Genomic DNA, 57671 nt, shown 5'->3' with positions numbered 1-57671 from the left:
GGAGGGGGCGCCGAGGTCCTGGGAGGTGGCTCGGCGCTACGTGCCTATGGTGGGACCGTGAACGTCAACGGCGCGAGGAGCTGGACGCGCGCCGTCGCGACCGGGCATAAGCCATCGCCGCGCTCGCGAGACCCAGAATGCCCGCGGCTCCGGGGTTCGATGAGCTCGATTCGGCCCGACAAGCACAACCGCCTTCGAGGCCGTCGGTGCCGCCGCCGCCGATACCGCCGCTGCCGGTGCCACCGCCGCCGATGCCACCGCCGCCGCCACCGCCGCCGCTTCCGCCGGCTCCACCCGAGCCCGCGGGCGAAGACGATTCCTCGCAGGTCTTCGTGCTCGGATCGCAGGTGTCGCCACTCTGGCAATCAGCGTCCGTGCGGCAACCGCCGCACTGGACGGCGCCGTTCAGGTCCACGCAGAACGGGGTTTCGCCGCCGCAAGGCGAGCAGCTCGACCCGCAGGCTTTGTCCGTGTCGCAAGGCGCGCAGAGCGCCGCGTCATTGCAGTACTGCCCGGCGTCGCAGCCGTTGTTGCCGGCCTGGTTGATGAACTGCCGCTCGCATTGCTTGCAGGCGCCGAGATCCGGGTTCGAGGGGTTGCCCTTCAGCGTCTGGAAAAACGAGGTCGCCGGGAAAAGCGTGAATCCCTCGTCGTTGAGCTTGACGACGGGCGGCGCGTTGGCCGCTCGCTCGAAATCCTCGAAGTCCCCTACGAAATACGAGATCTCGAGCGCGGCGTGCTCCTTGAGCTGGGTGTAGAGAATCTCGATCGGGTAGAGCCCCGGGGTCGAGAAGTTGACCTCGTTCGTCACGCGCCACGTCGCCGCGCCGAACTCGGGGGGGCGGACGACGACGGGATACGCATTGAGTGCCTTGTCGTACACCGTGAGACTGACGGCGTCGTCCGTGTACACCCCGAAGTGGATGGGCTTGTTCACGAGGTCGGCTGTGACGTTGAAGTAGCCGCGCATGCGCGAGGCGAAGGACGTCGTCGCGTCGTTGACGAAGAAATCGCACCCACCTGTCTTGCAATCCGGCAGCGCGGCGTCGATGAAATCGCCGTAGCTCACCTGGAGCCCGGACGCGTTGTTGTTGGACAGATCGAGGAGCGATCGGAGCACGTACTCGACGCGATCGGCCGCGTGCGCGTCGATGAACGTGTCGACCGCCCCCGTGAAGTTCTCGGGGCTCAGGAGGCCGAAGTCCGCTGTGGGGTTCGTCGCTATCGCCGACGCGGCGCACAGGCCCGTACCTTCGCCGGCGATGGCGTCCGCGACGCCCTCCGGCACGGTGACGGGCTCCGCGTGAGCCGCAGCCGGAGCGAGAGCGAGGCAGACCAAGGAACCCCCAAGTAACCGTTTTACCTGCATGATATCACCATTAAGGATGTGCCGCACTGTGCGTGCACAGTCGGGATCCTAACACAGGTGGAGCAAGCGGGACAAGAAGCGAATCGCCGGGGCGCGCGGCAGCACGATTCTCGCGCGCAGGGCAATGGGAGGAGCGGAGAGGCTGCGAGATTCGCTTCCCTGTTCTCGAGCTACCCGGCGATGGTCGGCACCGCTTCGCGCATGGCCTCCAGGAACACGCGCAGCCGGGCCGGGTAGAAGCGCGCATAGGGATAGACCAGGTGGACGGGCAGCCGCGGCGCTTCCCACGCGGGTGCCAGGTGCAAAAGTCGCCCCTGCTCCAGATCGTCGGTCACCATCCACGCAGAGACGATGCCTGCCCCGAGCCCCGAGAGCATCGCGTTGCGTAGCGCATACAGGCTATCGGTGCTCAGGCGGGGCCGGATCACAAAGCGGCGCGTGACGCCATCGGCCTTTCGCACCAGCGCCACTTCGTTGCGATAATAGGTCTGCAGCGCAAGCCATGGCAGCGCCGCGAGATCGTCCGGCTGCCGCGGAAGCGGCCGCTCGCGGAACAAGTCCGGGGCGGCCACGACGATGCGCGGCACCTCGGCCAAGCGAACGGCCACCACGGAAGGATCGTCCACCGCGCCGACCTGCACGGCGCAATCGATGCCCTCGGCAATGAAATCGGGACGCCGATCGTGGAGCAGCCATTCGACCGTGACAAGCGGATGACGCTTCAGGTACGCCGTCAACGGCGCGATGAGCTGCTGCTGCCCGAATGCGTGCGGAACCAGGACCCGTAAATGGCCTTCCGGCGCGTCCTTGGCCCCGCGCAGGTCGGCGGTCATCGCCTCCCAGCGATCCAGGAGCGTCTTGGCATGCGCGAAGCAGCGCGCGCCATCGTCGGTGAGTTTCATGACGTGGGTCGAGCGCTGCAGCAGCTTGAGGCCCAGGGAGCGCTCGAGCGCCTGCAGGCGCCGGCTCACGGTGGGCTGGCTGGTCCCCAGTTGCGCGGCCGCGGCCGAGAGGCTGCCGGCCTCGACGATGCGCACGAAGGTCTGCATCAGGCCGATCCGGTCCATGCCGGTCATGTCTGGGTTGGTCATACGCGCAGCGTATATCAAGTCTGCGCCCGAGGCAGCTACCACGTCTTCGGAGCGGCTTGTACGATGGCCTCAGGTCAACCGAAGAGGCGTCCACCATGGCATCCATTCAGGTCACGCATGTCACCGTCACCGCCCCTGCCCAGGGCGGGCTCTCCCGCTCGCTCGTGCTTCTGCTGGCCACCGGCGCCGGACTGAGCGTTGCGTCGCTCTATTACAGCCAGCCGATGCTGGGGGTGCTCGGCCCGGACCTCCAAGCTGGCGACTGGCTTCTGGGCCTGGTGCCCACGTCGACGCAACTGGGGTATGCCCTGGGGATTCTGCTGCTCGCCCCGCTCGGGGATAGATACGATCGGCGCAGCATCATTCTGGTCAAGGCAGCGCTGCTTTCGCTTTCACTGCTGCTCTGCGGCTTCGCCCCGGGGATTGGCTGGCTGCTCGGGGCCAGCTTGGCCGTCGGGCTGACGGCGACGCTGGCGCAGGACATCGTGCCGGCTGCCGCGACGCTGGCGCCGGAATCGCAGCGCGGCAAGGTGGTGGGTACGGTGATGACCGGCCTGCTTTTGGGCATCCTGCTGTCGCGCGTGGTCAGCGGCTTCGTGGCCGAGCATTTTGGCTGGCGCGCCGTGTATACGGCGGCCGCGGGCGCCATGGCGTTGATCGGCGTGGTCGCCTGGCAGGGATTGCCGCGCTTTGAGCCCACGACCCAGCTAGGCTACCGCGCCTTGATGGGTTCGCTGGTTGCGTTATGGCGCCGTTATCCGGCGTTGCGGCAGGCGACGCTCGCGCAAGGATTGCTGGCGCTCGGTTTTGGTGGCTTCTGGTCGACGCTGGCGGTCATGTTGCACGGCAGCTTCCACCTGGGCAGTGCCGCCGCCGGCGCTTTTGGGCTGGCCGGCGCGGCCGGCGCGCTGGCCGCACCGCTGGCCGGGCGTTTGGCCGACCGACGTGGACCGGAGCTCGTCACGCGTCTTGGCGCAGGGCTGACCGCGGTTTCGTTCGCGACCATGGCGCTTTCACCGCTGCTGCCGGCCTCGGCGCAACTGGGCCTGATCGTCGTCGCCGCGATTGGCTTCGATTTCGGTGTTCAGGCGACGCTGGTCGCGCACCAAACCCTGGTGTATGGCATCGAACCCGGCGCGCGCAGCCGTCTGAATGCGCTGCTGTTCACCGGTATGTTCATCGGAATGGCCGGGGGCGCCGCGCTCGCCAGCTTGGCACTGGCGCAATGGGGCTGGATGGGCGTCGTCGTGCTGGCGACGGCGACTTCGACCGCCGCGCTGGTCGTGCGGATGGTACGTCGAACGGCGACGGCGTGAACCGGCTCAATCGCTGTTGGGCCACGTTGCTCACGCGGCGATGGGCTCAAAGGTACGCGCTCGGAGAATCGAAATGCAACCCCGACATGAACGCGTCCACGAGCCCCCAGCCCTCGAGGTAGCCGTCGTACGCCTCCGTCTCGACCCACTGCCCCTCACGCCATTCGAACTTGGATTCCCAGTCGCGCCCGAGCCACCGGTATCCGATGTACAGCGCGCCGCGCTCCGCGAAGACGGTCGTGCCGCCGTCGCCGCCCATGATGCTGGTCACCCAGTCCCTTGACCATACACGCCACACGTCGTGCAGCGCGGCTTTCATGGCCTCGGCGTCGCCGGGGTGCTCCGCGCTGGTCTTGCGCACGGCCTCCTCGACGAGGCGCCTGGTTTCTTCTTCCGATATCAGGGGTCTCGTGCGGTTCATGTTGTCCCTCCCGACCACGGAAGTACATTTCTCATACACCATCCAGGTCTACAACACAAACCTGGAACGAGAATGACCCTTTCGCCCGGGTGGCTGTGAACCTCTATTCATAGTTGGAGAGCATTCTCCGCGGAATGGATTGCTGGCACGTTGTGTGCATGGCGCGGCCCGCTTCCTTCCAGGAGGATAAACGTGCGTGCAATTTCTTCGGTATTGGTGACCCTGCTCATCGCCGGGTGCAGCGATCAGGCAACGAACGATCAACCGAATACGAACTACGGCCCTGGCGGATGCCCGCTGGTCACGTTCGGCGAGGGCGTGGACGAGAGCGCGGTGAACGGTATCGTCGCGGATGCGAGCGGCGTCTACTGGACCCGCGATGACTCGGTATGGCGAGCGGATCCGGGCGGCACGTCGCCGAAGCGCCTCGCGCAGGGATTCAATCTGGCGTACACGCTGGCCATGGATGACGAGGCGCTGTACGTCGTGGATTACGCCGAGAAGCTCGTGCGGATGAACAAGGACGGCAGCGGGGCGGTGGTCCTCGCACAGGATTCGATCAGCGTGGTCGCGGTGGATGAGAGCAGCGTCTATTTCACGTCGACGGCAGGCCTCTTCCGGACGCCCAAGGACATGTCCAAGGTCGAATCCCTCGCGTCGATTTCGGGCGCGGGCTCCATCGCGGTCGACGACGCGTTCGTCTACGTGCGCACCATCGGCAACGCGGACGACCTCTCGGGCCGCACCGTGCGCGTGCCCAAGGCAGGCGGCGAGATCGAGGAGATCGCGCCTCCCACCACCGTCACATACCATATTTTTTTCCACGAGCTCGAGGTGGACGGGACGAACGTCTACTGGGTCGAGCCCTCGGCCGGCACGCTGATGAAGGCCCCCAAGGCCGGTGGCACGCCGGTCGTGCTGGCCAAGGACCTTGCCGATCCCGTGAGCCTCACGCTGGACGGCGATGACGTCTACGTCACGCTGCGCAGCAAGGATGGCGGCTCGCTCGACGAGCGCGGCGTCATTCGTGTACCCAAGGAGGGCGGCGACGTGGCCAATGTGGCGCGCGGCCCGCAGATAAGCGCGTTCGACGTGGCGGTCGATGCCACGCACGTGTATTGGACCGCCCGGGTGGCGGGCGCAGGCGTCACCATGAGCTGCAAATGATGCAAGACGAACGCTGAGGTGTACCACGTCTGGGCGATCCCGGAAGGGCCCGGCTACTCGAAATGTGCGAAGCTTGAGCCGTGCCCCGCATCGCGCTGATCTCCGACCTCGACCGCGCCTTCGATCCCCACGCCGACCCTCGGAACGTGGCCATGATCAAGCGCCGCCACGCCTTCTGGACCGAGCTCGCACGCCTGCAAGGCTGGGACATCGCCATCCGTCACGCGAACGCGCTGGACGCGGGCGACGTGCGCGGCAGCGTGTGCTGGATCGATCTGCCCATGCTGCCGCGAGAGAGGTATCGGACCGTCTTCGATCGCGCCTTCGCCCTTCTGCCCGCGTGTGTCCTCGACCCTCCCGACGACGTGGAGCGGGTCCTCGGGCTCGATCGTTCGTACCCGGTCCTCGTGCGCGCCGGCATTCCCACGCCGCGGACGGCCTTTTTGCCGGTGGACGACGCATGCGCCGCGGCCATCGATTCACCAGCGGCCGTGCGTAACCTGTTGACCGAGACGATCTACAATGCCCTCTTCGATGCGGAGATCGAGCCGCATGAAGGCATCTTCATTCGTGGCTTCTACACGTCGACCAAGTCGACCAACCCGGAGCATTACTTCGGCAGCAACCAGGCGGACATCGAGGCGACCGTCTTCGAAGTGATCCGCCGCCTGCGCGTATCTCTCGACGTCGGCGGCCTCGCATTGCGCGAGCATCTCGAGCTCGAGCGGATCGAGCTGCCGGCGCTCCCGGGCGCGCGTGATGCCGTTCGTGTACCCTTCGAGGTGCGGCTCACGGTGCTGTGCGGTCGCGTCCTGATGGCCAGTTATCATGGCCCGTTCGAGGTTCTCGCCGACGAACCGCGGCGCGCCCTCGAAAGCGCGCTTGCCGATCGCCGTGAAATCGTTGTCGACGCCGTGCGCTCGCTCGCGCCGGCCCTGCTCGGGGCGGATTTTCCGCCAAGTTACGTGGCGGATCTCGCCTTCGTTCGTGGTGGGGGGCCGGTGGTGCTCGAGCTCAACCCGCTTTATGCGGCGGGCTACAATGTGCCCGCCGCGCACGCTTTGATCGTCGCGGCGCGGGGCGCCGATCTGGCGCGTCGTGCTGGGTATGCCGCGTCGACGTGGCCCGAGATCCTCGATTCTGCAGCGGAGCTCGTCGGCGAGCCTGTCGAGCAGAGCTCGGCGGTTTGGCTACTCGATGATGACCCGTGAGAATCAGTCGAACCCGCCGAAATCCCCGCCGAAGTCGTCGCCCCCGAAGTCGCCGCCCCCGAAATCGTCGCCTCCGCCGTCCTCGTGGCCGACGTCCCCGCCGTCCCCCGTATCTGTGGAATCGGCCTCCGCGAGCCCAGGGTTTTGCGAGACGTCCGCGGCCGATCCGACATGCGCTCCGGACGGGTTCACCACGTGGATCATCGGTGCATGCATCATGTGCATGAACGACGAGATCAGCATGACGTCGAGCATCATCCCCATCGGGCTCGGGTAATACCGCGCGTAAGGGTCGTAGGCCGGGTTCGAAGGTTCGAGCCTCGTCTCCTGCTCCGGCTCGCGCGACGGCCGCACGACGAGCGCCTCGGCGCGCTTTTGCGAGATGATCGCCTCGGGCATCGTGGCCCGCAAGGCGTCCTCGAGGCGCGTGACGAACGATTCGAACTGCAGCCGCGCGCCCTCGAGGCGCGTCGTGTCCGTGACGAGCGGCGCGACACGATTTCGGTATTCCTCCGCGGACTCGCCGCGCCTGGGTTCGAGATCCTGGAGGCGGCCGCCGATCGAGACATACGCCGAGGGCTCTCCCGCGTGGTGCTCGGTGAACGCGCGCGTCTCGACGAGCAGGTGCAAGCCGGCCTCCTCATGCTCGAGCGCCAGCCTTAGCTCGCGGAATCCACTGCCGAAGAGCGATGTGTGGTCCGACATCGCGATCATGAGATCCGGCAGATCCCCCGCCTTGCCGTCCGTGTCCTGAAAAACGACGGTATCGTCGACCACGAGCGACACGGCGTTGTCGAACCCCAGGCTCACGAGCGCGCGCTTGATCGCGTCGACGAGCGAGCTCGCCTCGAACGCCACGCGCACGCGGTCCGTGGCGAGGCCCGGCGAGCCGCCGAGCCGTTGCTTGATTTTCTCCCAGACGCTCGGCTCCCGATGGATGACCTCGCCCCGGAGCGTCACGTGGATCTGTCCGACGAGCCTCATGAAGGGAAGTCTAGACACGAATCACGAGCCGTCACGCCGCTCCTGCACGGTTGTCTCGGCTCGCTTGCTCATGGGGCTCACGGATCCCGGAAAATCGCCACCGATGCGATCCCGTCCGCTCCCATGGTTCCGCGGTACATCCCCTTCGAATTGAACGGCATGGCCACGTTTCCCTGTGCGTCCATGGCGATGATGCCTCCCTCGCCCCCGGCCTTCACCAGGATGTCCATGACCACCCGATCCGCCGCCGCCCCGAGCCCCATTCCCGAATACTCGACCCGGGCGCACACGTCGCGAGCCACCGTGTACCGGATGAAATATTCCCCGTGCCCCGTCGCGGACACCGCGCAGCCCTCGTCCGCGTACGTCCCCGCGCCGATGATCGGCGAATCCCCGACGCGCCCGAACCGCTTGTTCGTCATCCCGCCCGTCGACGTCCCCGCCGCGAGGTGGCCCGCCTGGTCGAGCGCCACCGCGCCGACCGTGCCGAATTTGGAATCACGCCCCGCGGGGCTCTCCCAGAAGCTCTGTGGTTTGCCCTGCTGCGGCGGCGGAGGCGCCTTTTTCTCCGCCGCGAGGGCGCGCTGGAGCGCCTGCCAGCGCTCCTCCGTGTAGAAATAACTCTCGGGCACGAGCGCGAGCCCCTCTTGCTCGGCGAAGCGCTCGGCGCCCTCGCCAATCATCATCACGTGTGGTGATTTCTCCATCACGGCGCGCGCGAGCGCGATGGGGTTTCGCACGTGGCGTAGCCCCGCCACCGCGCCCGCCTCGCGCGTGTGGCCGTTCATGAGGGCCGCGTCGAGCTCGTTCGTGCCGTCGTGCGTGAAGACCGCGCCCTTGCCGGCATTGAAGAGGGGCGAATCCTCGAGGATACGAATGGCCGCCGTGACGGCGTCCAGGCTGCTGCCGCCCTTCGCGAGGATCCCGTGCCCTGCCTCGAGCGACGCCGTGAGAACCGCGCGTGTCTCGGCCTCGCGTTCGGGGGAGAGCGAGGCGCGATCCAGGACGCCCGCGCCTCCGTGAATGACGATTCCCCAGCGAGGCGCGGGGCGGGGGACGTCGGTTTTTTCGACGTCCGAGCGAGGGGTCGGCAAAACCGGCGAGCAGCCGAGCGACGTGAACAGGGCGCACATGGCAATGGCCGCGAGGGCGCGGCGGCAAACAGCAGGCATGCGTGGGTCTACACCATTCCCTACATATATGCAGCCACGGATCGGCCGGCGCCTGCGAGAGGGCCAGGACACGAATACCGCGGTTTTTCCAATGTATGGAAGGGGACCCCGCTTGACCCGGCTCCCACGCCCGTGCGATTTTTCTCCGAAGGGTCCGCCGACGAGCGGGCAAGGAGGGGTGGAGTCCTCGCCTCTTGACGCTGCGCACGACGTTCCTCGGCCTGACCCTCTCGGCGATGCTCCCCACTGCGGCGAGCGCGGCGCCCCCGCAGCCATGTACGCCGGCGCGCCTCGGGGCAAACGTCTCCGCCCAGCCTGAGGCATGGCGACGCGCCGTCGAGGACCTGGTCGCGGCGACCGGCACAGCGGGGCAGCCCTGGAGCTGTGTGGGCGGCGAGGTCGATCTGGTCGTCAGCACGGACGTGGCTCAGGTGACCGTCGTCGACGCGGACGGGCATACCGTCACGCGCGAGGTCGAGTCGCCGGACGAAGTCGGGCCGCTCGGCGAGGCGCTCCTCGCCAAGCCGCTGCCTCCGAGCCCCGAGACGCCTTCCACGCCGCAGAAGGATCCGCAGCCACGCGAACCGCGTGTGCTCTTGGGCATTGCCGTCGGGCCCCGGTACGCGGGGCCGGCGCATCGGATCTGGGGTGGGGTGACCCTCTCGGCAGCGGTGCCCTTCCGATCGTGGGGGGGTGGGGTTTGGATCCGTCAAGATGGTTTTTCAATGTCGTTTGTCGAGGGGCTGCCGCAGACGGCGGAGCTATGCATTGGCGCCTCGGCATTTCGCTCTTTTACCGTGGGATCCATCGAGCTCAGGCCCGCGCTTCGGCCTTCCCTCGCAGTGGTGTCGAGCGTGGTGCCGGAGGAGGAGCTCGAAGGCGACAAGAAGTTCGACCAGGATACGCGGCTTTATTTCCGGCTCGGCCTGGAGACGCAGGTCGTCGTCCCGATCTCCGGCGCGTTCCGTGCCGTGATCGCCGTCGACGGCGAAGTCGCGCCGAGCGGGCGCGCGTGGGCGTCGGTGCCTTTCCCGGGCTACACGCTCGGCCTCGGGGTCGGGCTCGAGGTGGCGATTCCATGACGACGCTCGCCCCCAAGCGTCTCTCGAATGCCCCCGCTCTCAGCGACGCGGAGCTGCTCGTTGCAATCGCCCAAGGCGAGCTCGGGCCGCTGGGCATTCTCTTCGATCGTTACCACGAACCCGTTCGCCAGTTCCTCCTGCGCGCCGCGCCCAATGCCTCGGACGTCGACGATCTCGTGCAGGAGACGTTTCTCACGGCGACCCGCGCGGCCGCCTCGTTCGACGGGCGTGCCTCGGCATTGCCTTTTTTGATGGGCATCGCCGTGCAGCTCCTCCGGCGGCGCAAGCGCACGTTCGCGCGGCTGCGCGCGCTCTACGATGCCTTTTGCGCGGCCCCCACGGCGTCTCGGCCGAGCCCGGAGGAGCACGTGAACCAGGCCGAGGAGGAGGCGCTCCTGCAGGCGGCCATCGCGCGCCTCTCCGACGAGAAGCGGATCGTGCTGGTGATGGTCGAATACAATGGCATGTCCGGTCCCGAGGTCGCGCAGATCCTCGGCACGCCGGTCGGCACGGTCTGGCGGCGCCTGCACGAGGCGCGGGCCGAGCTTCGGCGAACGCTGGAAAGGGGGATGCGATGACGTCTACGGGCTGCCCGTGGATGAATCTCGTAGAGGCCCTGCGTGACGGGCGGCTCGGCCCGCAGGAGGCGGCGTCGATGGAGCGCCATCTCAAAGGCTGCGCCGTGTGCACGGGCCTCGCGCGCGACCTCCATCGAATCGGAGATGCCGTACGCGCGCCACGCGATCGGGTGACGCCGCTTTCGCACCAGCGCGCGCGTGTGGGCATTCTGGAGCGCGCGACGGCGCTCCCGACCCCAGGTGCCTCGTTCGAAAAGACGCGGCTTCTGCTCGCGGCGGCGACGCTGACCATGGCGGTGGCGCTCGGATTTTTCGGCGGGAAGTGGAGCGCCGCGACAAACCGGATCGAAGCCGCGCAGCACATGACCGCGCCGCCGCGCCTGCAAGGGGCGTCCGAGCCGCAGTTGCGCCCGTCGGACGATGCCCGCTTCACGCGCAATCGAAGCGCGGGGCTCGACGAGGTGATCCTCGAGGACGGCGCCCTCGATGTGGCGCAAAATCAGCTCGGCGCGGGGGAGCGGTTCGTCGTGCGCACGAAAGACGCGCAAATCGAGGTCCGCGCGACCACGTTTCGGGTCGAGGCAAAGGAGGGCCGGATCCTCCGCGTGGCCGTGGAGCAAGGCACGGCCGAGGTCCAGTATGCGGGATTCACGGCGGTGATTCCGGCAGGTGGATCCTGGCGGGCGACGGACGAGGCGTTCGAAAAGGAAAAACCCGTCGAGAAGGCCGCGCCGGACACCACGTCGTCCGCGGTCGTCCCGAGCGCGCCTGCCAAAGAGAAAACGTCGTCGCGCGCCGCGGTCGTGCGCGGAAACGGACGACCGCCCGAGCGCTTCCCGGAAGCCCCGAGCGAATCTGCCTCGGAAGAGAGCCCCGAGGCAGCGACGCCGCCTTCCGCGCCTACGTTCGTGCCTCCGCCGCCGGCGCGCGTCCCTTCGGCCGCGTCGCGCGCGTTTGCCGACGCGATGGATTCACTCCGTCGGGGCGATTACGCCGCCGGCGCCGACAAGTTCGAGTGGTTCGTCTCGACGTACCCGGCGGATGCGCGGGCGGACGAGGCGGATTATCTGCGAGCCGTCGCACTCCAGCGCGCGGGCCGTACCGCAGAGGCCGTTGCCGCTGCCAAGCGATACCTCGCCACGCGGCCGAAGGGGGCGCATCGCGCCGATGCGCAACGCATGGCAGGAAACTGACGCGGCTTTTTGGCGAAGGGTTCGGCGCGGAGCGGGCAAGGAGGTGGGCGGGGGGAGACGGACGAGGCGACCCACATGTCGAGCAAGCGCCCTGAAGGTCATCCACTCTGCCTGCTGGTTCGTGGTCCAAATGCATGGCCTCGTCGGAGGGATCGAACGGCTCGTCGGATCGAAGTCCCCGGGCCCCGGCCGCGCGTGCATCTTGCGCACCGAGAACTTCGGCAAACCACCCGCCTGAAATCGAACGTGCCTGGCTGCGCCGCTGCCAAGGATCGAGGAGAGCCGTGAGAGAACGCCCGCAGACGATTCGCCCCGCCACCGGCAAGCTCGCCGTATTGCTTCCCGGCCTCGGCGCCGTGGCCACCACCTTCATCGCCGGCGTGCTCCTCGCCCGCAAGGGGCTCGAAAAGCCGATCGGCTCGCTCACGCAAATGGGCACCATTCGCCTCGGCAAACGCACCGAGGACCGCTCCCCGCTCGTCCGCGAGGCCTTCCCCTTGGCATCGCTCGACGACCTCGTGTTCGGCGCCTGGGACATTTTTCCCGATAACGCGCTCGAGGTCGCGCGGCACGCGGAGGTGCTCGAAGCGCGGCACATCGACGCGGTCGCCGCGGAGCTTGCGCAGATCGAGCCCATGCGCGGCGCCTTTTACCCGGAATACGTGCGCCGCCTCCACGGCACGCACGTCAAGGCGGCCCGGTCCAAGGCGGAGATGGTCGAGCAGGTCCGTGAAGACATCCGGCAGTTTGTCCGCCGCCATGGGGCCGAGCGCGCCGTGGCGATCTGGTGCGGCAGCACCGAGGTCTTCATCGCCCCCGGCGCGGTGCACCAGAGCATTGCGGCGTTCGAGGCGGGCCTCGCCGCGGACGATCCGAGCATTTCGAGCTCCCAGATCTATGCCTGGGCCTGCCTCAAGGAGCGGGTCCCCTTCGCGAACGGGGCGCCCAATCTCTGCGTCGATTTCCCCGCCGCTTGGCAGCTCGCGCGGGAGATGGGCGTGCCCATCGCGGGCAAGGACTTCAAGACGGGACAAACGCTCATGAAGACCATCCTCGCCCCGGGGCTCAAGGCCCGCAGCTTGGGATTGCAGGGGTGGTTCTCCACCAACATCCTCGGCAATCGTGACGGCGAGGTGCTCGACGACCCGAACAGCTTCAAGACGAAGGAGGTCTCCAAGCTCGGCGTGCTCGAGCAGATCCTCCAGCCCCAGCGGTATCCGGACCTTTATGGCGAGATCTACCACAAGGTCCGTATCGAGTATTACCCGCCGCGCGGCGATGCCAAGGAGGGCTGGGACAACCTCGATATCTTCGGGTGGCTCGGTTACCCGATGCAGATAAAGGTCAACTTCCTCTGCCGGGACTCGATCCTCGCGGCGCCCATCGTGCTCGATCTGGCGCTTTTGCTCGACCTCGCGGCGCGCGCGTCGATGCGCGGGACGCAGGAGTGGCTGAGCTTCTATTTCAAGAGCCCGATGACGGCGCCGGAGCTCTACCCGGAGCACGACCTCTTCATCCAATCGATGAAGCTCAAGAACACGCTGCGGTGGATGATCGGCGAGGAGCTCATCACCCACCTCGGCAACGAGTACTACGACTGATCCCGTCGGTGACGTGGCGAGGCGAGCGATGAAGCTGCGGCCGAGGGGCGACGGGAGCACGTGGGCGTGGGCGTCCCTCGGGGGCGCCCCGCTCCTGCTCCTGCTGATCCATACGACGCTGGGGCTCCGGCCCGAGCATTTCGTCTTCGTGGGCATGTTCGTGGCCCTCGTCTGGACCGGGCCGCGCGCGCGGCGCTTCGCGGCGATCGCCGCGCCCTTCGTGTTCACCGGGCTCGCCTACGATTTCCTGCGCCTGTTCATCCACCTGCGCGGGGAGATCCACGTGGCCGATCTTTTCGAGGCCGAGCGCGCGCTCTTCGGCGTGAGCACGAGCGCGGGGAAGGTGCCGATTTCGGAGCTCGTCGCGCATGCGACGCACCCGGCGCTCGATGCGCTCACCGGCGTCGTGTACCTCCTCTATCTGATCCAGGTCTTCGCGGTCGGGGCGTACCTGTATTTTCGTGATCAGGAGCGCATGCAGCGGCTTTCGTGGGGGTTCGCGGCCGCGAGCCTGCTCGGCTGGATCATCTGGATCGCCTGGCCCGCGGCGCCGCCTTGGTACGTCGACCTTTACGGCGCAGGTCCCGCCGTGCTCGACGCGCCCTCGAATCCGGCGGGGGGGGCGCGCTTCGACGCCCTGTTCGGCGTCCACATCTTCCACGCGTTTTATGCCCGCAGCTCCAACGTGTTCGGGGCCATGCCCTCGCTGCACGTAGGGTATGCCGTGCTGCCTGCGCTCGCCTCGTGGTCGCTGGGCGGCCGGCTGCGCGTGTTCACCATTGCTTGGGCCGCGCTCATGGCGTTCTCCGCCATGTACCTCCGGCACCATTACATCCTCGACATCCTTGCCGGCGCCGCGGTGGCCCTCGCCGCCGATCGCGCGGTCCTCTTCGCGCAACGCGCATTGCTCGATCCGGCGCCACGCAAGGGCGGCGCCGCCCCGGAGGTCTCGGTATGAACCCGCTCTCCGACTTGCTTACCGGCAGCCTCTCGGCCGCCCAGCGCATCTGGACCGCGGCCGCGCCTGCGCTGCTGCTCATCGCGTACGCGCTGATCGGCCTCGCCGCCTATGCGGTGCGCACCCTGGCCTTTGGCCGCTTCCACGACGAGGAGGCCGACGGCCGCGGGCTCGGCGGGCTCACCACCGCGCGTGCGCGCCACTTCTTCGCCTGGCTGATGCGCCCGTTCTGGCAGGGGCTCGCCGCCGCCGGGGTGCCTGCCAACGCCATCACCACACTGGCGGTGGGCCTCGCGGCGGGCGGGGGCGTCGCCATCGCGGCGGGCCGCTTCGCGCTGGGCGGATGGCTCTACGTCAGCGCGGGCGCGCTCGATTACCTGGACGGGCGGGTCGCGCGCGCCACCGGGCAGGCCTCGCCAAGCGGCGCCGCGCTCGACTCGGTCCTCGATCGCTACTGCGAGTCGGCCGTGCTCGTGGGCCTCGCCTGGTACTACCGCGAGAGCTGGGTGCTCTTGCCCTGCTTGTTCGCGCTCACCGGCTCGCTCTTCGTCCCGTACGTGCGCGCCCGCGGCGAGGCGCTCGGCGCCACCATGAAGGACGTGGGCTTCATGCAGCGCGCCGAGCGCATCCTCGTGCTCGGCCTCTCGGTCGCGCTGAGCCCCATCCTGGAGGCCATCGTCTCGCCGGAGGACCCGCGCCCGCCGCACTGGATCGCGGCCGCCGGCGTCACCCTCATCGCGCTCACCTCGCACGCGACCGCGTTCCAGCGGCTCGCCTTCCTGGTCCGCGCGCTCGGCGGCAAGTTGCCACGCGACGACCGCCGGGCGCTGCCGCGCGCCATCGCCGTGAGCGCGCTCGCCACGGCGCTCGACTTCGTGGTGGTGCAGGTGCTCGTAATCGGGACCGGCGCGCCGCCGCCGCTCGCCACGGGCGCGGGTTGCGTCGCGGGTGGGGTCGTGGCCTTCACCCTCTCGCGCGCGTGGGCCTTCGAGGCCGACGCCGGCCCGCGAGCCAGCCAGGCCGCGCGTTTCGTGTTCGTCTCCGGTTCGAGCGCTGCCCTCAACGCCGGCGGCGTCGCCGTGCTCCTCCTCTTGCCCTCCATGGACGACCGCATCGCGTGGGCTCTCACGCGCCTCGTCGTCTTCGCGACCTGGAACTACCCGCTGCTGCGCAACCACGTGTTCCCGGTCGCGCCCGCCGCGAACGAAACGAACGACGCGGTTCCCCTGAGTGGCCCGAGGGAGCGTGATGTCAGCCGCGCCTGATCACGACGGAGACGCGCGCCTCGGCTCCGTGCCCGCCGCCATCCGCGCCGTCCTCGCGCGCGTGGCGGTGGCCGCCTTTCGACACGCCGCCCTCGCCATCGTGCTGGTCGCCCTCGCCGCCGCGCTCGGCACCTGGTCCGCCGGCCGGCTCAAGCTCGACCCCGACATCACCCAGCTCCTGCCGCCGAGCTACCCGAGCGTACAAGGCATCGAGGCGCTGCGGGCGCGCTTCGGCGGGGTGGGGTACGTGGTGCTCCTCGTCGAGGGCGGGGATCAGGCCGCGCGGCGGCGCTTCGCGGACGAGATCGCGCCCCGCCTCGAAAAGCTCGAGACGGTGCAGTACGTCGATCACCGCTTCCCGGCGGAGTTTTTCGAAGATCGTGGCCTCTACTTCGCGGACCCGGCCGACCTCACGGCGCTCCGGGATCGCCTCGCGGCGCGCCAGCGCTGGGAGATCGAGCGCTCCTACATCGACCTCGACGACGAGCCGCCTCCGGTCGAGGTCGCGGACCTCGAAGCCAAGTACCGCAAGCGCCTCGAAGACAACGGCGGCGCGCGGCGCGGGCCGTACCACGAGGACGAGACCGGCAGCACCCTGGCCATCCTCGTCCGCCCGACCCGACTGGCCTCCGACCTCACCTTCGCGAAGCAGGTCGTCGCCGACGTCGAGCGCGTGCTCCGCGAGGCCGAGCCCACGGCCTACGCGCCGGACCTCCGCGTCGAGCTCACTGGCCGGTACCCGAAGCGTGTCGACCTCCAGGCGGTGCTCGGGAGCGACCTCGCGCTGACCTCCGCGCTCGCGCTCGGCCTGGTCGTCGCCTACCTGGCCTTCCATTTTCGACGCCTGCTCGCCATCGGCCTGGTGCTCGCGCCGCTCTACGCGGGCCTCGCGCTGGCGTACGGCGCCGCGGGCGCGCTCTTCGGAACGCTCAACATCCTCACCGCCTTCATCGGCGCCATCCTGGTCGGCATCGGCATGGACCACGGCGTCCACCTCCTCGGCCGCTACGAGGAGGAGCGTCGCGCCGGCGTGGCCGAGGAGGAGGCGATCCGTCGCGCCTTCGGCGAGGCCGGTCGCGTCTCGCTCGCCGCCGCGCTGACCACCGCCGCGGCGTTCTGCTGCCTCACCTGGACCGACTTCCGCGCCTTCCGCGAGTTCGGCCTACTCGCCGCGCTGGGCACGCTCCTCGTCCTGCTCGCCTACCTGACGTTGCTTCCCGCGCTGCTCGGCGTGCTCGCGCGCCACGCTCCACGCCTCTCGCCCGTGCGCGCCGGCGTGGCGCTCCCCGGCGTGCGCTTCATGCACCGCGCGGCCCCGGCGCTCTTCGGCGGCCTCCTCGTCGCGTGCGCCCTCGCGCTCACCCAGCTCCCCCACGCCCGCTTCGACGCCGACTTCTCCCACCTCGACGACGCCGACCTGCCGAGCTTCCGCCGCGACCGCGAGGTGAACGCGTTGCTCGGCCGCTCGCAGACTCCACTCGTGGTGCTCGCCCGCAGCGAGGTCGAGGCGCGTGACGTCTCCGCCGCCGTGCGCGCGCGCATGACTGCGCTTGGCCCCGACGCCACCATCGGCCTGACCGCCACGCGCGCCGACTTGCTCCCGGCGGGCCAGGAGGCGAAGCGCCCGCTTCTGCGCGAGATCGCCAAGATCACCTCCCGGATCCGCCCCGAGAGCCTCGACGAGGAAACGCGCGGCCGACTCGAGCGCCTCCGGCGCATGGCCGCGGCCGAGCCCTTCGGCCCTGCCGACCTACCGCCCGCGCTGCGCCATACCTTCGAGCCCAAGCCCGGCGCCGACCCCGTGCACTTCGTGCTGCTCTACCCCACGGTGAGCATGGCCGACGCCGCCGCGATCAAGCGGCTCGCGGCGCAGCTCCGCCGCATCGATCTGCCTGGCGGCGAGGTGCGCGCGGCCGCCGGCGAGCCGATGGTGCTCGCCGACATGCTCGAGACGATCGAGCGCGACGCCCCGCGTATCCTCGTGACCACCGGCGTGCTCGTCTTCCTTGTACTGTACTTTACTCTCGGCCGTCTCCGGCTCGCGCTGCTCGCGCTCGGGCCGGCTCTGCTCTGCCTTGTGGTGACGATCGCGCTGCTCCCCGTCTTCGGCGCCGAGCTGAATTACTTGAACATGATCGTGCTGCCGATCCTTCTCGGGATCGGCGTGGACGACGGCGCGCACCTGCTCGCGCGCGTGGACGCGGGCGAGTCGCTCGAAAAAGTGTGGCAACACACTGGTTGGGACGTCGCCGGCGCCATTCTCACCGACGGCTTTGGCTTTGGCGTGCTCGCGCTGGCGACGCACCCGGGCCTTGCCAGCGTTGGCAAGCTGTCGCTGCTTGGCCTCGGCGTGAACCTCGTCGCCTGTGTGGTGCTGCTCCCGGCCTTGCTCGCGCTGCTCCCCTCCTGGAAGGCGCTGCCCCGCGTCGCCGACGCCGCCGAACGCCCTTCCGAGCCCTCGGCGGCGCCGCCTCGGCAAGCCGGGTCCTGACCCTCACGAAAGCGTTCCAAAGCGTCGAGCCCGCCACCGGCGGGGACCGGTGCGGGCTTCGACGTCGCGGCTATGCTTGCAAGGTCGCTCAGACGAGCATCAGCTCGCGCTCGGACCCATCCTCGTATCGAACCAGGAGCTTGCCCTTGTCTTCGCGCGCCGTGGTGAGCAGCGCGTCATACAGGGTCAGCGCCCGCCGAATCACCTCGGTGAGGCTGTCCGCCTCGCTCATTTCCTGCACGCGCTCGAGCCGCTCTCGCACGCGCTTGGGAACTTCCAGGTTGAGCCGAACTTTTTCGTCTTTGCTGGCCATTCTCGCCATGTCTTTTCCCTCGTGCAATGGCCTCGACGAACACGAAGGACACTGCCATTGCTAGAATGCCGCCATAGGGCAACAAGCAGGTCGTCCTCGAGACCCCCAGGATGACGTAGGCGATGACGGAAATCACGATCACCAAGCAGGCCGGCCCGAACCGCGCCGCCATCCGCAAGGCAATCGAGATCGTTCCCTGACGGGTCGTCGGCATTCCTACGAGCTCGTCGTAAAAGCCTTTCGCCTCCTGCAACCTCCGCTCTATGTCGCGGCTCTCGCCCATGACTGACCTCTGCCCGGACGACGAGGTCAGCCTCTCTTGGCTTCACCCGTAGTCCGTGTCCCCGCGTTTCAATTTCTTGCGCCCCGTACTCTCCCTCCCGTCGATCCCGAGCGAGAATACTCCCCCCGTCATGCTTTGCTTCATGGTCCATTCCTCGTGCTCGGATACATCCTCGATCTCGCAGCGAGATCCGTCCGCGTGTATTTCCAGCTCCCGTGACGACCGATGACATGATCACACCCTGCCGGCAGAGAGCGCGTGGCTCTCGCGACGATGACGTATCGATGACGGGTAAATACGTAGGCCATGCGTACCGTCAAGCGCCGATGGGTCACGAAGAAATTCTGCACGCAGAAATGAGGTGGCGGCCGCGCAAACACACCCGCGAGGGTTGGCTGTGCGGGCCCTTCCAATGACGGATGCCTCGCCAGCACAAGGGCAACGCACTCGCGATCTACGCTCTGTCGCGTCGGGAAAGGGCCTGGTAAAGTCATCATCTCGGGAGATGTGATGACGAAAGAGACGGAAACCGTCGAGAGGTTGACGGTCGAGAATGATGCGCTGCGCAAGCGCGTGGCCGAGCTCGAGGAGACCGTCCGGCAACGAGATCGGGTCATGCAGACGGTCATCGACCACATCCCGGCGCTCATCTTCGTGATGGATCTCGAGGACACGTACAGTCACACCAACCAATCCTGCGCGATTTTCATGGGCCGGAAGGAGGTCTCCGAGATCGTCGGGCACAACGCCAGGGAGTTCTTTCCTCCCGAGGTATTCGATTCCTGGCGGGAGAACAATCGCCTCGTCGCCGCGAAGGGCGAAGCCATCGTGGCAGAGGAATCTGGCCCGAGGGAAGACGGCATTCACTTCTACCAATCCATCAAGTTCCCCGTACGCGACAGCGAGGGGACCATTCGCTGGATCGGCGGCATCGCCACGAACGTGACGGCCGAGCGCCGGGCCGACGCGCGGCTGCGCGAGAGCCAGGCGCACGCACAGGCCATGCTCGACGCGTCGACGGACCTGCTCCTGCTCGTGGACCTCGAGGGCGTGGTCGTCGTGGCCAATCAGGCGGCCGCGGGGCGGCTTGGATGCACCCCGGCGGAGGTGGCCGGGATGCGCGACGTGTTCCCGCTCGACGAGCCAGCCCGTCGGGCCTCTTTGGTGGAGGAGATACGGCGCACGGGCACGCCTGCGCACTTCGACGCCGCGCGTGACGACCGCTGGTTCGAGGTGACCGCGTATCCGGTGCAGAGCGGTGACGGACCACTCGCGCGCCTCGCGATTTATGGGCGCGACGTGACCGAACAGAGGCGCGCCGCGCAGGAGCAGCGGCGGCTCCAGGAGCAGGTCATCGAGGCGCAGCGCCTGGCCATCCAGGAGATCGGGACGCCGCTCGTCCCGCTCACGAACGCGGCGGTGGCCATTCCGCTGATCGGGGCCATCGACGAGGTGCGCGCCGCGCATTTCGTGGAGACGATGCTGCGCGGGGTGGAGGAGCGCGGGGCGCATATCGTCGTCGTCGACGTGACCGGCGTGAATACGGTCGACACGCACGTGGCCGAGGTGCTCGTGCGCGCCGCGCGGGCGGCGAAGCTGCTCGGCGCGGAGGTGATCATGACGGGAATCCGGCCTGCCGTAGCCCAGGCGCTGGTCGAGCTCGGCGCCGATCTCGGCGGCGTGGTGACGCTCGCGTCGCTGCAGGACGGCATTGCCTACGCGGTGCGAGGAAAAGGACGGGCGTCCTCGCCTCGGCGCGGCGTCAGCTCATAACGACTCGCCCGGCCTCTCGACCGCTCCCTCCAGCGACTCGTTCACGGAAAGCACATCCATCCACCGATCCCAATTCGCCCTCGGGATGTCGCGCACGAGCCCCGCGACGGCATCCTGCCATCGACCTCTCATGGCAGGAAACACGCGACCGAGCAGGCCGAGCGCCTGGATTCCGAGGCCAGGGCCTTTGCATGCCACCGCCCGCTCCGCGAGCATCTCCACCTCTCCCACGTCCGCGGTCTCGCCGCATGCGATGGCGAGCGCGCGGGCCAGCATCGTCGCGAAGGGCCGTCCCATCCCGTGCCATACCGAAGCCGCCCGCTTCGCGAGCGCCGCGCCCTCGCCCTGCATTCCCGCGCGCATGGCCGCTGCGGCCTCGTTCAGACAAACCAGCGCTTCCAGGTCCAGCGCTCCTACACGGGCAATGGCGTCCACGAACTCGAGATCGGGACCCGGAAGCGTCCCCATTCGATATCGAGCCGCGCGAATCAACCATTCGGCGCGCCCTTCCCAGTAGGGGTCTCGGCATTGCGCTGCGAGCTCCCGCGCCTCCGTGGCGCGCTCGGCTGCCTCGGCGTGGCGAAATGCTTCCAGCAATGCGGAAGCGCTGTTGAGCATCAACGAAATGCGCCCCGTCTTCCACGGCTCGAGCGTCGCGGCCTGGGCATGGAGTGCCGCTGCTTCCTGAAAACGACCCTCGTGGTATCGCTGGAGCGCGCGCCCCTCGGCGAGGCTGAGCCGAGCGAGCGGATGAGCGCTCTCCTCCGCCCATGTCTCCACCTCCTCGAGCACCTCTGCGAGGAGCGAAGCCGACGCGCGTGCCGCCACCGCCGTGATGCGTATTCGATGCCGTCGCCGCTCGAGCTCCGGATCCTGGAACGGTTCGATGTCGTCCGCCATTTCGAGGGCATTGAGCCCGGCTGCGCACGGTGCAGCGAGCGCCGCGCGGAGCAAAGATTCGAGCCGCTCGAGCCCCGCACCGCGTGCATGTGCGCGCGTGAGCTCGTAGAGCACACGATCGAGCGCGCGCGGTGTGTACTGCGCGAAGGCGATCTTCGCCCATGTCGACAGGATTTCCACTTCTTCTTGTGCGGCGCCCTGTTCACGCGCTGCGCGGAGACCTTCGGCGAGCGCCGCCGCCGCGGCGCCCAGATCTCCTTCGACCGCGTATCGCCACGCGGCGACGGCTGCGTCTCGCGCGGCGTCTCGGGCGAGCCCCGCGGAGAGCAGGTGATGGAGCCGTCCCTCGTCGCCGGGCTCGAGGACGGCGGCGATGGCTCGATGCGCCTCTGCGCGTTGCTGCTCGTTCCAGGGCAAATCCACGCGCCCGCGCCCCTCGAAGCATTCGTGCCCGCGGCGCTTGGCTGCCCCGAGCGTCACGAGCGAATCACAAGCTGCCTCGATGCGCCAGGGCGCATATTGCATGACATGCGCGAGCTGCAAAATGGTCATGGGGCGACCGGCGAGCGAGAGCCAGCGCAGCGCCTCCTCGGCGTGCAACGTCTCGTCGAGGCCTTGCGCCGTCGTGGTCGCGCTCGGAATCACCACGAGCCCCGCGTCGAGCCGGCTCAGGGCGTCACGATCGACCGCGAAAAGCGGGCCCTCGCGGCGAGCGAGGCCGAGCCGCGTCCACGTGAGGAGCTCCGCCTCGATGCGCGCGGGAAGCCCGTCGGTCCGCGCCCACAACGCCCGCGCTGCGTCCTTCCGCAGATGAAATAGTTTGTCGGGGCCAGCGAAAAGCGGCGCGAGCGCGGCTTCATCGAGCGGCGGCACCTCCACGATCTCGCCTTCCGATATTCCGGAAGGCCGCGACGCGAAGGCGCGGACGATCACGCCCGGGCCCTTTCGATGCCGCGCAAGGATCGTTGCGGACCAGGGGTCGAGTTGCTCTGCGTCGTCGGCGAAGAGGACGGTTCGTTCGCCGAGTGCCCTCGACAGCGCGTCGTTTGCCCACGCGAGCACGCCTTCGAGCCGCAGCTCGGCTTCCCCGGGGGGTTCCCCCAGGAAGGGGAGGACACTTCCGAGCGGCGCCCGGGAAGGACGCGTCCACAGCACGGACCGACCTCCGGCCGCGAGCGCATCGGCCGCCTCGTGCATGCAACGCGATCGTCCCGAGCCGCGCGGGCCGATGATATCGACGGAGCGCCCTGCCTGCACGGCACCGACGACCTCGTGCACGGTACTTCGGCTCCCGAGCCACGGGAGCGTTGCGGAAGCGTTCATCGATTCGCCTCGAAGCGCTGCCAGCACCTCCGCAGCAGAGCCGAATCGATCCTCGATTCGTGTGGCGAGCAATCGATCGATGACCCGAGCCACGACGGCAGGCAGATCCGGAGCGAGCTCTTGCACGTGCAGTGCCGGCTTCATGAGGCGGGCACGCAGCATCGAAGGGACGTCCGGCGCTTCGTGGGGCACGCGGCCCGTGAGCGATTCGTAGAGCATCACGCCGATGGCGTACAGGTCCGTCCGCGCATCCACGGTACGACCGAGGATCTGCTCGGGCGCGACATAAAGCGGCGTGCCGACGAGCTGCCCGGCGCCCGTCAGGCGTTCGGAGCCCGTCGCCTGAAGCTGGGAAATGCCGAAGTCGAGCACGACGGGGCGCCCGTCGGGACGCACGAGGACATTTTCGGGCTTGAGGTCCCTGTGCACGACGCCGGCGGCGTGGACGTGCGAGAGGGCCGCAAGGAGCGCGAGCGTCGGACCCGCGAGGGTTTGCCATGCCATGCGGCGAGGCGTACCGGGGGGCTTCTCCGTGCCCGGGAACGGCCGGCCTTCGACGAGCTCCATCGCGAGGAAAGGCCTCCCGTCCGCGACGCCATCGTCGATGAGCCGCACGACGCCGGGAAAACGCAGCATGCGCAGCGTCGTGATCTCGCGCCGGATCCGGGCCAGCATGGATCCGTGGGCCACGCGCATCCACTTGAGTGCGACGCGCTCGCCGAGGATGCGATCGTCGGCGGCCCAGACGTCGCCGTGTGCGCCGCCGCCGATGCGTCGGACGAGCGTATAACGACCCTCGAGGATGCGTCCCGGTTCGTCGACGTTCGAGGCGTCGTCTTCGGAATGCTCTGGCGGATCGGCGGGGCAGGTGGACTCTATCAGCGCCGATTCTTCGGCCCGAGCCGCGACAAACGAGGCCTCCTCGAGAGGCTCGTTCTCCGTGTGCGTCGCGGCTGCATCGACCCCCGCCGGCATGCCCCGAGGGTACTTGCCTCGGGCGGTCGATGCAACGGGGGCCTGTCAGGGCGCGAAGGGCGTCGCGGAGCCGTGGTAGTTGGCGCAGCCGGTGATGACGAACGTGCTACCGGTGCTCCACGTCCTGTTGCTGTGCTCGACGAACGCATCGAGCGAGGAAGCTTCCTCCGTGCCGACGGTGACGGTGGTGGTACCCCTGCTGCCTGCCGGCTGATAACGCGCCGGCAGCGACCAGTACTCGATGCTCGATGCTTGCGTCAACCCGCGGACGACGAACGCACGGCCGCGCCAATTTTCCTGAAGCACGTCGGCGACCTTGCCCGTGTAATCGAGCTGATAGTTGCTCCCGGGGAGTTCGGGGAACGTGGGTTTGGGAAGCTGCGAGACGGACGGGATCTGCGCCCAGGTCACGCCGTCGTACGTTTCGCCGTGCCGATACACGTCGGCCTGCGCCCAAACGTAAAATCCGTTGGGCCTCCAAAGGCTGGGCACGTTCGCCTGCCAGTCCGCGAGGGACCAGGTTGCCATGGCGGGGGCGGGCGGCCGGATCTCGAGCTCGTTCTGCGGGTGCCGGAACAAAAGCCAGCGCTGGAGCTGTCCCTTGCCGCTTTCCACGGTGAATGCGTACCCGAGGAGCTCCCCCGTATTTCGATCGACGATCTCGGAAGCGCCGAGATCGAGCAGGCCCGTCGTCGTCATGTCCATCTCCTGTTCGGCACGTGGTCGCGTCTGCATCCCGCGGCGTGTCTGAATGGCCCATCATGCAGCGTTCGTGCCTGGATTGTCACCCAGGAACGCGGTCTGCGCGGCCCCGGCTGACGCGTCAGAGGTTGACGTTTGACGTGTCAGCGATGTCAATGTGTGTCAACGCACTGCGGATTGACGCAGCCTCCTCCTTTACGAGAGGCTCGTCCTTTGCTTCCATCGAACACAAATGACCGTGTTCGACCGAACGCGAGCGGGTGACGCCAGCGAGGCATCCCCCCGCTTCCACGTCCTGCTCGTCGGCATCGATGCCTATCCACGCGTCGATCCGCTCTACGGCTGCGTCAACGATGTCGACGCCTTGGAGGCGCTCCTCCTCGACCGACTCTCGGTCCCGGCCGATTCGATCACGAAGCTCGTCGCGCCTCATCCAGGGTCGTCGAGGCGACCGCGCCTTCCGGAAGGCGAACCGACGTCGGAGAACCTTCGCGCCGCGCTCGAAGCGCTCGCAGGGGAGGGGGTTCGTCCGGGCGATCGTGTCTTCATCCATTATTCGGGCCACGGCACGCAGGTGCTCCCGCGGGGCACGCGGACCGCGCGCGAGGCGCTCGTCCCGGTCGACGCGCTCGCGGGCGGGGAGCTCTTGTTCGACCACTGGATCAATGACGTCTTGCGCCGCATCGCCGCGCGGACGGACGATCTCACCGTCGTCCTCGATTGCTGCTGTTCTGCGGGCGCGACGCGCAGCGCGTGGCGCCCACGGGAGAGCGCGGTTCGGTTTTGCTCGATCGAAGAGCTGCAGATGCTCCCCTCGGTCTCCTCGCGGAGTGGCGGCGAGGCCCGCGCGGGGCTCTTCGCATCCTTCGATCCTTCGGATCCAGGCTTCTTGGTCGTCGCATCCGCACAATCGGGTGAAGCCGCCAGCGAGGGGAAAACCGCGGGCGGGGTTCGTCACGGCGCATTCACCGCGGGGCTGCTCGACCTGCTCGCCGCGGAGTCCGACGAGAGGCTCCGCGTCCTGCGATGGGCAGATCTCTGGCAGAACCTCCGCGCGCGGGTCACGTCTGCATTTCCGGGCCAGCATCCGTGTCTCCTCGGTCGGTCCGAGCGGCGCCTGTTCGGGGGGCCATTTCGGAGGCAGGATCCCGGGTATGCGATCACCCGGGAAGGCGAGCGTTATCGTATCCACGCGGGCACGATGGTAGGGCTCACAGCGGGGGCCAAGGTCGCCGTGTACGGGCCGAGCCCGGAGTTTTTCCCGCCGCTCCATTCCCCGGAGGATCGCGCCGCTCGGCGCGGGCTCCTGCAGGTCGAGAGCGCGACCGCGTCATCGGCGCTGGCCTCGTCCGTGGGAGCCGCATTCGTCCTTGACGAGGCGGCGCGGGGACGCCTCGTGGCACCCGGGAAAGGCGACGCCTTGGTCGTGGGGCTCGACCCGTTCGACGCCGATCTTTCGCGATGGCTTTCGGCGGAGGCGTCGCTCTTTTCGGTCGCGGCCGTCTCTGCACATGGCGAGCGCGAGGTGGAGGCGGTCGTGGGGCGCGCGCCGGATGGGCGTTTCTGGATCGGAGACGACGTGCACGGGTTCGGGGCAGGTGCATCCGGGGACCAGGCGCCGCTCGCCTGGGTGCCGGCAGGGGATCGCGCGGCGCTCGTCCAAGGGCTTTTGCATCATGCACGATACAAGTTGCCGCTGCGCCTCGTGCGCCGATGTCGTGATTGGCCGGGCGTGCTGCGCGTGCGGGTGCTCGACGCGCGGGACGTGGGGAGGCTCGATCTGGAAGAGCTCGCGGACCCGCCGCTCCCCGAGGCGGAGCCGGACCCGGACGGGCGGTATCGTTATCGATTGCTCGACGGGCAGCCGGTGTGTTTTTCCGTGGAGAATCGTTCGAGCGAGCCGATGTATGCGCAGGTGCTCAATTGCGCGTCGAGCGGGAGGGTGGAGATCCTCGGGACGACGCAGCTCGAGATTGCGCCGTGGCGGCGGCAGACGTTCTGGATGAGCGGGCACCTCGGGCGAGCGTTTCCGTGCAGGGTATCGGCCGGGCGGGAATCCAATGTGGACCGGCTGGTCGTCGTGGGGACGGCGTCGCCGGAGGTGGATCTGCGCTTCTTGCGGGTCAAAGAATCGTTCGCGGAGGCGATCGGCAGGTCGACGAGGGAAATGATGCCGGACGAGGAAGCGCCGGCGGAGCGATGGACGGCGACGCTCGTGACGGTGGAGATCGTGCGGGGCATTGGAGGGCCGTAGGCCGAGAGCGGCTCAGTACGTGACCGTCGCGTTCACACCCAAAAACTTGTCATTCTTCTGAATCGCCGCCGTCGGCAGCACGGTAAAGCTCACCTCATTGCTCTTCGACCTTGGGCTCGCGGCGTAGACCGACCTGCCCCATGTCGCGAAGCCCCACGCCATCAGCGGAACTCCGATCGCCGCCGGCAGGAAGACGCCCAGGCAGTATGCGGCCCCGCCCCTTTCGCAATCCTCTGCGCCGATGGCGATGTTCGCGATGCCGTAGCCGGTGAGCACGGTGCCGATCGTGCCGGCGACGTTTCCAGGATGATCGATGTCCGTGACGCTCTGGAGCGCAATCGAATCATTTCCCGCCCGGGTCTCGACCATGAGGATGCCGTCGTCGGCGGCGACGATCTTCCCCTCGATCTCGGGCTCGTTGAACCGCGAAATGGTGGCGGTCGTACCGCAGCCCGTCGCCAGCGCGGCGAAGGAGGCACAGAGGAGCATCATCGGGTTGCGAATGTCGTGGAGCATAAAACCTCTCGAAGAACGGGGCTGTCGTTGCGACCATCCCCCTGAGCAGCTTCCGTGCCTGGCAGGTCGCGATGGTTTTTCGGGCCCGAGCACCACGAGGAGGCGCGTCCAGTGATTGCTGACGCGTTCGTGGACGGACCTGACAGCGGAGGGGCGGGCTGACGCGTCAGAGATGGCGTGAGGGCTCCTCTTCCCCTTGCCCCCGCCGCACGCCCCGTCTTACCATCGGCGGTGCATGCCTCCTGGCAGGAATACCGGATTCAACCGCACCACCCTCGTGGGCCGTGGCACCGCCACCGCATCCGGCGACGACGCTCCCGCCCTTGCGTTGACCATCCTCTACCACCCCGTCCTCGAGCGCGTCGGTGATCGCGTCCTCATCGACGACTCTCCCGGTCGGCCCTTCGCCCTCTCCCGCGCCGAGCCTGTGTTCGCGCCTCCTTCCACCCCCGGTGAAGGCGAGCCCCTCGGCGACGAGCATCTCAGCCGCAAACCCATCCACTTCACGGCCGCCCCCGACGGCGGCCTGCGCATCGATGTCGGCGACAGCAGCACCGCGTTGAATCTACGTGGCCAGCGGCTCCTCGGCAGCGCCATGCTCTCGGCCAAGGAGCTCGCCCGCGGGGTCGTGCTCGAACTCGGCCATCGGATTGTCCTTCTCGCACATCACGCGGGCACATCCGAGTACGTCCTCGACGGCGGCGCGGACGACGATGCTCGCGAGCTCGCCGGCGCGAGCGACGGCCTCCGCCGTGTGCTCTGGGACATCCGCAGCATTGCCGACCTCGATCTGCCGGTCCTGCTTCGTGGGGAGACCGGCAGCGGCAAGGAGCTCGTCGCCCGCGCGATTCACCGGGCGAGCCTGCGGCGTGACAAGCCGTTCGTCCCGGTCAACCTGGGCGCCATTCCGCCATCGCTCGCCGTCGCTGAGCTTTTTGGCGCGGAGAAGGGCGCGTACACCGGAGCGGAGAAGCGTCGGGTTGGGTATTTCGAGCAGGCGCACGGCGGCACGCTCTTCCTCGACGAGATTGGCGAGGCTCCGGTCGAGCTCCAGGTCGCGCTCTTGCGCACGCTGGAGACGGGGGAGATCCAGACCGTGGGCTCCACGCAGCTCCGGAAAACCGACGTGCGTGTCGTCGCCGCGACGGACGCCGATCTCGAAGGAAAGGTCGCGACGGGTTCGTTTCGCGCGCCGCTGCTCAACCGACTCGCGGCGTACGAGATATGGATCCCGCCGCTGCGCGACCGTCGGGACGACATCGGGCGCCTCCTCGTGCGGTTTTTGCGCGAGGAGCTCACGGAGATCGGGGAATCGCACCGCCTCGCGCTTCCGGCCGGCGACGCGAAGCCGTGGCTCCCCGCGTCTCTCGTCGCGCGCCTCGCCGAGTACGACTGGCCGGGCAACGTGCGGCAGCTCCGGAACGTCGTTCGGCAGCTCGTCATCGGCAATCGTGGACGCAATCGCGCAGAGATGACGCCTGCCGTCGAGCGGCTTCTCGTGAGACAACCTCCGCGCGAGGCGGAAAACCCGCGGCCCATCGAGCCGGCGCTGCCGGATCCTCCACAAGTCCACGTCCCCGATCCGCCGCCGGCCGCCGCCAAGGCCCCGAACGACGATTCCTCGTCTGCTTCACGACTTCCCGCTCGGCGAAGGCCCGCCGACGTCACCGAGGCCGAGCTCCGCGAGACCTTGCGCATGTGTCGCTGGGATCTCGCCGCCACCGCGGAGAAACTCGGCATTTCGCGGGCATCTCTGTACCTGCTCATCGAGCGATTCCCCGGGTTTCGCACCGCGGGTGACCTCACGGAGCAGGAGATCGCCCAATGCCACCGTGAGCTCGGCGGTGATCTCCCGCGGATGGCGGAGCGGCTCGAGGTCTCCGAGCGGGCGCTCTTGCGCCGCGTGCGCGAGCTCGGCCTCACCTGACTCCACGCGTCCGCGCGCGCTGACGCGACAATCTTCCCCGACAGACGTCCATTTCGGCTCCTGACGCGTCAGCGCCAGGCGTCAGGGCTGTCGCGCGCACGAAAAGGGACGGCGGCGTGCCCGGCAGGGCTGGCACGGTCGCTGCACATAGGAGGGATACGCGGTCGCAACCACGGCCGAGCCAAAAATAGGAGTCCAGCCATGAACAATGCACATTCGATCTTCGCCGTCCGTTTCTTCTCCGTGGCCCTCGTCGCCGGCAGCTTCGTGATGGCCGGGTGTGTGGCCTCCTCGGAGTCCGAGGAAGCTGCCGAAAGCGTCGAGCAGGCGCTCATCGACGAGAGCGGGGCGCTGTCCATCCCCGGGCAGAACGAAATGCAACTGGAGCGGGCGGGTGATTCCCTCGCGCTCGTGCCCAATGCGGCGTGGAAGGAGCTCGCTCCGGGCGTCTGGGAGAACGGGGAGCAGGAAGGCGCAGGCCGCATCATCGCCGGCGCCGAGGGGCACAAATGGGCGATCGAGCAAGCCGAAAAGGAGCTCTCGGAGCTCCAGGCGCGGAGCGCCTCGCAGGCGGACGAGGATCCCGCGGTGAACGACGAGATCGAGCGTCTCCAGGCGCAGCTTGCGAACCTCCAGGAGACCGCGAAGAACATCGCGGCCGCCCCTGCGTCGCTGACGGTCTCGTGCAACATCGGGTTTTATACCGGCCCGAGCTCGCCCGTCTCGGGTTCTTACGGCGCGGCGGCGCTCGCGCAGGTCTCGTGCACCGGCGGCTGTGAGATGTTCACGATTTCGGCGCAAGCCTGCACGAACTTCGGCTGCTCGCCGGTCTATTCCTCGTCGCGCTTCGTCTGCTCGACCCCGTGGACCTATGGCGTGACGCAGAGCGGCACCTACGGCGCGAGCTGCTCGTCCGCGGCGTCCGTCTCGCCTCCGGGCATCATGTCATCCTGGAGCGGTTTTTGCGGCTGATGCACGGCCTCCGTGCAATGGGGGACCGCGGGCGCCCGAGGTTCGGGCTTCCGCGGTCCCCCACGAAGCGGTTGCGCGCGCCGCCCGTCTCGACGACGATGTGCCTTCCATTCGAGGGCCCCTTGAACGAACTCCAGCTCTTCCTCGCCCACGCCGACGATCAACGCCCCGTCCTCGACGGCGGCCTCCCGCTCGCCGCGACCCTCGACGCGCCCGGGCTCGACGCGCCGCCCGAGGTTCTGCGGCGCGTGGCCAACGTCCACGCGCCGTCGGACGCGCTTCCGGAGCAGCGCTGGGCCCTTGTCGCCCCCAAAGGCCCGGCGGGCGATCGCCTGCTCTCGCTCCTCGCGCCGCTCCGAAAAAAGCGTGAGGAAGAACAGGGGGAAGAGGCGCTCGTGTACCGCGTCGAACCCGGAATGGATCCCGTCGCGGCCGGGGCCTGGATTCAAAAAGAATATCGCGACGCCGTTCGTCGGCGCGAGGTAGAGCGGCCTCGATATCTCCTCCTGCTTGGAGGCCCCGAGCTCATCTCGTGGGACCTCCAACGGATGCTCTGCGGCGAGGCGTTCGTCGGTCGACTCGCATTCAGGGACGACCTTGGATACGAGGCCTACGTCGACAAGGCGCTCCGCTGGGCGGATGTGATGGAGGCCCCGCGCGCGCGGGCCCTTTATCATGCGGTGCTGGACGGCACGCGGGCGATGCAGGAGGGAGATCGTCACCTCGTGCAGCCGAGCCTCGCGATCGCGCGGCAGGGCCAGGCCGCGGGCACGTTCGACGCCGATGAAATCGTCGAGATCCCGACGGATCCCGCGGGCACCACGCTCGACCTGTCGAGCGCCGCCGGCGTCTTGCTCCGCGAGGCGGCACGCACGCGCGGCGGGATGCTCTTCACCATGAGCCACGGCGCGGGGATCCCGAAGGCGGGATGGCGATCCCTCGAGGAGCAATACGCCCACCAAGGCGCGATGGTCCTCGGCCGCGAGGGGGACCTCCTCACGGCAAACGACATTCGTCGCGGCCCGTTTTTGCCCGGCGGCGTCTGGTTCATGTTCGCTTGTTATGGTGCCGGTACCCCTTCGCGCAGCGCGTATTTCCCTTGGCTGAGCAGGCTCCACGAGCTCGGCGTCATCGGGAGCGCCGCGGACGAGGTGCTTGCCGCATTGCCCCGAGGCGGCGATTCGCCCTTCGTCGCGGCCCTGCCGCAGGCCGCGCTCGCGAATCCCGACGGTCCACTCGGCGTGGTGGGGCACGTGGATCTCGCATGGACCTGGAGCTTTCTCGACTACGACATCGAGGGCGGAGCCTTCGTCCCGAAGAGCCGCGCCGAGCGCTTCCAGGGGATCCTGCAGGCCTTCGTGAACGGGCATCGGTTCGGCGTCGCGCACCACGAGCTCGCGCGGTTCTTTCGTTCGGTGAGCACGGAGGTCACGATTTTCGATGAGGAGCACGCTCATCGGGCGAGCCTTTCCTCCGATTTCGTGGAGGACCAGGCGAGCCGGGTACGTCGTGCCAACCTCTGGATGCAACGACAGGATCTTTCGGCGTACGTGCTCCTCGGCGACCCGGCCGCGCGGCTTCCCATTGCGCGATGCCCCGCGGGCATTCGACATGCGGCGCCAGGAGGAGCGGCATCGAGGAGCACGGAGGAGAGCGTTCGCAGGGAAGACGCTGTGCTCGCGGTGCTGCGGGGCATGGCGACCGCGGCGACGGTGGCCTCACGGATGGGCGTGTCGCGCGACGAGGTCGAGCGCTGGGTAGCGACCTTCGTGGACGCGGGCCGCGCGGCGCTCGCCCGAATGCGGTGATGGTGGGGTCAGTCTTTCAAACCTTGGCAGGGAGAAAGGGCGCGTCGTCGGGGAGGCGGAGATCGAGGTATTCGTCGAGCTCGCCGGGCTCGAATCGGCAGAGGCCGGCGACGTGCCAGAAGGAGCTGGCGATGTCGCCGCCAAGCTTGTAGCGGCCGTCGGGGGTGAAGGCGACCCAGCCTTCACGGGTAGCGAGGAGAATGGCAAGGCATTGGCCCGTCTCGACGTCCCAGAGCCGGACCCTATTGTCATAGGAGCCGGAGGCGAGCGTCTTGCCATCAGGCGCGAAGCCCACGCTCAACACCGCCGATACGTGCCCCTCGAAGACCCGCAGGGGGCGGAACGTGGCGACGTCCCAGAGTCGAATGGTATTGTCATCCGAACCGGAGGCGAGGAGCTTGCCATCGGGGGCGAATGCGACGCTATTCACCGCCGCGCCCCGGGCGAATGCGCGCAAGGCGCGTCCCGTGGCGACCTCCCAGAGCCGAACGGTATGGTCGTACGAACCGGACGCGAGCGTCCTGCCATCGGGGGAAAACGCGACGCCGAGCACCGCGGATGTATGCCCCTCGAAGACGTGCAGGACGCGGCCCGCCACGACGTCCCAAAGCCGGACCGTATTGTCGGACGAACCAGAGGCGAGCGTCCTGCCATCGGGGGAAAACGCGATGCTGTAGGCCGCCAGCGCATGCCCCTCGAAGACCCGCAGGGCGCGACTCACGACGTCCCAGAGCCGGACGGTCCTGTCATACGAGGCCGAGGCGAGCGTCCTGCCATCGGGGGAAAACGCGACGCTGTATACCGCATCCGTGTGCCCCTCGAACGTACGCAAGGTGCGGCCCGTCGCGACATCCCGGAGCCGAACCGTCCTGTCGGAGGAAGCGGAGGCGAGGGTCTTGCCATCCGGGGAAAACGCGAGACACTTCACCGCAGACGCATGCTCCTCGAAGGGGGGCCGGGAGCGACCCGTGGCGATGTCCCATAGCCGAACGGTTTTATCGTTCGAACCGGAGGCGAGCGTCTTGCCGTCGGGGGAAAACGCGACGCTCAGCACGAAAGGCGCATACCCCTCGAAGGTGCGCAGGGCGCGGCCCGTGGCGACATCCCAGAGCCGAGCCGTGTTGTCGTCCGAACCGGAGGCGAGGGTCTTGCCATCCGGGGAAAAGGCGACGCTTCTCACCGCATGCGTATGTCCCTCGAAGGTCCGCAGGGTGCGGCCCGTCGTGACGTCCCAGAGCCGAATGGTCATGTCATGCGAGCCGGAGGCGAGCGTCTTTCCATCGGGGGAAAACGCCGCCGCGTACACCGCGTCCGCATGCCCTTCGAACGCGGAGCTGTACAGCGCGTTCGTCTGGCCCTCGAATGCGTGCAGGGCACGGCCGGCCGCGATGTCCCAGAGCTGAACGGTGCTGTCGTCCGAGCTGGAGGCGAGCGTCTTGCCGTCGGGGGAAAACGTCACGCTCAAGACGGCATGCGTATGCTCCCTGAAGACCTGCAGGGCGCGGCCCGTGGCGACATCCCAGATTCGGACGGTCCTGTCGTTAGAAGCGGAGGCGAGCGTCTTGCCATCGGGGGAAAACGCGACGCTCCTCACGGCAGCCGTATGCCCTTCGAATCCCACGAAGGTGCGTGAAGCACGAACGGTCGCGACGTTCCAGAGCTTGATGGTCGTGTCGTCCGAACCGGAGACGAGCGTCTCTCCGTCGGGGGAAAACCGGACGCTTCGCACAGCCGACGTATGCCCCTCGAGGACGCGCAGGACGCGGCCGGTCACGACGTCCCAGAGCCGAACGGTCTTGTCCTCCGAGCAGGAGGCGAGCATCTTGCCATCGGGAGAGAATGAGACGCTGCGGACTCTACCGGCGTGTCCCGACAGGATACGCAGGACCTTGCCCGCGACCGTGTCCACGAGCCAAATTGCGCCATCCCCATGCGCCGTCGCGAGTATCGAGCCGGACGGGTCCCAGGCGACGCTCTTGCATGGAGATGCGGCTGCATACATCGGCTCGACATGACGCAGAACGGGCGGGACCGCGCCCACCCGGAGCAAAGCGTCGTGCCGTTCGTCCGGGATACCCTTTGCCTGGAGCAGGTTCGCGCCGCGGAATCGAGCCGGGTCGAGGGGCCCTGCCATCGACAGATCGACGCCTTCCGCCCGGACGAACGAGAGATCGGCCTCCGTCAGGTCCACCCGCGAGAGGCTCGCGCCTCGCAGGTCCGCGTGCGACAGGGCCGCCCCGACGAGCGACGCCCCCTGCAAGTCAGCTCCCTTCAGCATCGCCCCGCGCAGGTCCGTCCCACGAAGGTTCGCGCCGCGCCAATCCACCCCGGAGAAGTCTCGCCCGCGGAGATCTTGCCCCTCGAAATTCACCCGCTCGAACCGCTCCTTCATTCGCGTGAGCAAGAGCGCTGCATTTTTTCGACTGATGCCCTCGTCGGCACCCGCCATCTTCTCCTGCGCCCACGTTACAGCGTGCTCGCGTCCTGCCATCGCCGCGAAGAAATCCGCCATCAGCGCGCTCATCTCGTCCACCACGAGCGCCGGCGGATCCTGACCACGAACGAGCTCGTCGGCCGCTTGTTTCGCGACGAGCCACTCCATCACCGACCGATGCACGAACGAGAACCGACCCTCCCCGTCCCGCACGAGCAGCGATCCCGACCCGAACACGTGCGTGAGCACCGCCGGATCGAAGGCCGGCTCCCCGAGCGCTGCGAGTGCCTGCCCGAGCCCTTCGTGAATCTCGTCCACCGAAACCGTCTTCACCCGCGCATGCCACATGGATAGAGCGAGCGAAGCCACGCCCCGCGAGAGCGCCTCCCGCGAAATGCCCTTCGACCAGCCTTGCCGCCGCGAGCGCTCGTGCTCGAAGTCGAGCCATTGCTTCACGAGCAGCTCGTAGAGCTTCGCCGAGGTGATCTCGCCCCATTCTTTCTTCGCCTCCCGCAGCGACTCCTCCGGAATCTCTGCGATGAACGAGAGCATGCGCGGATTGTGCGAGAGCCCGAGCAGATCCTTCACCTCGTCGATCAACCGATACCGGGCGTCCGCCGCCTCCGCCGACGCGAGCACGTTGCGCAGATACCTTCGGATCTGCGGCTCGCCGAACGGCTCCAGCATGACGAGCCGATATCCGCCTTGCACCGCGCTCTCGGCCTTCCGCGCGAACTCACGCTCCACAGCCTTGTGAATCTCGCCCTCCGTCAAGAAATGCTGGCGCCGGCTGGAGAGCACCACCTTCGCCTGCCCTCGGGCGGCCGAGAGCACCGTTTCGAGGTGCCCGGTCGCGCTGTCGTACGTGACCTTGTCCGCAAGCTCGTCGAACCCGTCGAAGAACAGCGCAACGCGCCCCTCTTCGAGCATGTATTCGAAAGCCTTGTAGTTGTACCCGGATACGTCCGCGCGCGAGAAATGCGCGCCGATGAGCTCCGCGAGGCTGTGCTGTTTTTCGAGCTTGCTCATTTCGAGCAGCACGGGCAAAACGGGGTGCTTGTCCTTCACCATCTGCCGGCAGAGTTCGCGGAGCAAAAACGTCTTGCCCGCCCCGAACTCCCCGAGCACGAGCAAAAAGCGCCGCTGCGCCGGCGTCGCGAGCAGATCCCACATCGACTGCAGCGCGTTCTCGGTGTGCTGGAGCTCGCGATTGCCCGCGACCTTGATCCACGCTGGCGGATCGACGTAAGCGGTCGGGATGTACGCCGGGCTTTTCTCGAGCTCGCGCGTTTGCCAGGCGAGATAAGGTTCGAGGTCGAAGAGACCCTGGTACCCGTCGAACGTCTTGAGCTCGATCCCCCGGCGATCGAGCTCTGCGCGCAGGGCGACGGGCGCGGCCTGGCCCCGATGCACCAGCGTCGAGCGGAGCAGCGGATGGTCCCGGCGGAAGGGCCCGTCAATCTCCGCGGAAAAACGCGCCGCGAGCTCCTCCGTGATCTCGTGGTCCAGCGCGGCGACGAGGCTCACCCGGAAAAAACCGCCAGCATCGACCTCGACTTCGAGCACGCCCGCGAACGGCGGAGGCGTATCTCCGCGCGTGATCCGCGCGCCCGGGTGGCGCAGCTTCGCAATGCGCTCGACACGCGCGAGGAAAGGATCGACGATATCCTCCTCGCGACCCATGGCACGCCTCGAAACCGGCCCGTCATACGAATGTGGAGCTGGTACGGAGTCGGCGGCGCCGGAATTGCTGGGCATACTCGGGGCCTTGCGGGTCAGGAACCTTGGGACCTCCCCATCCCCGAATCCGGAGAGCTCGATCTGGTTCTTGCCCAGTTCGAACGCATTGCTCAGCGTCTCCCCGAACCCGAGCCCCTGATAAAACGCCCACGCGAAGTTGATGGCCGCCGCATCCTCGATCGTGCGGCTCATGCCGACCACGGCATCCACGTGTTGCCGGATCGCCTCCGCCTGCGCGGCAGAATGGCAGGCGTTCAGCACGACGCAACGGACACCGCCCACGATCCGGAACAGGTTTGCCAATGCAGACGCCGGGATCGGTTTGGCTCTGCCCGCATCGTCCTCGACCAGGATTTCGCCATCGAGATCCTCCGCGCGCGGCTCGTCGGCGGGCAACATCTCCCGGCGGACGTCGACCGAATCGAGGGAGCGACTGCTCCGGTCGCCTCGACCGTGCCCGGAGAAATGGACGATCTGCGGCCTGTGCCGAAGCAGCTCCGCTTGAAGATCGCTGACACGAACGGCCCACGCCTGCATGATCTCGAAACGCTCGCCCTTGGGTGTTCCGTGAAGGCGCTGCGTGATCTCGCGGACCTCCCGCTCCAGCGCCAAGCGTGTGGTATCGGAAGGGTTCGCTCCGAGGAAGAGGATCCGAATCTTGGAGGGCATCGCGATGGTCATGATGGGACCCGTCAGGGTTTGGCGGGGAGGATACTCGTGCGGTCTCGGAGGCGGAGATCGAGGTATGGGTCGATCTCGCCGGGTTCGAATCGGCACAGGCCCGCGACGTGCCAGAAGGAGCCGCCGATGTCGCCGCCGAGCTTGTAGCGGCCATCGGGGGTGAAGGCGACCCAGCCTTCAGGGGTGGTGAGGAGAATGGCGATGCAGCGGGCCGTGGACGGGTCCCAGAGGTGAATGGTGCCGTCTGCGGAGGCAGAGGCGAGGGTTCGGCCGTCAGGGGAGAACGCGACGCTCGTCACCGGAGACGCGTGCCGCTTCAAAATACCTATGGCTCGACCGGTCCCGACATCCCAGAGCCTGAGCGTATTGTCTGCCGAACCGGAGGCGATCGTCTGGCCGTCGGGCGTGAATGCGACGCTCGTCACGAAATCCGTGTGCCCCTCCAAGATCCGGGCTTCGAGTCCTGCCGAGACGTCCCACAACCGCACCGTCTTGTCCTGGGAAGCGGAGACGAGCGCCTTGCCATCCGGAGCAAAGGCGACGCTCGTCACGACATCCTTATGCCCCGCGAAGATGCGTATCGTCTGTCTCCTCAAGAGATCCCAAAGAAGAATGGTCAAGTCACTCGAGCTCGAGGCCAGCGTCCTGCCATCCGGCGCAAAGGCGACGCTCGTCACCGGCCCTTCATGACTCTGGAACGTGCGGATTTCACGACCCGTGGCGACGTCCCAGAGCCGCACGGAGTCGTCATGGGAGCCCGTGGCGAGCGTCATTCCATCCGGGGAAAACGCGACGCTCGTCACGACGTTGCCGTGTCCCACGAGGGCGCGGAAGACCCCTTCCGTTTTGACGTCCCACAGTCGAATGAGGTTGTCGCCCGAGACCGACGCCAGGGTCCTGCCATCGGGCGCGAACGCGACGCTCGTCACCGATAAAAGGTGCCCTTCGAGGGTACGAAGACGGCGCCCCGTCTCCAGATCCCAGAGCCGAACCGTCCGGTCGTCCGAACCGGATGCGAGGGTCTTGCCGTCGGGCGCGAACGCGACGCTCGTCACCGAATGCGGACGCCGCTCGAAGACGTGTATCGGGCGCCCCGTCCGAACGTCCCACAGCCGGAGGGTCGTATCCCACGAGCCGACGGCGAACCTCGTGCCATCGGGCGCAAAAGCGACGCTCATGACCGAATTTTCATGATCCACGATGCGACCCGTCTCGCGTCCGGTATGACTGTTCCAAAGCCGAGCGGTATGGTCGGACGAACCCGACGCGAGATTCTTGCCATCAGGGGCAAATGCGACGCTCGTGACCGCTTTTGCATGCCCGTGGAGAATGGATACGGTGCGCCTCGTCTCGACGTCCCAGAGTCGAATGGTCTTGTCAGCCGAACCCGAGGCGAGCGTCTTGCCATCGGGCGCGAACGCGACGCTCCGGACGACATCCGTGTGCCCCCGGAGAGCGGCGATCATGGTGCTCGACCCGATCGTCACGAAATCCCACAACCCGATGAGTTTGTCGGACGAACCGGAGGCGAGGGTTTTCCCATCCGGCGAGAGAGCCAAGCTCGTGACCGCCCCTCGAAGCCATTGAAAGACGCCCATCTGGCGCCCCGCGTCGACATCCCAGAGACGAATGCTCTTGTCCTCGGAGCCGGAGACGAGCACCTCGTCGTCAGCGGCGAAGACGACGCTGTTCACCGCACCCACGTGCCCTTCGAGGATACTCGAAATGCGGCCGGTCGCGACGTCCCAGACCCGAATGGTCGTGTCGGACGAGCCTGACGCGATCCTCTTGCAATCCGCGGAGAACGCCACGGATCGCGCCTCTCCGGTGTGGCCGAGCAAGACCCGCAGCACCTTTCCTCTCCTCGCATCCACGAGCCATACCGTCCCATCGACGTGCCCCGCGGCAAGCATATTGCCATCCGCACAGAACGCGACGCTCGAGCACCGGGAAGCGGAGAGCCACATGGGCTCGACCTGCCGCAAAGATGGCGGAACGGCGCCTTCCGCGATCAGCGGTTCCAGCCATTCGTTCTGGATTCCCTTTGCCCGGAGCAGATTGGCCCCCCGCCACCGCGCCGGTTCGATGGGCCCCGCCATCGTCAAATCCGCGCCCACCGCTCGGACGAACGATAGATCCGCCGCCGTGAGGTCCACCCTCGAAAGATCTGCGCCCCGCAGATCCGCTCGAGACAGGTCGGCGTAGGCCAGCGACGCCCCCCACAACTTCGCCCCAACGAGCGTCGCGCCCTGCAGATCCGCCCCCGCCAGGTTCGCCTCGCTCCAATCGACCCCCGAATAGTCCCCGCCCCGCAAATCCTGGCCTACGAGGTCCAGCGTCACCGGGACATCCACCTCCGGCAGCGGCCCCCAGGTCTTCTCGATTCGCTTCAGCAAGAGCGCCGCGTTTTTCTTGGCATGCCCCTCGGCCGCGCCCGACAGCTTGCCCGACGCCCAATCCAGCGCGGCGTCTTTCCCCACCATCGAGGCGAAGAAATCCGCCATGAGCTCGCTCATCTCGTCCAGCGCGAGCGCGCTCGAATCCCCTTTCCTCACGACGTCCCGCGCCGCCACCTCCGCGACGAGCCACTCCAGCACGGAGCGGTGGACGAATTGAAAAACACCGTCCCGATCCCGCACGAAGAGCGACCCCGACCCGAAGAGATGCTCCAGAATGCCCGCATCGAGCACCGGCTCGCCGAGCGCCCGCATCCTGGACACCACGCACTCGCGAATCTCTTGAATCTCGACCGTCTTGACGGGCCGATCCCACAAGAGCAGCGCGAGATCGGACATCACGGTTCGCAGCGCCTTGCGCGACACGCCCCGCGGCGCGCCTGGCGGGTTTGCCCGCTCGTACTCGAAATCGAGCCATTGATCGACGAGCCACTCGTAGAGCTTCGCCGCCGTGACCTCCTCGTCGTTCTCCTCCGCCCGCCGGAGCTTCTGCTTGTCGATCTTCGCGATGAACCCAAGCATGCGCGGGTTGTGCGAGAGCCCGAGCAGGTCCTTCACGTTGTCGAGCTGCCGGTAACGCGCGTCGGCCTCCACCGGATCTCGCAGCGTGTTCTGCAAGAATCGGCGGATCTGCGGCTCCTCGAATCGATCGAGAAGGAAAAACCGATACCCCTGCGTCCGCTCCGCCTGCTCCGCCAGGGCGCGTTTGACGTCGTGATCCGTCAGAAAATGCTGCCGCCGGCTCGTCACGACCACCTTCGCGAGCCCGTGCGCCGCCTGCAAGACCGTCTCGAAATGCTGCACCGCTCGGTCGTAGGGCAGCCGCAACGCGAGCTCGTCGAAGCCGTCGAACAGGAGCGCGATCCGCCCCTCGGCGAGCATGTACTGGAACGCATCGAAATCGAAGCCGGCCATGTCCGCCGCCGCGAAATGCTGCGCGAGCAAGGTCTTCAGCGTCTGCGCCTTCTCGAGCTTGCTCATCTCGACGAGCACCGGGACGAGCGGATGCTTCTCCGTCGCCATGCGGCGCGCGAGCTCGTGGAGAAGGAACGTCTTGCCGGCCCCGAAATCGCCCAGCACGAGGGCAAACCGCGGATGGAGGGGCGTGTCGAGCTCCTGCCACAAAGTCGCGAGCGCGCTCTCGACCCGCCTCTCCTCGCGAGCCCCCGCGAGGCTCACGCGCGCGGGCTGATCGACGTAAAGCCACGGGGGATAAATGCCGTCGCTCTCCAGGCGCTCCGTTTGTCGTTCGAGGTAACGTGTGAAATCGAGAAGACCCTGGTACTCGGAGAAGCTCTTGAGGAGCACACCTCGGCGAGCTGCCTCCATCTGAAAGGCATAAGCGGCGGACGCACCCGCGTGAACCAGCGTGGGTTTTCCCCCGTAGGGATCGCGCTGCCGGAGCGGCTGCACCACCTCTTTGATATATTGCGTCAAAAGCTCTTCCGTGATCGGCCTGTCGACGGCGCCGACGACACGAAGCTCGAAGATCGCTCCTTCCTGCACTTCGATGTCGAGCGTGCCCGCCCATGGCGCGGGCCCCTCGTGCCGCGTGATGCGCGCCCCCGCGTGACGCAAGCGTGCCACGCGCTCGACACTCGCGAGGAACGGATCGACGCGCTCCTCCTCCACGTCGCGGCTCGCCCTGGGACGCGCGTCGGCCACGACAACGCCTGCACGGCTCGGGACCTCTCGTGTCAGGAGCCTCGGGACCTCACCATCCCCGAATCCGGCGAGCTCGATCTGGTTCTTGCCCAGCTCGAATGCATTGCTCAGCGACTCCCCGAACCCGAGCCCCTGATAAAACGCCCACGCGAAGTTGATGGCCGCTGCATCCTCGATCTTGCGGCTCATGCCGATCACGGCATCCACGTGCTGCTGGATCGCCTCCGCCTGCGCGGCAGAATGGCAGGCGTTCAGCACGACACAACGAACACCGCCCATGATCCCGAACAGGTTTGCCAATGCAGACGCAGGGATCGGCTTGGCTCTGCCCGCATCGTCCTCGACCAGGATCTCGCCATCGAGATCCTCCGCGCGCGGCTCGTCGGCGGGCAACATCTCCCGGCCGACGCGGACCGAATCGGGGGATCGATCGCCAAGGGCGCCTCGACCATGCCCGGAGAAGTGGACGATCTGCGGCCTGTGCCGAAGCAGCGCCGCTTGAAGATCGCTGACGCGAACGGCCCACTCCTGCACGATCTCGAAGCGCTCGCCCTCGTGCGTTGCGCGAAGGCGCTGCGTGATCTCGCGGACCTCGCGCCCCAGCGCCAAGCGTGTGGTATCGGAAGGGTTCGCTCCGAGGAAGAGGATGCGAATCTTGGAGGGCATGGCGATGGGCATGATGGAGAAGCCTCGCTCGGCTCGCGACGAACCTCGGGCGACTCCCCGCGCGCCATCGCGGAAGCGTACTAAGCCTGTGCGAGCGAGGGAAGCGCAATCAACGCCCGAGGGGCGTTCAGCTTGGCGGGGATGGGACGTTCTGCGTGCTCGAGGGCATCGACGAGCAGGGGGCCGTAGGTACGTACCCTGCTCGTCGCCGAGCGGTCGCGTGGCAGCATTCGCTGCTGACAGGAGCGGGAACGCGCGTGATTACGGCTCCGTCCCCCACACGAGCGCGCCGTTCCTGTAGAGCGTCACCTTCGTGTGATTTGCGAAGCTCGTCTTCGCCGGATCGCACGAGTAATCATTCGCCTCGTTGTAATTGGACCAGTTGTCCTTGTTGAACCGAAGCTGAATCTCACCGCTCTGCCCGCCTGCCGGGACGCTCCCCGCCGCCGCCGTGAAGCCCACCTCGGCGTACGTGTCGGCCCCGGTCCGCGCGGGGCTCACCGCCGAGAATTGCCGCGTCACGTTCGAGCTTCCTACCACCGCGTAATCACATGCCGACTGCTGCCCGTTCGCGCCGTCGCTCGTGTACCAGTACCGGATCTTGAGCTCGCTCAGCGGCACGCTGCTCGCCCCGGTATTCACGATATTGAGATGAGGCCTGATCTGGTTATCGCTCGCGTTCGTGTCCCCCGCCCTGTACTGCACCGACAGCGAACCGCCCCCGACCGGCGGCTGGCCAGGGTCATTCACCGTCACGGCCACCACGCTCGACGTCGTCGTCGCGCCCGCATTGTCGGTCGCCTTTGCCGTGATCGCGTACGAGCCTGCCGCGACGTTGCTCCACGTATACGCGTACGGGGCCGTCGTGTCCTCCCCGAGTTTCACCGCGCCCGCGAAGAACTCCACCTTGCTCACCGTCCCGTCGCTGTCGCTCGCCGTCGCCTGGATCGAAATGCTCGCGGGTGTCGTGAACGAGCCGCCGTTCGAGGGGGCCGTGACGCTCACCGAGGGCGCCGCGTTCTGCGAAGGCGGCGGCGTGCTCCCGCCGACCGGGTTCGGCATTCGGTCGCCCATGAAAAGAAGCGCGAGCACGCGGAGCGAGTCGTTATAATAATTCTCGCTCTGGAAATTCTTCGTCTCGTTCCACATCGCCGCCTTGAAGGCCGCGTCGGGCGACACGGCCGCCCCGGCCGCCGCCATTCCGACGAACGTCGCGTTGTGCCATTGCCCGATGAGGTTCCCGGACACGGTATACCCGTCTTTGATGTTCCCGACGCCCACGCCCTTCCAGAACGTGTTCAGCTTGTCGAGCTGCGCGATCGCCTGCGGCGTCCCGTACCAGACCGCGTCGACCGCGAGGCGCCACGGTACGCGCGCCGCGTCGTATCTGTAATCGAAGCCCATCCCCGAGGCCTGACCGCCCGCCGCGGTCGTCCAGTCGGGCAAGAGGCCCGTGTTGCCCGCGCCCGTGCTCGCATTCAGGTTCGCGATGATCTGATAACACGACGCCGCCACGCTCTCCCACCGCGCATCGCCCGTGTAGGCCTTGAATGCCCTGTAATAGCCGGGCGCGAAATAACTCGGGTTCGTCACGGAGGAGCCGCCCCACGCGTCGCCGGGCTTGAGCACGTTCGTCCCGCTCTCCACCTCGTGCTGCAGAATGCGCCCGAGCAGCGTCTTCGCCTCGACCCCGTACGCCGCGCCCCAGGCCTTTTCCGCCACGATGAGCGCGAGCGCCATGTCCTCGTCCGAGTCGGTGGCCGCGTTCCAGCCGATGACCGAGTTGCTCGCGTTGATCTGCCAGTGCATGAGCCCATTGCCGTCGAGATGACTCTTCGCATAACTCCACAGGCCGTCGAACGTGGGTTTGTCGCCCAGGTATGCTGCGAGGATCATGCCGTACGCGATGCCCTCCGAGACGGTATCGTTCGCGTTCTCGGGCCGCTGCACGCGCAGGAAGCCGCCCGCTCCCGAGGACGTGACGTATTTGGTCTTCCACGCGCTGTAAGCGCTGTTGATTGCGCTGTCGGCGTCGGCCTGGCTCGGCGCCATGAGCAGGCTCTCGGCCTCCCACACGTCCTCGTCGAGCTCGGTCGCATCCATATCGCCGCAGCCGATCGCCGTGGTCGCCGCGAGGAGGCTGCACGTCACGAGGTGGAAGAGGGCACGATTCGTCTTCATGGGAGGCTCCTTGGGCTCGGGCGGCCCGCTCCGGGCCGGCGTCGTGCCGCGGAGCCTGAGCAGCTCTCGTGCCATGCCCAAAGCCCTCAAGAGCACCGGGGATTCGAGGGGATCGTCAGCGGCCCCGCGAGAGGCCTGCGATCCGCTCGATCGCAGGGTGATCGGATCGATCACCCCTGCGACGTGCGAGAGCGCTCTTCCCGTAGACTTCGAACCGGATTCGTCGACGGAGTTCGTCCCAGGGCCTAAACGAGGGCCCCTCCATCAATCACGATGGCCTGCCCCGTGATACCGGCGGAATCTTCCGACGCCAGATGGAACGCCAGGTTCGCCACCTCGCGTGGCTCGATCATGCGGCCGAGGGGCACGCTTTTCCCCAGCGCCGCCTCGTCCAGGCCGAGCTCGCGCATGCGGCCTTCGGCCATTGCCGTGCGTGTCCAGCCGGGGCAAATCGCATTGACGGTGATGCGGCGCGGAGCGGCGTGCAGCGCGAGGGCCCGCGTGAAGCCAATCACGCCGTGTTTGGCCGCGGTGTACGCCGTTTGATCCGGCGCGCCCTTGAGCCCCAGCACCGACGAGATATTGATGATCCGCCCAGCCCCATCGGGCAGGTGAGGAAGCACCTGCTTGCACAGGTAATAGGTGCCATTCAGGTTGACCGCGAGGACCTGGTGCCAGAACGCGTCGTCGCCCTCGGGATCGAGGGAGTTTGCCCCGGCGAGCCCCGCGTTGTTCACAAGCACGTCGATACGACCGAAGCGCGCGAGGACGGCGCGTACGGTCGCCGCGACCGCGCCCGCGTCGCTGACGTCGCAAACGTAGCTCTCCGCCGCGTGAGGTGAATCCACGCGGGATCGCGCGAGGGCCGCGACGGAAAACCCTCCTTCGTGAAATCGCTCGACGAGGGCCGCGCCGATTCCCCTCGACGCGCCCGTGACGAGGGCGACACGCGCGCTCATTGCGCCACCCCGCCGCCGTCGACGGGCATGACGACGCCCGTCATGAAAGACGCCGCGTCCGAGGCGAGGAACGTGATGGCCCAGGCGATCTCGCTCGGATCCGCGAAACGGCCGAGCGGGACGGCGGCCTTGTAGACGTCGTCGCTCGTCACCTTCATTCGTTCGGAGAGCACGGAGAGCACCTGGCGCAGCATCGGGGTATCGGTGCTGCCCGGCGCGACGCAGTTGACGCGAATGCCGCGGGGGCCCCAGTCGAGGGCAGCGCTCTTCGTGAGCTGCGCGATGGCCGCCTTCGACGCGCCGTAAATCGCGCTGTCGCGCTTGCCGATGAAGGCCTGATCACTCGCGTTGTTGACGATCGCGCCGCCGCCATTCTGCAACATGATGGGAATCACGGATTGCATGAGCAGGAAGGGCGCCTTGAGGTTCACGGTGAGCACGTCGTCGATCGCCTCGAGCGACGTGTCCACGAGGTTGCCGAGGTGCGTGACGCCGGCATTGTTGACGAGAATGTCGATCCGCCCCTCGAGCGTGGCGACGCGCGTCACGTGGGCGTCGATGGCCTTGAGATCACGCAGGTCGACGTCGGGGAGGTCGAAGCCGTGAACACGCGCGCCGTGCTCCTTGAGCAACGACGCCACCGCTTTGCCGATACCACTGCGATGTCCAGTGACGATGGCGACTTTGTCTCGAATTCCGGGTAACATGAAGGGAAGACGCGTTACCACGCGTGGGCGTCCACGTCAATCGAGTTCCGGTGGCGTCAGCTTCACGCTTCGATGAAGCGTTGGGCGGATTCCTCGGCGCGCCTTTTTCCCAAACGAGCGTCGCACGATCCGTAGCTGCTTGGGGGCCATGAGCAACACCGGTTCGCCGTGGCCTTCCATGGTCTCGCACGTGCTGGAGAGCGGGCAATCGGTTGTCCTCCTTCAGATGATCCCGCCATTGGCGCGCAGCGTTTGCCCGTTGATCCACGCCCCATCCGGCCCCGCGAGGAACGAGACCGCCGCCGCGATGTCCTCCGGCTGCCCGAGCCGCTCCAGCGGCGCGAGCTTCGCGAGCCGATCGATCGCCTCCTGCGACTTGCCGTCGAGGAACAGTCGCGTCGCGGTCGGGCCCGGTGCAATCGCGTTGACGCAGATGTTGCGGCCGCGCAGCTCCTTGGCCAGGATGCTGGTCAGCGCCTCCACGCCCGCCTTGGTCGCCGCGTACACGCCGTAGGTCGGCTGGAGCAGGCCGACCACGCTCGAGGAGAAGTTGATGATGCGGCCGCCACTTCGCAGACGCCGCGCAGCTTCGCGCAGCGTGTTGAACGTGCCCTGGAGATTGATGGCCACCTGCCGCGCGAACGTCGCATCATCGACGTCGGCGATCGCGCCGAGCACCATGATGCCGGCGTTGTTCACCAGCACGTCGACGCCGCCGAACGCCGCCTCCGTCGCGTCGAACAGCGCGCGCACCGCGGCCGGATCGCTCACGTCCGCCTGGATGGCCCGCGCGCGGCCGCCCGCCGCTTCGATGGACTGCGCAAGCGCCTCGGCGGCCGCCGCCTCGCCGGCGTAGTTGATGGTGACGCTGAAGCCGTCCCGCGCCAGACGCTTCGCGACCGCCTCGCCAATGCCGCGAGACGCACCCGTCACGATCGCCACTCTCTCGGTTGCCATGTCGTCCTTCTCCTGATCGAGCGCTTGTCACGTCTCGACGAGAGGATTCTACGTCCGCACGCGCACGGGGGCATTCGCAGGATTGCCGTGGAGCACCGCGTGATTGCCATGCGTGAGCCCGCCGGCACGACGCGCGCGAGAGGACCGGCTAGCGGGCGCTGCGCCGATAGTCTGTGGGGGACACGCCGACCAGCCGGCGGAATGCGGAGGCGAAGTGCGCCGGATTCTGATAGCCGCAGGCGAGCGCGATCTCCGTCACCGACTGGCGGCCGCGCGCGAGGAGGGACTGCGCCTCCTCGATGCGCAGCCGCGTCAGGCGGGCGAACGGCGTCTCCCCGTTCGCGCGTTTGAACAGCCGCAGCAAATGGAAGCGGCTCACGCCCGCTTGCTCCGCGAGCGTCTCCAGGGAGAGCGGTTCGCCGAGGTGCTCGCGCATGAACGCTTCGACCCGACGCAGCCGCAGCGTATCGCGCGCGGTCACCGGTCGCGGCGCCGGCCGACGTGCGTGGTGGACCAAAAGGTGCGCGGCCAAAAGCTCGCCGGCCGATTCCGCATAAAGATCGGGCACGCCGGCCGAAAGGGCGCGCGCGAGGCCGAGCATGATCTGCTCCACGAGCGGATCGACGCTCCCCAGCATACTCGGCATCTCGAGTCGTTCGGGATCACCGGCGGAGAGATCGCTGAATACGCGCTGGAGCGTCGGCGTGGGCAGGTGCAGTTGCAGCGTGCTGTGCGTGGTCTGGCCGTGCCAGCGGAGCGTCGCCTCCTGGCCGGGGGCGGTCATGCCGATGTGACCCGGCTCGTAATGCATCGACTGCCAGTGTCCGCCATAACGCACCTCGATGTCGCAGGCGCCGCCCGTGACGAGCACGATGAGATGATCGGCCGTGGCCGGCGTTTTGAACTCCTCGACCTCGGGCGGATCGACGTACCCGCGCAGCAGGAGCGAGCGCCAGCCCGCCTCCCAGCTCGACAGGGTCATCGCGGCGCGCAGGTGACGGTGGGCGTGCAGGCTGGGGCTGAGGTTCGTCATGAATCGGGCTCCGCGCTGCGTGACCGGGATGGACGTTTAAGCCTCCGATTGTACTGCAGCCCGTGATGCCGTAAAGAGAAGGCGCGACTCCGTCAGAGGCCGCTGGCGATCAGCACGACGAAATCCTCGGGGCAGCCGATGGCGAGCTTGCCGTCGCCGAGCCACGTCACCCATTGCGGGTGGTGCAAACGCGCTGTTTTCAGGTCGCCGGTCACGATGGTTCCGACGGGCGAGAGCTCGCCGATGACGGTGGTGATCGCTCCAGTCGCCAGATCCACCTTGCGTACGGCGTTCGCGTTGGTGTCAGCGACGTAGAGGTGCCCATTGCCGTCATAGGTCGCGCCGCCAGCACGATTGGAGAATCGCGCCGTTTCCTTGGGGCCGTCGGCGGCCGGCTCGGCCTGGTTCATGTCGGTGCCGGCGACGAGCTTCCAGGTCTTGGCGGCGAGATCGCTCTCGAGCACGAACGATGGCAATCGATGCACCGTGTACGTCGTGCCATTCGCCGGCACCCACGCGGTCAGCGTCGCGCTCGTGCCCCAGACCTCCCGGATCCCGATATCCGAGACCATGAGCGTCGAAGGCGAGACGCGCGCCTTCTCCCCGACGAGGACATTCCCGGACGGCTCGACCGCGAAGGGCACCGGGTTGATCAGCTCATAAGGGAGATCCTGGTAAGAATCGGGCGTGATCTCAGACTCGATGACGCCGCTCCCCACGTTGTACCGAGAGACCTGCCCCACGACGCCATTCATGGTCTTGAGCCCCTGGAGCACGTAGAGCGAGTTCCCGCCGCCGGTCGCCAGCGCGATCGGCTGAAAGAACTCGGCGTCTATGCCGTCGTCGTTGGGGGCGGTGGTCATGACGCCGGTGTTCACATCGATTTTGTGGATGGCATCACGGCGGTCGGCGACATAAAGCGTCGGCGCGATATAGACCATCCCTCCGACATCGCGGAGCCGGGAGGTGCCCTTGGGGCCATTGACGTTTCCCGCCTCGCCCACCGCGCCCGCGAGCACTTCGACGGTGCCGCCGGGCGTGCCTCCACCCGTCGATGCATCGGGCCCCGCGTCGGGCATGTCGCCCCCACCGCCGCCCATGCCGGCGCTGCCCCCGGCACCCATTCCGCCAGCGCCGCCGGTGCCGCCGGTGCCGCCCGAGCCACCGGCGCCGGGGTCGCTGCTGCCGCCGCCGCACGCCATGAGCGTCGCCAGCGCGGCGATGAGGATCCCGCCGGACGTTCCTCGATGAACGATGTTCATAAAAAGGACCTCTGTTTCGTGGTGAAAGAACGAGACGTTTTCCCGAGCCGCAGGGACAATGCTGCTCCGGGGACCTCTAAACACGCACCTTGCCGGAGAACGGTCCGCGGTGCTCGCGTTTTTTCGCGGGTCCCATGAAGACAAGGGACGCACGTCCTCCTCCATCACGGGAAAAATCGACTGTCCCTGCTACCGGCGTCTCTTCGCCAGCGCCGCGCCGAGCTTGGCGAGCTTCTTCTCGTTGGCAAACCAGGTGAGGCATTCGTGGCGCGTCTTGCGTTGCGTCGCGGAGAGGCTCTTTCCATGGTCGAGTTTCCCCGCGAGCGCCTCGAGCAGGAATGCCTCGGTCGAGGGGTGCCATGCGTAGAAGAGCGGCCAGAGGGACTTCGCCGGCAGGCGCGTCAGGCCGTAATGACCAGGCACGGATTGTTCGCGGCGGATGAATTCGATCAGCGCCGGGGCGAGCTTCGCGCCGTCCGCCCGCTCGAGCGGCTTGGCGAGCTTCTCCCAGGCCGGCCGCGGCGTGGCGAAGGATCCCCAATCGTTCCGGAAGAGCTCTTGGTAGGCGGCAAGCGCCGCGACGACCGCATCCATGGGCGCGCCGGTGCGCACGGTCGCATCGAAGACGTCACGCAGCGGGTCGAGCTCGTCGAGCTTGGCCTCGAGATGCCGCCGCAAGCGGCTCCACGCGTCGTCGTCGAGCGCGGAGAGGACACGCGCCTCGTCGATCGTCTCGGCGTCGCCGATGGCGCGCAGGAAAACGAAGAAAGGCGCACGCTCGGCCTTTTCATGGCGGGGAAAGACATCGAACGCGATCTCGTGCGCGTCGTCGAGGACGCTTTCCAGACGGTCGGCGTCGCGCCGGTCGGCATAACGATCGAGGAGCGGCCGGGCCCGCTGCACGAATTCGAGCCGATCAGGCAGTTTCACGCCGTCCGCCTCGCCGAGCTTCCACAGGGCCGCCGAGTGATCGACGATGGCCTTGACCAAAGCGAAGGCGATCGGAATCGACGTGCCGCGCTGGCGAGCGTCGGGGACCACCCGCCAGGGCTCTGCGCACCAGACGGCGGCCGCTCGGCTGCGTTCGTCGTCGCCGCGCTCGCTCGCGAGGAACCATTTGGGGTCGAAGCTCTCCGGGATCGCGCCTCCATTCTCCTTGCCCTTGCCCGCACCCTCGAGGCGCCGGATGTCGTCTCCATGGAGGTCGCCTTGCCAGGAAAGCCCGGCGGCGGTGGCGAGCGTCCGCGCCCGGCGATAATCGTCGAGCGCGCCGGCGGTGTCTCCCAATCCTTCGCGGACCAAGGCCCGCGCGGCGAAGATGCGCGTCTCGAAGCCGCGATCCGTGACTCCCTGGCCGGCGCGGGCGCGCGCCTCGTCGCCTCGAGCGCGCTCGTCGACGAGGGCAACCGCGTCGTCGGCGAACACGCGCGCCCTCGCGAGGTGCGACGAACGCTCTGTCTCGGAGATGGCCTTGGCTTTTTTGGTTTTCGGCCGGTCGCGGCACGGGTCTTCCCCGCTCGCGAGCTTCCCGAGGGATCGCGCCACCCGCCCGAGCCCTATCGCCTTTCGATCCTGCCGGTCGCCCCGATAAAAGAAGCCGAGCGAGAGCCCTTGCGCCGGGTCGTCGATCGGCTCGGCCGCGCGCCAATCCTCCGCGGCGGCGCGCTCATCGCCGCGGTAGAGCCGGCATTCCCAGCGAGCGCGCAAGAGCTCCGCGCCGGCAATCCCCGCGTCGAGCGCCGCCGACAGCAAGGGCTCGGCCTCGGCGTAGGCGCCGCGCTCGAACAGCTTGTACCCGAGCATCTCGGCGATCCCGACCGCCGTTTCGAAGATGGCGCCGTCCTCTTCTTTCAGCCACGCCTCGAGCGCAGGCTGGATGTTTTTGAGGAACGTGAGGTGATTGTCGCTCGAGAGGTGTTTCGTGGTGTATCGATAATGCTTGGCCACGAAGAGGCGCTCGCGCGGATCGCTGCTCCCGGTATGAGACGCAAGCACTTTCAGGTGGCCGCCGAGCGAGGAGGTCGAATGGGTCCGCTCCTTGAGTTCGGACAGCTTCGCGAGCACCTCCTTCCGAAGCTCGTTTGGCACGGCGCGCTCGAGCTCGAGCCAATAGCCGGCGTCGACGTCGAGGATGTGCCGGACGAGGAGGACCGCCTCTTCGTGCGCATCGTTATCAAGCGCCAACGCGATTCGGCCCACCGCGGGCAGCGCCGCCTGTTGGAGGTCCTGCCAGTTCTTCCATTGCGTCGAGAAGCTGAGGGGATAGGGGGTGAGCGTCGGCAGCAGGCAACGCTGGCCGTGCCCCTCGCTCGCGCGGGCCGCGGCCCAGAACCGTCCGGCGAGGAGGTAGAGGGCGGAGCCCCGCTGGCGGAGGACGATCGGCTCGCCTTCGCCGACCTTGAGGGGCACTTCGATCGACGCCCCCACGAGCCTCGCAGTGAACGGGGGGACGTCTCGCTGTCCTTGGAGAAAATTCGATGAAAAGACCCCGAAAAACTCGGCAAGGGCGTCGTGCAACGCGGCATGGGTATCCATGGGGGGCGGACCCTAGCACGTCCTCGGGCGGGGGCGGGGGGCACCCCTTCATTCACGCTCGCTGAAGGATGGCGCGCAGGCTTGCGGACATGGCGCGCAAGCGGTCCAGCGCGCGCTCGTGATCCCCGCCGCCGATGTCCCTCCAGATCGCGGCCTCCGTCTCGGCCAAGCCCTCGATCGTGATCGGGTAGGTCGCGGCTTCGGCGACGGCGCCCTTTTCGTTGATCAGGTAGCGGCCGTTCAGGGCAAACAGCACCTGGGCCGCGCAGCACAGCGCCCGGTAGGCGCAGCCCGCGATGTGCGTGCGCTCGGCGCGCCTGGCCGCTATCTCGGCATTTTCGATGGCGAAGCCCACCTCCCAGCCGAAGCGGGTGATCAGCGCGTCCTTCAGCGCCTCCGGATACGGCCACGTTTGGCTCTTCAGCTCGGCGATGAGGCCGAATGGATCGAGGAGCGGCCGGCAAATTGCGACTTCGCCCATCCAGATGGTCGAGCAGAACCCGTGGGGGTGCCCCGTTTGGTAGTTCATCGAGAAGCGGCCCTGCCGCGCGTCGGCGATGGCGGCGCGCACGCCGCCGAGGTCGCGGTAGAGGAGATCGACCTCGACGCCGCCGATGCTGAGCCAGCCGCCTCCGTTGATCCAAGGGCCCCATTCGCCGATCTGGGTCACCGTCGAGGAAGGGTCGTCCACCAGCGGTGCGACGGCCGAGCGCAGGGCCTCTACTTGCAATGGCGCATTCGGCTCGTAGTAGAGGCCGATGTCGTAGTCGGACTTGGGCCCGGCCGTTCCCCGCGCGCGTGAGCCGCCGAGTACGAGCGCGGACAGGTTTTCGACGGCCCGGAGCGCTTCGACCACACGGACAAGAACCGGATCGTCCATCATTTGTGGATGATGATGGCACCAAGCGGGTCCCGTCGCAACGTTTGCCATGCGGCCCGGCTCAACGCCCCGGAGCCGTCTTGGGACGGCTCTCAAACCAGAACAAAGTGATAATGCATCGATGACACGCCAGTGAAGCGCTCATGAGGTAGGGGCATACCGAATGCGGTATAAGATGATCTCATGGGAGTCCGGCGCGCAGATGCGGGGAGGGGAGGGGTCTCTCGGCTTCATCCACAGGGGGTGTCATCGTCGAGCTGCTCGGCCATCACCGAGCATCGCCGCCAGCACGTCGCCCGGCGTGCGGCGGGCAAGGCGTCGGCTTTCGCGCACCAGGTGAGGCTGGTCGGCATAACCGGCCTCGGCGGCCCACGCGGCCATCGATGCGGGTGGTTTCCTACGTACGAGCCGCAGAAAGCGCTGATATCGTAGAATCCTGTCCAGCGTCTTGGGCCCATAACCGAAGTGATCGTCGAAGCGCCGGCGCAAGGTGCGTTCGCAAAGCGAGAGCCGATCGCAAAGCCAGCGAACCAGCGGCTCGCCCGGCGGCGCGTCTGCTCCGCGGAGCAGGCGAAAAGCTTCGTCCATCGACGCGTCGATCCGAAAGGTGTGCGGCCGATGGGCTGCGAGCCGCTGCTCCAGGGCAGCGAGGTCGTCCACCGCCCATCGAGCCGCCTTGGCGTTGCCCCATAGATCGTTCAGCGCGACGCGCTGGTTCAGCAGCACATGCGCCGGCACGCCAAGCCACGCCGCCGCCGCGCCCGGGCGAAAACGGTAGCCTACCACCACCGCACCGGCCGGCAGGACCTCGGTCTGCGGCTCGCGGTCGGGCCCGGCCACGCGCAGTCGCCCGTCATGCATGAATTGCAGATCCATGCAGCCATCGGGCACCACCAGCACCGGCGCCGCGTCATGCGCCGGCATGCGGTGGATCCACCGGCAGGCGAACACCTCGCGCAGCGCCGGCGGCACCGGCGCCTCGGCATAGTGGCCAGTGGCCTGGGCCAGATCCACCGAGTCCGCGCGCGTGTCCGTTTTGTTCAAGACGGGGCTCGTCATCGGAGGAAAGATGGGCGGCATGAAGCCCAGAATTTCGGTCCTCACCGTGTGCGTGGATGACCTGGAGAAGTCCCTCGCCTTTTACCGTGACGGCCTCGGCCTGCCCACGCAAGGCATCATGGGCCGCGAGTTCGAGCACGGCGCCGTCGCCTTCTTCGACCTGCAGTCAGGCCTGAGGCTCGCGCTCTGGTCGCGCGAGGACATGGCCCACGACACCGGCATGGCCCGACCCCAAGCCCGGCCCGCCGCCGACTTCACGATCGGCCACAACGTGCGCAGCGAGCAGGAGGTGGACGACGTGATGGCCCAGGCGGCCCGAGCCGGCGCCCGCATCGTGAAGCCGGCGCAAAAGACGTTCTGGGGCGGCTATGCCGGCTACTTCGAAGACCCGGACGGGCACTTGTGGGAGGTGGTCTACAATGCGGAGTTTTTGCCGGTGGACTGAAGCGGGTACATCACCGAGCTTGTGACACGCGCCGCCGCGCCGACCAGATCGCGCCGGCCATGAGGGCTGCGAGAGAAAGCGCGCAGAGGTAAGCGAAGAAGTCGCCGTATTTGGCGTGCACGGTCACGTGGCCCGCGATCGGCATGTCGGCGTACAGGACGGTGCCCGGCGACGCGAAAGAATCGTTCGACCCGAGGCGCACGCCGCGCGCGTCGGTTGCGACCGACAAACCGTTGCTCGCCGCCCGCATGAGACTGAAGCCACCCTCGATCGCGCGGAACACCGTCATCTCTCCGTGCAGCGGCGTGATCGCGCGCCAATCGTTGGCTGGCACGAGCAGCAGATCGACGCCCCGCAGCGCAGCCTGGCGACCGAGCGCGGGGAAATCGGCGTCGAAGCAGATGATCACGCCGATGCGTCCGTACGGCGTGTCGAGCGTTTGCACCTGGCCATTGCCCGCGACGATGGGCTCGCCAGGCACGGGAATCGACTTCACATATTCGAACGCGAGGCGGCCCTCGGGCGTGAAGACCATTGCCTTGTTGGTCATCAGCGCGCCGGGATCCCGGGGGACCTGGAGGGCGCCGGCGACGAGGTAGACGTCGTGCTGGCGGGTGAAGTCCTGTGCGCGCGTGACGAACTCGGGCTCGAATCCTTCGTCGTATTGCGCCGCGCCCTCGTACCAGACGATCACCCGCGCGCCGTTCTGGGCTGCGGTTTTGGACGTCGCGAACAGGGCGTCGAGACGTGCGCGGCTGTTTTCGGTGCGGCAGGTGATGTCCTCGCGCCCGGGGCAGCCTTCGAAGAAGAGATGGCTCAGGGAAGCAGGATTGTTGAGCGCCGCGACGCGCACGGTTTGACGCGCGGGCGAAGGCGCGTAGCGGGCCCAGGCGCCGTAGCCGAGCGCGAGGGTCAAGCATACGCCGAACGCCACGAGCGCTGGATTGGCGCGAGGCGCGCGCGATTCGAAAAGCCCCTGCACCGCGCTGGCGAACCACGGGACGAAGAACGCGACGCCCCACAGCCCCGTCACCGAGGCGAGCTCCGGTAGCAGCGGGAAATCGAGCTCGACGTACGCGTCGTTCCCCCACGTGCCGAACGGGCTGCCGAGAGAGGTCACATAGAGAAGCGTGACGCTCGCTGTAGGGAACACGAGCGAGCCCGGCACGCCTCCGAGCCGCGGGGCCGCGAGACGGTGCAACAAGCAAGGAATCGCGCCGAGGATGCCGGAGATCGCGCTCGTGACGGCGTACTCCGCGTCCGGCATGGGAATGGCGCCTCGAAACGTGACGAAGGAGGCGACGCCACACGCGGCCGCCGTCGCGGCGAAACCGGAGAGCGGCGGCGACATCATCACGAAGCGCAACAGGAAGGCCGGCGCGACCCAAGCGGCGAAGACGTTGGCGTGAACGCCGTTCGAGAAGCAGAGCGCCACCGCGCCGAGGGCGAGGATCGCCCAGCGCATGCGCTCGGAGGACAGCATCTTCAGCGAAGGCATCGTGACCACCTATGCACCGTGTTGCATAGGTCCTAGCATCCAGCGTTGGGATATGCAACCATGTGCATAGGTAGGTCGATCGGAGGAGTCTCGCCGTGTCCCTGAAGCACTTGATCCTGGCCATCGTCGGCACGCACCCGGCCACGGGCTACGAGATCACCAAGGAGTTCGACGAGGTCGCCGGCTTCTACTGGCGCGCGACGCACCAGCAGGTGTACCGCGAGCTCGCGACGCTCGCCGAGGCGGGGCTCGTGCGGTTCAAGGAAGTCGAGCAGCAGGGCAAGCCGGACAAGAAGGTGTACACGATCACGGCGAAAGGCCGGCGTGCCTTCGCCGACTGGTTCCGCGAGCCGCCCGAGGCGCCCCGTCACGCCGACCCGCTGATGATCAAGTTTTTCGCGGCCGAACTCGTCGGCATCGAGGATCTGCGCGCCCAGCTTGCGCTCGCGCGCGAACGCCATGCGGCGCTGCTCGCCACGTTCGAGGCGATCGAGGCGAAGTATTATGCGGAGCCGATCGATGAGATGCCGCGGTGGAAGAAGTTGATCTATCTGACGCTGCGCCTCGGCATCACGCGCGAGCGCGCGTGGCTAACCTGGGCGGAAGAGAGTGAGCGGGCGCTGCGGGCGTGAAGGAGCGAGGAGCGTCTCGTGGCTCGGCTCGTGGTTCACTCCCAGTCGCCGCGCTCGACGAAGCTCGCAAAGCTCTTCGCGAGCCTGCGACCCGGGCCGGTCTCGTGGTCGAAGTCGAACACTTCGCCCACGTTTTTCCCGCGCATGACGACGCATGCATGATTGCCGGCGCCGTCGTCGGTGACCGGGAGCCACTCGGCCGGAAACGATGTCACGTCCGCGAGCGAGCGCAGCATGGCGCGCTCCTCGAGCGCCTCGGCCATGGAGTAGAGGCGGCAGCTACGGAAGCACTCGTCTTCGCCCGCGCCGTCGTGCAGGACGTAGAACGAGCGCACATCCTCGGGCAGAGGCGCCTCGAACGCCTTTTCGGCGGCGGCGAGAATCTTCGCCGATGCGCCGGCCGGGAGACGGACCCCGACTTTCCAGCTCTTCTCGCGCGCCGACTTCCACGCTTTGGCGAGCGCCGACGGAAGGCCGGCGAGATCGGCAGGATCGTACGGTGGCGGCGCGGGCTTCTCCGCGTCGCCGACCTTCTTCGCGAACGTCGCCGTGTACGCTCCGAGGCCATTCGGGTGCGCCTCGCACCACGCGACGAGCTTCGATTTGGCGGCGCCCTTCGGCTTCGCGAGCTGTCGCACGATGAGATACAGCGCGAAGGGCGGTGCGTCGCCGATCCCGAGCGGATCGTGCGGCGCATCCTGGAAGCCGCGCGTGAGCGCCTCCCAGACCACCTGGCTGTCGATCACGCCCTTGTCGAGGCGTCCGAGCGCATCGCTGACGCCCTGCGCGAACGCACCGGTCGTGACCGTCTTCCCCCATGCTTCGAGCACAAACGATTTCGCGGAGCGCTCTTTGGCCGTGGTGCCGCGTAGCTCATCGACTTTGCTCGCGAGGTTGAGGAGATCGACGAGCTTCGCGCCGTTCGCGGCCGTCGCCAGGTGCGCGTCGTCGAGACGCTTCGCATAATGGCCGTCGTCGTAGTCGAGGAGCCGCTTCAACGCCTCCAGCCCGAAGGCCGGGTGGTGCTCGGCGAGGAGCGGCTCGACGCGCGCGCGAACGGACGGCGCCGCGCGCAGCAGGGTGCCTACCGCCGCCGCGAGTGCGGCCTGCGCAAGCGGGAGTCCGAGCGCGTCGACGGAGAAGGATGCCGGGTTCGCGAGCCATCGAGCACAGAGCAAGTCCGCCGACGGCCCGAGCATCGCCCGCGCTGCGGTGAGGCCCGAAAGGACGGGCGAGAGCCCACGCGCCGCGAGCATGTCGGCGAGAGCTTGCGTCCTGTCGAACCCGAGCTCGGGCGCTTTCGCGTCCTCCTCCAGCGGGAGATACCCCGCGGTGCCGAGCACGTCTTCGCCGCGCGTGGCGAGCCAGAGATCGAGAATTCGACCGGAAATCTCGGGATTCCATCGCTCGACCGCCTTCGTGAGATACGCGTGCCAGGGCATCTTCGACGCGTCTCGGAGCTCTTCGGAGATGGGACCCCCGGTCGCGAGATATTCGCGCATCGGCGCCTCGAACGTCTTTCCCACGGAGGCCACGGCAGCCTCGTTGCTCTCCGGCTCCCGCGGCAGGGTCGCGAGCACCTCGGCGAGGGATGCGATGCGAAGCCCCGCGGCGGCGAGGCGCTTCCGAACTTCGGCGTGCGACGTCGCGACGAGCGAACCGGTGATGTACGCGTACGTGTGTTTCGTTCGATAAATCCCCGACGCCAGCTCGGCGGAGAGCAGACGGATGACGGTGGAGGCCATCTCCCGAAGGTCCGCGGACTCGGCGTCCGAGAGTCCCTCGATGGTTTTTCCCTCGTAGAGCGGAACGACGGTCAGTCCCGCGACGGCCTGTTCCACCGCGCTTTGCACGTCTTCGGCCGACACGACGATGGGCCACGCGCGCGTGTGCGCGGGCAGGCGCATGAGAGCGTCCGCTGTGACGCGTGCAACCGGCACGTCGTCAATGCTCGTCACGATGGCGTCGTAGGGTTCTCGCGGGCTCTCAGCCATGGTGGTCCTCCGGTATGTCTTCTGGAACTGCCGGCATCTACCTCCTCGTGGTGTCCTTTGCAAAGGAATTCGACTCTGACAAACCCCGGTAGGCTCGCATCCATCCTGCGCGAATCGTGCTAGATGGGATGAGGCAGCTCCGAGTGCACCTGGCACCGGAATGGCCAGTACGACGAAGGAGAAGAGCAAAGCGAAGGGCACGCGAAAGGTCGGCCCATCGCGACCCGAGCGTGCTGGAGTGC

The 57671-nt window shown here is 67.6% G+C and carries 39 protein-coding genes; 17 read left to right on the top strand and 22 right to left on the bottom strand.

The window, feature by feature from the left end; genetic code table 11:
• Positions 1-64: 64 nt before the first annotated feature.
• Positions 65-1288, bottom strand: a complete 1224-nt coding sequence (traA, locus tag KEG38_RS15190; protein WP_272420166.1) for an outer membrane exchange protein TraA family protein — start codon at positions 1286-1288, stop codon at positions 65-67.
• A gap of 251 nt (positions 1289-1539) precedes the next feature.
• Positions 1540-2460, bottom strand: coding sequence for a LysR family transcriptional regulator (locus KEG38_RS15185; RefSeq protein WP_272420165.1), 921 nt, complete (start codon positions 2458-2460; stop codon positions 1540-1542).
• 95 nt (positions 2461-2555) lie between these two features.
• Here KEG38_RS15185 and KEG38_RS15180 point away from each other — a divergent pair, with 95 nt between their 5' ends.
• Positions 2556-3776 carry an MFS transporter gene (locus tag KEG38_RS15180; protein ID WP_272420164.1) on the top strand — a complete coding sequence of 407 codons (1221 nt, stop codon included), beginning with the start codon at positions 2556-2558 and terminating at the stop codon, positions 3774-3776.
• A 46-nt stretch (positions 3777-3822) separates the two neighbouring features.
• Here the strand turns inward: KEG38_RS15180 and KEG38_RS15175 are convergent, their stop codons facing one another.
• Positions 3823-4197 carry a hypothetical protein gene (locus KEG38_RS15175; protein ID WP_272420163.1) on the bottom strand — a complete coding sequence of 125 codons (375 nt, stop codon included), beginning with the start codon at positions 4195-4197 and terminating at the stop codon, positions 3823-3825.
• A 192-nt stretch (positions 4198-4389) separates the two neighbouring features.
• Here KEG38_RS15175 and KEG38_RS15170 point away from each other — a divergent pair, with 192 nt between their 5' ends.
• Both KEG38_RS15170 and KEG38_RS15165 read left to right on the top strand, forming a co-directional pair.
• On the top strand, positions 4390-5364 hold the full coding sequence (locus KEG38_RS15170; protein ID WP_272420162.1) for a DUF5050 domain-containing protein: 975 nt from the start codon (positions 4390-4392) through the stop codon (positions 5362-5364).
• 80 nt (positions 5365-5444) lie between these two features.
• Complete coding sequence (locus KEG38_RS15165; RefSeq protein WP_272420161.1) at positions 5445-6575, top strand: ATP-grasp domain-containing protein; 1131 nt, start codon at positions 5445-5447, stop codon at positions 6573-6575.
• A 3-nt stretch (positions 6576-6578) separates the two neighbouring features.
• Here KEG38_RS15165 and KEG38_RS15160 read toward each other — a convergent pair whose 3' ends face one another.
• Together KEG38_RS15160 and KEG38_RS15155 are read right to left on the bottom strand one after the other, a co-directional pair.
• Complete coding sequence (locus KEG38_RS15160) at positions 6579-7559, bottom strand: hypothetical protein (protein WP_272420160.1); 981 nt, start codon at positions 7557-7559, stop codon at positions 6579-6581.
• A gap of 77 nt (positions 7560-7636) precedes the next feature.
• Positions 7637-8731: an isoaspartyl peptidase/L-asparaginase family protein gene (locus tag KEG38_RS15155; protein WP_272420159.1), complete on the bottom strand. Its 1095-nt coding sequence runs from the start codon at positions 8729-8731 to the stop codon at positions 7637-7639.
• Between the two features lie 194 nt (positions 8732-8925).
• Here KEG38_RS15155 and KEG38_RS15150 point away from each other — a divergent pair, with 194 nt between their 5' ends.
• From KEG38_RS15150 to KEG38_RS15120, 7 genes are all read left to right on the top strand, one after another.
• Positions 8926-9813, top strand: a complete 888-nt coding sequence (locus KEG38_RS15150; RefSeq protein ID WP_272420158.1) for a hypothetical protein — start codon at positions 8926-8928, stop codon at positions 9811-9813.
• Positions 9810-10391, top strand: coding sequence for an RNA polymerase sigma factor (locus KEG38_RS15145; protein WP_272420157.1), 582 nt, complete (start codon positions 9810-9812; stop codon positions 10389-10391). Before KEG38_RS15150 ends, KEG38_RS15145 begins: the two co-directional genes overlap by 4 nt.
• A 20-nt stretch (positions 10392-10411) precedes the next feature.
• Positions 10412-11584, top strand: coding sequence for a FecR domain-containing protein (locus KEG38_RS15140; RefSeq protein ID WP_272420156.1), 1173 nt, complete (start codon positions 10412-10414; stop codon positions 11582-11584).
• Between the two features lie 284 nt (positions 11585-11868).
• Positions 11869-13185, top strand: coding sequence for an inositol-3-phosphate synthase (locus KEG38_RS15135; RefSeq protein WP_272420155.1), 1317 nt, complete (start codon positions 11869-11871; stop codon positions 13183-13185).
• A gap of 28 nt (positions 13186-13213) precedes the next feature.
• Positions 13214-14143 carry a phosphatase PAP2 family protein gene (locus KEG38_RS15130; protein ID WP_272420154.1) on the top strand — a complete coding sequence of 310 codons (930 nt, stop codon included), beginning with the start codon at positions 13214-13216 and terminating at the stop codon, positions 14141-14143.
• Positions 14140-15408 (top strand): GtrA family protein, encoded by a 1269-nt coding sequence (locus KEG38_RS15125; RefSeq protein ID WP_272420153.1) that lies wholly within the window; start codon positions 14140-14142, stop codon positions 15406-15408. Before KEG38_RS15130 ends, KEG38_RS15125 begins: the two co-directional genes overlap by 4 nt.
• On the top strand, positions 15392-17899 hold the full coding sequence (locus KEG38_RS15120; RefSeq protein WP_272420152.1) for an efflux RND transporter permease subunit: 2508 nt from the start codon (positions 15392-15394) through the stop codon (positions 17897-17899). The genes KEG38_RS15125 and KEG38_RS15120 overlap by 17 nt, the downstream gene beginning before the upstream one ends.
• Before the next feature lie 88 nt (positions 17900-17987).
• On the opposite strand, the gene KEG38_RS15115 is transcribed toward KEG38_RS15120, so the two are convergent.
• A complete protein-coding gene (locus KEG38_RS15115; protein ID WP_272420151.1) occupies positions 17988-18221 on the bottom strand; it encodes a hypothetical protein in 234 nt (77 codons plus the stop codon).
• A gap of 784 nt (positions 18222-19005) precedes the next feature.
• Here KEG38_RS15115 and KEG38_RS15110 point away from each other — a divergent pair.
• Positions 19006-20268, top strand: coding sequence for a PAS domain-containing protein (locus KEG38_RS15110; protein WP_272420150.1), 1263 nt, complete (start codon positions 19006-19008; stop codon positions 20266-20268).
• Here the strand turns inward: KEG38_RS15110 and KEG38_RS15105 are convergent.
• The gene (locus KEG38_RS15105) at positions 20263-23466 is read right to left on the bottom strand and encodes a serine/threonine-protein kinase (protein WP_272420149.1); all 3204 of its coding nucleotides are present in this window, start codon (positions 23464-23466) and stop codon (positions 20263-20265) included. The two genes, KEG38_RS15110 and KEG38_RS15105, sit on opposite strands and share 6 nt — an antisense overlap.
• A 45-nt stretch (positions 23467-23511) precedes the next feature.
• A complete protein-coding gene (locus KEG38_RS15100) occupies positions 23512-24165 on the bottom strand; it encodes a hypothetical protein (RefSeq protein WP_272420148.1) in 654 nt (217 codons plus the stop codon).
• 241 nt (positions 24166-24406) lie between these two features.
• Between KEG38_RS15100 and KEG38_RS15095 the strand changes: the two genes are divergently transcribed.
• Entirely contained in the window at positions 24407-26422 is a 2016-nt protein-coding gene (locus KEG38_RS15095; protein ID WP_272420147.1) for a caspase family protein, read from the top strand.
• A gap of 12 nt (positions 26423-26434) precedes the next feature.
• On the opposite strand, the gene KEG38_RS15090 is transcribed toward KEG38_RS15095, so the two are convergent.
• Entirely contained in the window at positions 26435-26914 is a 480-nt protein-coding gene (locus tag KEG38_RS15090; RefSeq protein ID WP_272420146.1) for a hypothetical protein, read from the bottom strand.
• A gap of 259 nt (positions 26915-27173) precedes the next feature.
• On the opposite strand from KEG38_RS15090, the gene KEG38_RS15085 reads away from it, so the two are divergent.
• The 3 genes from KEG38_RS15085 (at position 27174) to KEG38_RS15075 (ending at position 31645) form a co-directional block, all read left to right on the top strand.
• The gene (locus tag KEG38_RS15085) at positions 27174-28865 is read left to right on the top strand and encodes a sigma 54-interacting transcriptional regulator (protein WP_272420145.1); all 1692 of its coding nucleotides are present in this window, start codon (positions 27174-27176) and stop codon (positions 28863-28865) included.
• Positions 28866-29066: 201 nt separating this feature from the next.
• Complete coding sequence (locus tag KEG38_RS15080; RefSeq protein ID WP_272420144.1) at positions 29067-29837, top strand: hypothetical protein; 771 nt, start codon at positions 29067-29069, stop codon at positions 29835-29837.
• A gap of 122 nt (positions 29838-29959) precedes the next feature.
• Positions 29960-31645 carry a helix-turn-helix domain-containing protein gene (locus KEG38_RS15075; protein ID WP_272420143.1) on the top strand — a complete coding sequence of 562 codons (1686 nt, stop codon included), beginning with the start codon at positions 29960-29962 and terminating at the stop codon, positions 31643-31645.
• A 16-nt stretch (positions 31646-31661) separates the two neighbouring features.
• Here the strand turns inward: KEG38_RS15075 and KEG38_RS15070 are convergent, their stop codons facing one another.
• The 11 genes from KEG38_RS15070 to KEG38_RS15020 form a co-directional block, all read right to left on the bottom strand.
• Positions 31662-36500: a WD40 domain-containing protein gene (locus KEG38_RS15070; RefSeq protein ID WP_272420142.1), complete on the bottom strand. Its 4839-nt coding sequence runs from the start codon at positions 36498-36500 to the stop codon at positions 31662-31664.
• Positions 36501-36511: 11 nt separating this feature from the next.
• Complete coding sequence (locus KEG38_RS15065) at positions 36512-41287, bottom strand: WD40 domain-containing protein (RefSeq protein ID WP_272420141.1); 4776 nt, start codon at positions 41285-41287, stop codon at positions 36512-36514.
• 261 nt (positions 41288-41548) lie between these two features.
• On the bottom strand, positions 41549-43468 hold the full coding sequence (locus KEG38_RS15060) for a glycosyl hydrolase family 8 (RefSeq protein ID WP_272420140.1): 1920 nt from the start codon (positions 43466-43468) through the stop codon (positions 41549-41551).
• A gap of 245 nt (positions 43469-43713) precedes the next feature.
• The gene (locus KEG38_RS15055) at positions 43714-44427 is read right to left on the bottom strand and encodes an SDR family NAD(P)-dependent oxidoreductase (protein WP_272420139.1); all 714 of its coding nucleotides are present in this window, start codon (positions 44425-44427) and stop codon (positions 43714-43716) included.
• Positions 44424-45134, bottom strand: coding sequence for an SDR family NAD(P)-dependent oxidoreductase (locus KEG38_RS15050; protein ID WP_272420138.1), 711 nt, complete (start codon positions 45132-45134; stop codon positions 44424-44426). The genes KEG38_RS15055 and KEG38_RS15050 overlap by 4 nt, the downstream gene beginning before the upstream one ends.
• A 222-nt stretch (positions 45135-45356) precedes the next feature.
• On the bottom strand, positions 45357-46091 hold the full coding sequence (locus KEG38_RS15045; protein ID WP_272420137.1) for an SDR family oxidoreductase: 735 nt from the start codon (positions 46089-46091) through the stop codon (positions 45357-45359).
• A gap of 148 nt (positions 46092-46239) precedes the next feature.
• A complete protein-coding gene (locus tag KEG38_RS15040; RefSeq protein WP_272420136.1) occupies positions 46240-47124 on the bottom strand; it encodes an AraC family transcriptional regulator in 885 nt (294 codons plus the stop codon).
• Between the two features lie 92 nt (positions 47125-47216).
• Positions 47217-48554, bottom strand: a complete 1338-nt coding sequence (locus tag KEG38_RS15035; protein WP_272420135.1) for an NHL repeat-containing protein — start codon at positions 48552-48554, stop codon at positions 47217-47219.
• 21 nt (positions 48555-48575) lie between these two features.
• The gene (locus KEG38_RS15030) at positions 48576-50921 is read right to left on the bottom strand and encodes a hypothetical protein (RefSeq protein ID WP_272420134.1); all 2346 of its coding nucleotides are present in this window, start codon (positions 50919-50921) and stop codon (positions 48576-48578) included.
• A gap of 52 nt (positions 50922-50973) precedes the next feature.
• A complete protein-coding gene (locus tag KEG38_RS15025; RefSeq protein ID WP_272420133.1) occupies positions 50974-51804 on the bottom strand; it encodes a nucleotidyltransferase domain-containing protein in 831 nt (276 codons plus the stop codon).
• A 243-nt stretch (positions 51805-52047) separates the two neighbouring features.
• Positions 52048-52845 carry a DUF6597 domain-containing transcriptional factor gene (locus KEG38_RS15020; protein ID WP_272420132.1) on the bottom strand — a complete coding sequence of 266 codons (798 nt, stop codon included), beginning with the start codon at positions 52843-52845 and terminating at the stop codon, positions 52048-52050.
• Here KEG38_RS15020 and KEG38_RS15015 point away from each other — a divergent pair.
• A complete protein-coding gene (locus tag KEG38_RS15015) occupies positions 52829-53305 on the top strand; it encodes a VOC family protein (protein ID WP_272420131.1) in 477 nt (158 codons plus the stop codon). The genes KEG38_RS15020 and KEG38_RS15015 overlap by 17 nt on opposite strands.
• A gap of 10 nt (positions 53306-53315) precedes the next feature.
• On the opposite strand, the gene KEG38_RS15010 is transcribed toward KEG38_RS15015, so the two are convergent.
• Complete coding sequence (locus tag KEG38_RS15010) at positions 53316-54803, bottom strand: nitrilase-related carbon-nitrogen hydrolase (protein ID WP_272420130.1); 1488 nt, start codon at positions 54801-54803, stop codon at positions 53316-53318.
• 95 nt (positions 54804-54898) lie between these two features.
• On the opposite strand from KEG38_RS15010, the gene KEG38_RS15005 reads away from it, so the two are divergent.
• Positions 54899-55435: a PadR family transcriptional regulator gene (locus KEG38_RS15005; RefSeq protein ID WP_272420129.1), complete on the top strand. Its 537-nt coding sequence runs from the start codon at positions 54899-54901 to the stop codon at positions 55433-55435.
• A gap of 35 nt (positions 55436-55470) precedes the next feature.
• Here the strand turns inward: KEG38_RS15005 and KEG38_RS15000 are convergent, their stop codons facing one another.
• Positions 55471-57429 (bottom strand): SMI1/KNR4 family protein, encoded by a 1959-nt coding sequence (locus KEG38_RS15000; protein WP_272420128.1) that lies wholly within the window; start codon positions 57427-57429, stop codon positions 55471-55473.
• Between the last annotated feature and the right edge of the window lie 242 nt (positions 57430-57671).

This window comes from Polyangium jinanense (assembly GCF_028435265.1).
Lineage (GTDB): Bacteria > Myxococcota_A > Polyangia > Polyangiales > Polyangiaceae > Polyangium > Polyangium jinanense.
The sequence above is the reverse complement of the archived record's forward strand: the minus strand, read 5'-3'. Positions and strand labels throughout refer to the sequence as shown.

What these genes read in the sequence shown, in the direction of transcription:
- KEG38_RS15185 (WP_272420165.1), bottom strand. Translation starts at nt 2,460, where the DNA reads ATGACCAACCCAGACATGACCGGCATGGACCGGATCGGCCTGATGCAG.
- KEG38_RS15180 (WP_272420164.1), top strand. Translation starts at nt 2,556, where the DNA reads ATGGCATCCATTCAGGTCACGCATGTCACCGTCACCGCCCCTGCCCAG.
- KEG38_RS15175 (WP_272420163.1), bottom strand. Translation starts at nt 4,197, where the DNA reads ATGAACCGCACGAGACCCCTGATATCGGAAGAAGAAACCAGGCGCCTC.
- KEG38_RS15160 (WP_272420160.1), bottom strand. Translation starts at nt 7,559, where the DNA reads ATGAGGCTCGTCGGACAGATCCACGTGACGCTCCGGGGCGAGGTCATC.
- KEG38_RS15155 (WP_272420159.1), bottom strand. Translation starts at nt 8,731, where the DNA reads ATGCCTGCTGTTTGCCGCCGCGCCCTCGCGGCCATTGCCATGTGCGCC.
- KEG38_RS15145 (WP_272420157.1), top strand. Translation starts at nt 9,810, where the DNA reads ATGACGACGCTCGCCCCCAAGCGTCTCTCGAATGCCCCCGCTCTCAGC.
- KEG38_RS15140 (WP_272420156.1), top strand. Translation starts at nt 10,412, where the DNA reads ATGAATCTCGTAGAGGCCCTGCGTGACGGGCGGCTCGGCCCGCAGGAG.
- KEG38_RS15130 (WP_272420154.1), top strand. Translation starts at nt 13,214, where the DNA reads ATGAAGCTGCGGCCGAGGGGCGACGGGAGCACGTGGGCGTGGGCGTCC.
- KEG38_RS15125 (WP_272420153.1), top strand. Translation starts at nt 14,140, where the DNA reads ATGAACCCGCTCTCCGACTTGCTTACCGGCAGCCTCTCGGCCGCCCAG.
- KEG38_RS15120 (WP_272420152.1), top strand. Translation starts at nt 15,392, where the DNA reads ATGTCAGCCGCGCCTGATCACGACGGAGACGCGCGCCTCGGCTCCGTG.
- KEG38_RS15115 (WP_272420151.1), bottom strand. Translation starts at nt 18,221, where the DNA reads ATGGCGAGAATGGCCAGCAAAGACGAAAAAGTTCGGCTCAACCTGGAA.
- KEG38_RS15110 (WP_272420150.1), top strand. Translation starts at nt 19,006, where the DNA reads ATGACGAAAGAGACGGAAACCGTCGAGAGGTTGACGGTCGAGAATGAT.
- KEG38_RS15105 (WP_272420149.1), bottom strand. Translation starts at nt 23,466, where the DNA reads ATGCCGGCGGGGGTCGATGCAGCCGCGACGCACACGGAGAACGAGCCT.
- KEG38_RS15100 (WP_272420148.1), bottom strand. Translation starts at nt 24,165, where the DNA reads ATGACGACGACGGGCCTGCTCGATCTCGGCGCTTCCGAGATCGTCGAT.
- KEG38_RS15090 (WP_272420146.1), bottom strand. Translation starts at nt 26,914, where the DNA reads ATGATGCTCCTCTGTGCCTCCTTCGCCGCGCTGGCGACGGGCTGCGGT.
- KEG38_RS15085 (WP_272420145.1), top strand. Translation starts at nt 27,174, where the DNA reads ATGCCTCCTGGCAGGAATACCGGATTCAACCGCACCACCCTCGTGGGC.
- KEG38_RS15080 (WP_272420144.1), top strand. Translation starts at nt 29,067, where the DNA reads ATGAACAATGCACATTCGATCTTCGCCGTCCGTTTCTTCTCCGTGGCC.
- KEG38_RS15070 (WP_272420142.1), bottom strand. Translation starts at nt 36,500, where the DNA reads ATGACCATCGCGATGCCCTCCAAGATTCGGATCCTCTTCCTCGGAGCG.
- KEG38_RS15065 (WP_272420141.1), bottom strand. Translation starts at nt 41,287, where the DNA reads ATGCCCTCCAAGATTCGCATCCTCTTCCTCGGAGCGAACCCTTCCGAT.
- KEG38_RS15060 (WP_272420140.1), bottom strand. Translation starts at nt 43,468, where the DNA reads ATGAAGACGAATCGTGCCCTCTTCCACCTCGTGACGTGCAGCCTCCTC.
- KEG38_RS15055 (WP_272420139.1), bottom strand. Translation starts at nt 44,427, where the DNA reads ATGAGCGCGCGTGTCGCCCTCGTCACGGGCGCGTCGAGGGGAATCGGC.
- KEG38_RS15050 (WP_272420138.1), bottom strand. Translation starts at nt 45,134, where the DNA reads ATGTTACCCGGAATTCGAGACAAAGTCGCCATCGTCACTGGACATCGC.
- KEG38_RS15045 (WP_272420137.1), bottom strand. Translation starts at nt 46,091, where the DNA reads ATGGCAACCGAGAGAGTGGCGATCGTGACGGGTGCGTCTCGCGGCATT.
- KEG38_RS15040 (WP_272420136.1), bottom strand. Translation starts at nt 47,124, where the DNA reads ATGACGAACCTCAGCCCCAGCCTGCACGCCCACCGTCACCTGCGCGCC.
- KEG38_RS15030 (WP_272420134.1), bottom strand. Translation starts at nt 50,921, where the DNA reads ATGGATACCCATGCCGCGTTGCACGACGCCCTTGCCGAGTTTTTCGGG.
- KEG38_RS15025 (WP_272420133.1), bottom strand. Translation starts at nt 51,804, where the DNA reads ATGATGGACGATCCGGTTCTTGTCCGTGTGGTCGAAGCGCTCCGGGCC.
- KEG38_RS15010 (WP_272420130.1), bottom strand. Translation starts at nt 54,803, where the DNA reads ATGCCTTCGCTGAAGATGCTGTCCTCCGAGCGCATGCGCTGGGCGATC.
- KEG38_RS15000 (WP_272420128.1), bottom strand. Translation starts at nt 57,429, where the DNA reads ATGGCTGAGAGCCCGCGAGAACCCTACGACGCCATCGTGACGAGCATT.